Origin of the sequence: Bacteroides sp. 1_1_14 (genome assembly GCF_000162515.1) — a bacterium.
GTDB lineage: Bacteria > Bacteroidota > Bacteroidia > Bacteroidales > Bacteroidaceae > Bacteroides > Bacteroides thetaiotaomicron.
In genome coordinates this window covers 523463-564898 of sequence record NZ_GG774704.1, presented here as the reverse complement: position 1 = coordinate 564898, position 41436 = coordinate 523463, and the positions used below count along the sequence as shown (strand labels likewise).

32 protein-coding genes, 1 pseudogene and 1 riboswitch are annotated in these 41436 nt (G+C 44.7%); of the genes and pseudogenes, 24 read left to right on the top strand and 9 right to left on the bottom strand.

Annotated elements, in window-relative coordinates:
* The 4 genes and pseudogenes from HMPREF9007_RS15695 to HMPREF9007_RS15705 all read left to right on the top strand — a co-directional run.
* Positions 1 to 285: helix-turn-helix domain-containing protein (locus HMPREF9007_RS15695; RefSeq protein WP_008761140.1), on the top strand; the 285-nt coding region annotated here is incomplete at its 5' end.
* A 189-nt stretch (positions 286 to 474) separates the two neighbouring features.
* Positions 475 to 2751 (top strand): annotated as a pseudogene (locus HMPREF9007_RS0124855) (NADP-dependent malic enzyme); the annotation flags it as partial.
* 351 nt (positions 2752 to 3102) lie between these two features.
* Entirely contained in the window at positions 3103 to 4437 is a 1335-nt protein-coding gene (locus HMPREF9007_RS15700; protein WP_008761138.1) for an NADP-specific glutamate dehydrogenase, read from the top strand.
* Positions 4438 to 4842: 405 nt separating this feature from the next.
* Positions 4843 to 6309: a catalase gene (locus HMPREF9007_RS15705; protein WP_008761137.1), complete on the top strand. Its 1467-nt coding sequence runs from the start codon at positions 4843 to 4845 to the stop codon at positions 6307 to 6309.
* A gap of 273 nt (positions 6310 to 6582) precedes the next feature.
* On the opposite strand, the gene HMPREF9007_RS15710 is transcribed toward HMPREF9007_RS15705, so the two are convergent.
* On the bottom strand, positions 6583 to 9555 hold the full coding sequence (locus HMPREF9007_RS15710) for a PEP/pyruvate-binding domain-containing protein (RefSeq protein ID WP_008761136.1): 2973 nt from the start codon (positions 9553 to 9555) through the stop codon (positions 6583 to 6585).
* Between the two features lie 338 nt (positions 9556 to 9893).
* Between HMPREF9007_RS15710 and gdhA the strand changes: the two genes are divergently transcribed.
* Positions 9894 to 11231, top strand: coding sequence for an NADP-specific glutamate dehydrogenase (gene gdhA / locus HMPREF9007_RS15715; protein WP_008761135.1), 1338 nt, complete (start codon positions 9894 to 9896; stop codon positions 11229 to 11231).
* 152 nt (positions 11232 to 11383) lie between these two features.
* Positions 11384 to 12547: a Xaa-Pro peptidase family protein gene (locus tag HMPREF9007_RS15720; protein ID WP_008761134.1), complete on the top strand. Its 1164-nt coding sequence runs from the start codon at positions 11384 to 11386 to the stop codon at positions 12545 to 12547.
* 225 nt (positions 12548 to 12772) lie between these two features.
* Here the strand turns inward: HMPREF9007_RS15720 and HMPREF9007_RS15725 are convergent, their stop codons facing one another.
* Complete coding sequence (locus HMPREF9007_RS15725) at positions 12773 to 14206, bottom strand: HD domain-containing protein (RefSeq protein ID WP_008761133.1); 1434 nt, start codon at positions 14204 to 14206, stop codon at positions 12773 to 12775.
* 300 nt (positions 14207 to 14506) lie between these two features.
* Here HMPREF9007_RS15725 and HMPREF9007_RS27105 point away from each other — a divergent pair, with 300 nt between their 5' ends.
* Entirely contained in the window at positions 14507 to 15346 is an 840-nt protein-coding gene (locus HMPREF9007_RS27105; protein WP_008761132.1) for a hypothetical protein, read from the top strand.
* A gap of 369 nt (positions 15347 to 15715) precedes the next feature.
* Here the strand turns inward: HMPREF9007_RS27105 and HMPREF9007_RS27100 are convergent, their stop codons facing one another.
* The 3 genes from HMPREF9007_RS27100 to ruvA all read right to left on the bottom strand — a co-directional run bounded on the left by HMPREF9007_RS27100 (position 15716) and on the right by ruvA (position 17531).
* The gene (locus HMPREF9007_RS27100; RefSeq protein ID WP_008766350.1) at positions 15716 to 15853 is read right to left on the bottom strand and encodes a hypothetical protein; all 138 of its coding nucleotides are present in this window, start codon (positions 15851 to 15853) and stop codon (positions 15716 to 15718) included.
* Positions 15854 to 15867: 14 nt separating this feature from the next.
* A complete protein-coding gene (locus HMPREF9007_RS15735; RefSeq protein ID WP_008761131.1) occupies positions 15868 to 16857 on the bottom strand; it encodes a DUF3843 family protein in 990 nt (329 codons plus the stop codon).
* A 68-nt stretch (positions 16858 to 16925) separates the two neighbouring features.
* Positions 16926 to 17531, bottom strand: a complete 606-nt coding sequence (gene ruvA / locus HMPREF9007_RS15740; RefSeq protein ID WP_008761130.1) for a Holliday junction branch migration protein RuvA — start codon at positions 17529 to 17531, stop codon at positions 16926 to 16928.
* Between the two features lie 179 nt (positions 17532 to 17710).
* Between ruvA and HMPREF9007_RS15745 the strand changes: the two genes are divergently transcribed.
* The 4 genes from HMPREF9007_RS15745 (at position 17711) to HMPREF9007_RS15760 (ending at position 20029) form a co-directional block, all read left to right on the top strand.
* Complete coding sequence (locus tag HMPREF9007_RS15745; protein ID WP_008761129.1) at positions 17711 to 18610, top strand: diaminopimelate dehydrogenase; 900 nt, start codon at positions 17711 to 17713, stop codon at positions 18608 to 18610.
* 95 nt (positions 18611 to 18705) lie between these two features.
* Positions 18706 to 19011: a hypothetical protein gene (locus HMPREF9007_RS15750; RefSeq protein ID WP_008761128.1), complete on the top strand. Its 306-nt coding sequence runs from the start codon at positions 18706 to 18708 to the stop codon at positions 19009 to 19011.
* Entirely contained in the window at positions 19008 to 19337 is a 330-nt protein-coding gene (locus tag HMPREF9007_RS15755) for a hypothetical protein (RefSeq protein ID WP_008761127.1), read from the top strand. Before HMPREF9007_RS15750 ends, HMPREF9007_RS15755 begins: the two co-directional genes overlap by 4 nt.
* Positions 19338 to 19378: 41 nt before the next feature.
* Positions 19379 to 20029 (top strand): hemolysin III family protein, encoded by a 651-nt coding sequence (locus tag HMPREF9007_RS15760; RefSeq protein ID WP_032850333.1) that lies wholly within the window; start codon positions 19379 to 19381, stop codon positions 20027 to 20029.
* Positions 20030 to 20062: 33 nt separating this feature from the next.
* On the opposite strand, the gene HMPREF9007_RS15765 is transcribed toward HMPREF9007_RS15760, so the two are convergent.
* Together HMPREF9007_RS15765 and HMPREF9007_RS15770 are read right to left on the bottom strand one after the other, a co-directional pair.
* Entirely contained in the window at positions 20063 to 20284 is a 222-nt protein-coding gene (locus HMPREF9007_RS15765; RefSeq protein ID WP_008761125.1) for a helix-turn-helix transcriptional regulator, read from the bottom strand.
* A 92-nt stretch (positions 20285 to 20376) separates the two neighbouring features.
* Entirely contained in the window at positions 20377 to 20733 is a 357-nt protein-coding gene (locus tag HMPREF9007_RS15770) for a hypothetical protein (RefSeq protein ID WP_277754647.1), read from the bottom strand.
* A 197-nt stretch (positions 20734 to 20930) separates the two neighbouring features.
* On the opposite strand from HMPREF9007_RS15770, the gene rpiA reads away from it, so the two are divergent.
* The 3 genes from rpiA to HMPREF9007_RS27595 all read left to right on the top strand — a co-directional run bounded on the left by rpiA (position 20931) and on the right by HMPREF9007_RS27595 (position 24252).
* Positions 20931 to 21632, top strand: a complete 702-nt coding sequence (rpiA, locus tag HMPREF9007_RS15775; protein WP_008761124.1) for a ribose 5-phosphate isomerase A — start codon at positions 20931 to 20933, stop codon at positions 21630 to 21632.
* Positions 21633 to 22006: 374 nt separating this feature from the next.
* Positions 22007 to 23164, top strand: coding sequence for a BT4734/BF3469 family protein (locus HMPREF9007_RS27600; protein ID WP_259012142.1), 1158 nt, complete (start codon positions 22007 to 22009; stop codon positions 23162 to 23164).
* On the top strand, positions 23134 to 24252 hold the full coding sequence (locus HMPREF9007_RS27595; protein WP_277754646.1) for a DUF3987 domain-containing protein: 1119 nt from the start codon (positions 23134 to 23136) through the stop codon (positions 24250 to 24252). Before HMPREF9007_RS27600 ends, HMPREF9007_RS27595 begins: the two co-directional genes overlap by 31 nt.
* 325 nt (positions 24253 to 24577) lie before the next feature.
* Here the strand turns inward: HMPREF9007_RS27595 and HMPREF9007_RS15785 are convergent, their stop codons facing one another.
* Positions 24578 to 24814, bottom strand: a complete 237-nt coding sequence (locus HMPREF9007_RS15785; protein WP_008761123.1) for a DUF4248 domain-containing protein — start codon at positions 24812 to 24814, stop codon at positions 24578 to 24580.
* 225 nt (positions 24815 to 25039) lie between these two features.
* On the opposite strand from HMPREF9007_RS15785, the gene HMPREF9007_RS15790 reads away from it, so the two are divergent.
* From HMPREF9007_RS15790 to HMPREF9007_RS15820, 7 genes are all read left to right on the top strand, one after another.
* Entirely contained in the window at positions 25040 to 26122 is a 1083-nt protein-coding gene (locus HMPREF9007_RS15790) for a PDDEXK nuclease domain-containing protein (protein WP_008761122.1), read from the top strand.
* Between the two features lie 301 nt (positions 26123 to 26423).
* Positions 26424 to 26909, top strand: coding sequence for an HU family DNA-binding protein (locus HMPREF9007_RS15795; protein ID WP_008761121.1), 486 nt, complete (start codon positions 26424 to 26426; stop codon positions 26907 to 26909).
* 39 nt (positions 26910 to 26948) lie between these two features.
* Positions 26949 to 27401 carry an N-acetylmuramoyl-L-alanine amidase gene (locus HMPREF9007_RS15800; protein WP_008761120.1) on the top strand — a complete coding sequence of 151 codons (453 nt, stop codon included), beginning with the start codon at positions 26949 to 26951 and terminating at the stop codon, positions 27399 to 27401.
* Positions 27402 to 27443: 42 nt separating this feature from the next.
* Positions 27444 to 27539 carry a smalltalk protein gene (locus HMPREF9007_RS27095; protein ID WP_008766360.1) on the top strand — a complete coding sequence of 32 codons (96 nt, stop codon included), beginning with the start codon at positions 27444 to 27446 and terminating at the stop codon, positions 27537 to 27539.
* Positions 27540 to 27654: 115 nt separating this feature from the next.
* Positions 27655 to 30630, top strand: a complete 2976-nt coding sequence (locus HMPREF9007_RS15805; protein WP_032850331.1) for a hypothetical protein — start codon at positions 27655 to 27657, stop codon at positions 30628 to 30630.
* Between the two features lie 14 nt (positions 30631 to 30644).
* Positions 30645 to 33857, top strand: coding sequence for an RHS repeat-associated core domain-containing protein (locus HMPREF9007_RS15810; protein WP_032850292.1), 3213 nt, complete (start codon positions 30645 to 30647; stop codon positions 33855 to 33857).
* Between the two features lie 522 nt (positions 33858 to 34379).
* Positions 34380 to 34811 carry a hypothetical protein gene (locus HMPREF9007_RS15820; protein WP_008761116.1) on the top strand — a complete coding sequence of 144 codons (432 nt, stop codon included), beginning with the start codon at positions 34380 to 34382 and terminating at the stop codon, positions 34809 to 34811.
* Between the two features lie 713 nt (positions 34812 to 35524).
* Here the strand turns inward: HMPREF9007_RS15820 and HMPREF9007_RS15830 are convergent.
* A complete protein-coding gene (locus tag HMPREF9007_RS15830) occupies positions 35525 to 35929 on the bottom strand; it encodes a hypothetical protein (protein ID WP_008761114.1) in 405 nt (134 codons plus the stop codon).
* A gap of 240 nt (positions 35930 to 36169) precedes the next feature.
* Positions 36170 to 36355, top strand: a riboswitch (cobalamin riboswitch).
* A gap of 27 nt (positions 36356 to 36382) precedes the next feature.
* Between HMPREF9007_RS15830 and HMPREF9007_RS15835 the strand changes: the two genes are divergently transcribed.
* From HMPREF9007_RS15835 to HMPREF9007_RS15845, 3 genes are all read left to right on the top strand, one after another.
* Positions 36383 to 38776: an anaerobic ribonucleoside triphosphate reductase gene (locus HMPREF9007_RS15835; protein ID WP_008761113.1), complete on the top strand. Its 2394-nt coding sequence runs from the start codon at positions 36383 to 36385 to the stop codon at positions 38774 to 38776.
* Positions 38777 to 38971: 195 nt separating this feature from the next.
* Positions 38972 to 39466, top strand: coding sequence for an anaerobic ribonucleoside-triphosphate reductase activating protein (gene nrdG, locus HMPREF9007_RS15840; RefSeq protein WP_008761112.1), 495 nt, complete (start codon positions 38972 to 38974; stop codon positions 39464 to 39466).
* A 188-nt stretch (positions 39467 to 39654) separates the two neighbouring features.
* Positions 39655 to 41067 carry an MFS transporter gene (locus HMPREF9007_RS15845; protein WP_008761111.1) on the top strand — a complete coding sequence of 471 codons (1413 nt, stop codon included), beginning with the start codon at positions 39655 to 39657 and terminating at the stop codon, positions 41065 to 41067.
* Positions 41068 to 41436 lie beyond the last annotated feature (369 nt).

Below are 41436 nucleotides of genomic sequence, written 5' to 3'. Positions count from 1 at the left end.
GAAAACTGCATTTCACAACGGGAAGTTAACTTCTACGCCAACGAACTTTGTATTTCGACCAAATACCTGACAGGCATCTGCCGCAGTGTGACCGGAGATTCTGCCAAAAAGATCATTGATGATTTCGCCATTCTAGAGATCAAAGTACTGCTTCAGTCTACGGAGCTGACAATGCAGGATATAGCCGACCGGCTCGGTTTCCCGGACCAGTCGTATTTAGGAAGATATTTCAAACGGCATGAAGGAATGTCGCCCAGAGAATATCAAAACAGATATGTTATATAGCAATCAGAAAAAAGAAATAACCATTATACATTAAGGAGTACAGAGACCCGGATAGCAACCATAAGTTTGTGCAAAATCAGTCATTTTGCTATAAAATTAATAGAAATTATCATCTAAAGACAACAATGTATAACTTTTATTCCTACATTTGCAGCCAAATGATAACTTATTAATAAAAATACCAATACCATGGCTAAAATAACCAAAGAAGCCGCTTTGCTCTACCATTCACAGGGCAAACCCGGTAAGATCGAGGTAGTTCCTACCAAACCTTACAGTACACAAACTGATTTATCACTTGCATACTCTCCCGGCGTGGCAGAGCCTTGCCTCGAAATAGAGAAGAATCCGCAGGACGCTTACAAATACACAGCCAAAGGCAACCTGGTAGCTGTTATTTCTAACGGTACAGCCGTACTCGGACTGGGTGACATAGGCGCACTGAGCGGCAAACCGGTGATGGAAGGCAAAGGTCTGCTTTTCAAAATCTACGCAGGAATCGACGTGTTCGATATCGAAGTGGACGAGAAAGACCCGGAGAAATTCATCGCTGCCGTAAAAGCAATCGCTCCTACTTTCGGCGGTATCAATCTGGAAGACATCAAAGCTCCCGAATGTTTCGAAATCGAACGCCGTCTGAAAGAAGAACTTGACATCCCTGTGATGCACGACGATCAGCACGGAACCGCTATCATCTCCAGCGCCGGACTGGTAAATGCCCTGCAAGTGGCCGGAAAGAAAATAGAGGATGTGAAAATCGTCGTAAACGGTGCCGGAGCATCTGCCGTATCCTGTACCAAATTATATGTATCACTGGGGGCACGCCTCGAAAATATCGTCATGCTGGACAGCAAAGGCGTTATCAGCAAGACACGTACCGACCTCAACGAACAGAAGAGATATTTTGCCACCGACCGCACGGATATCCACACACTGGAAGAAGCGATCAAAGGCGCCGATGTATTCCTCGGCTTGTCCAAAGGTAACGTACTGAGTCAGGACATGGTGCGCAGCATGGCTCCCATGCCGATCGTATTCGCACTGGCAAACCCGACACCGGAAATCTCTTACGAAGATGCAATGAGCGCCCGCCCCGACGTACTGATGGCAACCGGACGTTCCGACTATCCGAACCAGATCAACAACGTAATCGGCTTCCCGTACATCTTCCGCGGCGCACTCGATACACAGGCCAAAGCGATCAACGAAGAAATGAAAATCGCAGCAGTACACGCTATCGCCAATCTGGCAAAACAGCCTGTACCTGATGTAGTGAACACAGCATACCACGTCAACAACCTCTCTTTCGGTCCGGAATACTTCATCCCGAAACCGGTAGACCCGCGCCTCATCACCGAAGTTTCCTGTGCCGTAGCCAAAGCAGCCATGGAAAGCGGAGTGGCACGCACGGAAATCAAAGACTGGGACGCTTACTGCGTGCATCTGCGCGAACTGATGGGATACGAATCCAAACTGACCCGCCAGCTTTATGACACCGCCCGCCGCAACCCGCAACGTGTCGTATTTGCCGAAGGCATCCATCCCAACATGCTGAAAGCCGCCGTCGAAGCAAAAGCCGAAGGCATCTGCCATCCTATCTTATTAGGAAACGACGAAGCAATCGGCAAACTGGCGGAAGAACTCGACCTGAGCCTGGAAGGCATCGAAATCGTCAATCTCCGCCATCCGGACGAGTCGGAACGCCGCGAACGCTACTCACGCATCCTTGCCGAAAAACGTGCCCGCGAAGGCTTTACATACGAAGAAGCCAACGACAAGATGTTCGAACGCAACTACTTCGGTATGATGATGGTAGAAACCGGAGATGCAGACGCATTTATCACCGGACTCTACACCAGATACAGCAACACCATCAAAGTTGCCAAAGAAGTGATCGGCATCCAGCCCGGATTCAACCATTTCGGAACAATGCACATTCTTAATTCGAAGAAGGGTACTTACTTCCTGGCAGATACGCTGATCAACCGTCATCCGGATACGGAAACTCTGATTGACATCGCCAAACTGGCTGACAAGACAGTCCGTTTCTTCAACCATACACCGGTCATCTCGATGCTGTCGTACTCCAACTTCGGTGCCGATACCTCCGGCAGCCCTGTCAAAGTGCACGGAGCAGTGAACTATATGCAGAAGGAATATCCGGAACTCGCCATCGACGGTGAAATGCAGGTGAACTTTGCCATGAACCGCGAACTGCGTGACGCCAAGTATCCGTTCACCCGCCTGAAAGGTAAAGACGTGAATACGCTGATCTTCCCGAACCTGAGCTCCGCCAACGCAGGATACAAACTGCTGCAGGCAATGGACCCTGATACGGAATTCATCGGCCCTATCCAGATGGGACTGAACAAGCCTATCCATTTCACTGACTTTGAAAGTTCTGTCCGCGACATCGTGAACATCACAGCCGTAGCCGTGATCGACGCCATCGTAGTGAAGAAGAAAACGAAAGCCGATGAGAAGGCCGTTATCAAAATCACAAATAGTTTGCGTCAGCCTGCTTTGGCTGGCGCTTTGCTATTTAGTTCTCACAAAAGCCGAACGTATTGACGGTATGACGATAGTAATGCTTGTCATTTCGGCAGCATTAGTCTTTATTCCTGTCTATAAGTCGATGAAAAAGAATAAATAAATATCTTTTTTCTGATTTTTAATGCAATAAAATATCAAATTTGATGTTTTATTGCATTTTTCTTTATAAAATGTTTGCTAGTTCAATTTTTATCTTTACTTTTGCAACCGCATAAAAGAAATAGGTAATCGAAATTTAATCAACCAATAAAAGAAAAAAAGATTATGAATGCAGCAAAGGTATTAGACGATCTGAAAAGACGGTTCCCCAACGAACCGGAGTATCATCAGGCAGTAGAAGAAGTACTTTCTACTATTGAAGAAGAATACAACAAACACCCGGAGTTTGACAAAGCAAACTTAATCGAACGCTTGTGTATTCCTGATAGAGTATTTCAGTTCCGTGTAACTTGGATGGACGACAAAGGTAATATTCAGACAAACATGGGTTACCGTGTTCAGCACAACAACGCTATCGGCCCGTACAAAGGCGGTATCCGTTTCCACGCATCTGTAAACCTTTCCATCCTGAAATTCCTTGCCTTTGAGCAGACATTCAAAAACTCACTGACTACGCTGCCTATGGGTGGTGGTAAGGGTGGTTCCGACTTCTCTCCACGTGGTAAGTCAAACGCTGAAGTAATGCGTTTCGTACAGGCATTCATGCTGGAACTGTGGCGTCACATCGGTCCCGAAACTGACGTACCTGCAGGTGATATCGGTGTAGGTGGCCGCGAAGTAGGTTTCATGTTCGGTATGTACAAGAAGCTGGCTCACGAATTTACCGGCACATTCACTGGTAAAGGCCGCGAATTCGGTGGTTCACTGATTCGTCCGGAAGCTACCGGTTACGGTAACATCTACTTCCTGATGGAAATGCTGAAAACCAAAGGTACTGACCTGAAAGGCAAAACTTGTCTTGTTTCCGGTTCGGGTAACGTAGCTCAATATACAATCGAAAAAGTAATCGAACTGGGTGGTAAAGTAGTTACTTGCTCCGACTCTGACGGTTACATCTACGATCCGGACGGTATCGACCGCGAAAAGCTGGATTACATCATGGAACTGAAGAACCTCTACCGTGGCCGTATCCGCGAATACGCAGAGAAATATGGTTGCAAATATGTAGAAGGAGCTAAACCTTGGGGTGAAAAATGCGATATCGCACTGCCTTCTGCCACTCAGAACGAATTGAACGGCGACCACGCCCGTCAGTTGGTAGCAAACGGCTGTATAGCTGTATCTGAGGGAGCAAACATGCCTTCTACTCCGGAAGCTATCAAAGTATTCCAGGACGCTAAGATTCTGTACGCTCCGGGTAAAGCAGCTAATGCGGGTGGTGTATCAGTATCAGGTCTTGAAATGACTCAGAACTCCATCAAGTTGAGTTGGAGCGCTGAAGAAGTAGACGAAAAGCTGAAGAGCATCATGAAGAATATCCACGAAGCCTGCGTTCAGTATGGTACTGAAGCCGACGGATATGTAAACTATGTGAAAGGTGCTAACGTAGCCGGATTCATGAAGGTTGCCAAAGCTATGATGGCTCAGGGTATCGTATAATCAGCAAGATATAAGAAAGCTATAGTCATTTTTAAGATAAAGGCTCCCGCCTTCCGAAAGGAAGGACGGGAGTTTTTTTTTATATTGTACCGCAGTGGTGAAAAACAAGTAAAAGAGTGCAGGCAAACATGTAAAAGAGTGAGTGACAGGAAGTACTTCATTCTGGCAAATGATGTAGAAGAAAAAGGTAAAAGAAGTACATGACCCGGGTGAAAGATGTACTTGAAATAAAAAATACCGGAGGTTTTAAAGATTGTTCATAGTTATTCTCTATCTTTAGATAGAAATTATCAGTTTGACAAGCAAGCAAAATCGGTCTATCTTTGTTACATATTATAAACCCGGACAGAAGAGTAAAAAAGACTTCGGTTTATTTAAACTTCGCCTCCGACTAACATCTATTTTATGGAAGAAAAAAAACTAACTGCCGCGAACGGTCGTCCCATTGCCGACAATCAGAATTCGCAAACCGCAGGTCAACGCGGACCTGTCATGTTACAAGACCCATGGCTTATTGAAAAGCTTGCTCATTTTGATCGTGAAGTGATTCCGGAAAGACGTATGCATGCCAAAGGTTCGGGAGCTTACGGCACATTCACCGTCACTCATGACATTACGAAGTACACCCGTGCAGCTATTTTCAGCGAAGTCGGAAAGCAAACTGAATGTTTCGTCCGTTTCTCTACCGTAGCCGGAGAGCGTGGGGCGGCAGATGCCGAACGTGATATCCGCGGTTTTGCCATGAAATTCTACACCGAAGAGGGCAACTGGGATTTAGTCGGAAACAACACTCCTGTCTTTTTCTTACGTGATCCTCTTAAATTTCCGGATTTGAATCATGCCATCAAGCGCGACCCGAAAACGAACATGCGCAGCCCTAACAGCAACTGGGACTTCTGGACACTTCTGCCCGAAGCGCTTCATCAGGTGACAATCACTATGAGCCCTCGCGGCATTCCCTATTCCTATCGCCACATGCACGGATTCGGAAGCCACACCTATAGTTTTATCAATGCGGACAACCAGCGTATCTGGGTGAAATTCCACCTGCGCACCTTGCAGGGAATCAAAAACCTGACAGATCAGGAAGCGGAAGCGATCATCGCCAAAGACCGCGAATCTCATCAACGCGACCTTTTTGAAAGCATCGAAAAGGGAGATTACCCAAAATGGTTATTCCAGATTCAGTTAATGACGGAAGAGGAAGCGGACCATTACCGCATCAATCCGTTCGACCTGACCAAAGTATGGCCGCACAAAGATTTCCCGCTACAAGACGTCGGAATCCTTGAACTGAACCGTAATCCGGAAAACTATTTCGCAGAAGTAGAACAAGCTGCTTTCAACCCGATCAATACCGTAGACGGCATCGGATTCTCACCGGACAAGATGTTACAGGGACGTCTGTTCTCTTACGGCGACGCACAGCGTTATCGCCTCGGAGTGAACGCCGAACAAATTCCGGTGAATAAACCCCGTTGCCCGTTCCATGCTTACCACCGTGACGGAGCTATGCGCGTAGACGGCAACTACGGTGCAACCAAAGGCTACGAACCCAACAGTTACGGAGAATGGAAAGACTCTCCTCACATGAAAGAACCGCCTCTCAAAGCATCCGGCAACGGAGAAATATACAATTATAATGAACGCGAATATGATGATGATTACTACAGCCAGCCGGGAGATCTGTTCCGCTTGATGCCGGCGGACGAACAGCAACTTCTGTTTGAAAACACGGCACGTGCTATGGGAGACTCCGAATTATTCATCAAACAGCGTCACACCCGCAACTGCTACAAAGCAGATCCCGCATACGGTGCCGGAGTCGCCAAAGCATTGGGCATTGATCTGCAAGAAGCATTGAAAGAATAAAAGAACAACCAATCATTTGTAAAAGAAAGAGCATATTTCCCGACGGATTTATGCTCTTTTTTTCGGCAGAACAGTAACCAACTGTATATCAGCAGAATAAATTCCTTTTTATTCCTTTAAAAGGAACGCCCCGTTGGTTTTAAAGAAACAGGCCGTTGGTTTTAAACCAAGACCCCGTTCCTTTAAAACCAACGGGACTATTTAAAAAAAAGTTCTGCTTTTCCAATGAGAGCAGAACTTTTTTGTTTCATTTATTTATCAACCGGAAAGAGATCAGTCAATCCCCGGCATCAGAACAACGCCGAGCTTCTTCTTACCATCCATCTTGACTACCATCGGCTTTTCAAAGCGGACATGACGCAGGAATTTCGTTTCTTCCACCGCAGGTTGGGCATTGAGGAAATCCTGATTGTAGACTCCGTCATTCATAAAGGCATTGATCGTAAAATAGCCTACGCCGAACGAAGTGAGGTTCTGGAAGAAGTGAGTTCCCTGACTCGGGTCTACACGATAATTGGTCAGACCGGCCTCCACTATCACACGGGCGGCGGAGATATGCGGCCACTTCACCGGAATGCCCAGCCATGTATCACTGCTGCCCCAACGTCCCGGACCTACGAGCACATAATTCCTTCCTGCATTGAGGAATTGCAGGTTCATTTTCTCTATTTCCCAGGCAATGGCCTGATTGTTCGAAGCACTGTATCCATCCGTCTTGACGTAGACGATATCATAAATTTCGTTCATGACGCCATGCCCCAATGAGTTATTGGAACGGAGCACCACGTCTTCATCCGGTATCAGCGTCAAGTCTTCGTCCAGCATTTCTTTGCTGTCCACAATCGGGCGGATTTGCAACAGGTAGAATGTACCCGTCTTATCTTGTTCACGGCTCAAGGTCGCGGCAAACTCAATCTCCACCGGGCGCCGCATTTCCTGTTCACCGTACTTCAAAACCAGTTGCAGGATGCGTGCCAGCGGGAATACATCGTGTTGAAGGATATTGGCAAACGTGATTACCTTGCGTCCACCGGGATACAAACCGTCACGGATCACTTGATCATACGGATCGTAAGTAGAAGCGATATAGCGTAACGAACCGTCACTTTCGGCTTCCTTCACATGAAGTTTCAACAGGTTAAAGCCGTCGTCGATAGAGAAATCATGCCCTGCGTTTTTCAAGTCCAATGCGTAGAAACGGGTCTGTGTTTCTTTCAGGGCTATTTCCATTTCACTGGTTTGCAACACTTGATTCGGGTGATAAGGAGAGAAACGGAGCGTCATACCTCCGTCTACAATATATTTTCCTAATCCAAGAGCCAGGTTCACCGTGCCTTCTTCGGCTTTTTCATCTCCCAAGGGATAATAATTGAGCGAACGTGCCACGCCGGACATAGACGGGTAGTAACGGTCTCCGTATTGATTTCCCACAACTTCCTGCAAGATGACTGCCATCTTTTCCTGGTCGATCACGTTCGATGTAGCCTGCATATACGCTTTACTGTCTCTGAAGTAAACCGACGCATAGACTCCTTTGATCGCATCGGAAAGCATACGGAGCATTTCGTAACGGTCGTCCAAATAAGGAATCATATACGTATTGTATATTCCGGCAAACGGCTGATAATGAGAATCTTCTAACAAAGAAGATGAACGGATGGCAATCGGGGATTTCACCACATCGAAGAAGGTGAAGAAGTCCTCTACCAACCGGTCGGGCAGTTTCGCCTTCAGGAAATATCGTAGAATCGTATCATCGTCGGCATCCGATAGAGCGATTTGATAAAGATTATTGGTCTCCATAAACTCGTCGAAGACATCGGTACACAGTACCACTGTCTTAGGAATTGCCACCCGTGCATTTTCGAACTCTTCAAATTCGGGATAACGCTTCACCATATTATCAATGAAGGCAAGGCCACGGCCTTTTCCTCCCAGCGAACCGTCGCCGATACGGGCAAAGTTGGAGTAACGGTCGAAACGGTCACGTTTGAAGACGGCAACCACTCCCTGATTTTTCATCTTCCGGTACTTCACGATCGCCTCGAAGATAATCCGGCGGTGTGCATCTACGTCCTGAAGACTGGTCCACGTGATCGGCTTCAGAAACTCGGCTACCGGAAACATGGCACGCGAATAGAGCCAGCGCGAAACGTGATTCCGGCTGATATGATACAAGAAGGACTCGGCAGGCACGGCAAACAGGATATTCTGCAGCTCTTTCAGGTTCCGCACACGGGCAATCTCTTCTCCGGTCTCCGGATTGCGGAACACAAAGTCACCGAACCCGAAGTTATCGGAAACGATGCGCCGCAGGTCAACGTCCATCTTTTTAGAATTCTTATCGATAAAGCTGGCACCGTATTTGGCGGCATACGAAGAGTTTTCCGATTCGGAGGACTGGATAATCAACGGTACGAACGGATCGTTCTTGCGTATGGCGGCACAAAGCTTGATACCTGCCAGACCGTCTTTCTCGCCCCGTTCCACTTTCGGGAAACGGACGTCGGTAATGACTCCTAATATATTATTCTGGTATTTGCGATAGATTTCCATCGCTTCCTGATACGTACGCGCCAAAACGATTTTAGGACGCCCACGCATACGAAGCGTGCGCTGGTGCGCATTCAGAGCTTCGGTAGAAAATTCCTGGCTCTGCTTCAACACGAATTTATACAGGTTGGGAAGAATGGAAGAATAGAACCGGATGCCGTCTTCCACCAAAAGTATCATCTGCACGCCTACTTCCTGCACATCATGTTCGAGGTTCATCTTATCTTCCATCAGTTTGATAATAGAAACCAACAGGTCGGTATTGCCCAGCCAGCAGAATACGTATTCAAATGCGCTCAGGTCTTCGTTGATAATCCGCTTCGTAATACCGTGACTGAAAGGAGTCAGGATAACGATCGGAATATGTTCGTATTTCTCTTTGATGTGCCGCCCGATATCAAAACTGTCATTGTCTCCCGTACTCGGCATACAGATCACCAGATCGAATGACATATTCTCCAACTGCGTCAATGCTTCCTCTTCCGTAGAAACCTGTGAGAAACGAGGAGGATAACGAAGTGACAAGGATGTATATTCATTAAATATTTTTTCGTCAATGCGTCCGTCATCTTCCAGCATGAAAGCGTCATACGGGTTGGCAATCAACAGAACATTGAAAATCCGCCGTGTCATCAAATTGGCGAATTGCGTATCTTTGAAGTAAAGCTGGTTTAATTTATACTTGCTGAGCATAGTCTCTTTCTATTTTTTATTCCATAATGAAATGATTCATAGTACAGTCTACTTGACGTTTACCCTGCAAAGTTAATTTTTTAAATCTCATTTGCTATCATCTTCTTTATAAAGTTTATAATAGGTAATAAGTAATAGGTAACAAGTAATAACCATGCGGTTTACAGCGCAGCTTATTACTTATTACTTATTACCTATTACTTATTACCTATCACTATCATTTTATCATTATTTAATCAAAATATCACCATAAAATCAATCACATTTGAAAAATTTTCCTATATTTGCAGTGTGAGCAGTTTACATTTTATCAGAATAACCTTTTAAAATATGATATCATGAACATCCAGAAAATCATGTCCTCTTTGGAGGCAAAGCACCCCGGTGAATTAGAGTATCTTCAAGCAGTAAAAGAAGTTCTTCTTTCGATCGAAGATATATACAATCAGCATCCCGAATTTGAAAAGGCCAAGATCATAGAAAGACTGGTAGAACCTGATCGTATCTTCACTTTCCGTGTCACTTGGGTAGACGATAAAGGGGAAGTTCAGACCAATCTCGGTTATCGTGTACAGTTCAACAATGCAATCGGTCCGTACAAAGGCGGTATCCGTTTCCATGCTTCCGTCAACCTCTCCATTTTGAAATTCCTCGGCTTCGAGCAGACATTCAAGAATGCACTGACTACCCTTCCGATGGGTGGCGGCAAAGGCGGTTCGGACTTCTCGCCCCGTGGCAAGAGCGATGCTGAAATCATGCGTTTCTGTCAGGCGTTTATGCTTGAATTGTGGCGCCATCTGGGACCGGACATGGATGTACCTGCCGGTGATATCGGTGTAGGCGGACGCGAAGTAGGTTATATGTTCGGTATGTACAAGAAGCTGACCCGCGAATTTACGGGAACCTTTACCGGAAAAGGACTGGAGTTCGGCGGTTCGCTGATTCGTCCGGAAGCTACCGGCTTCGGCGGTTTGTACTTCGTTTATCAGATGTTGCAGGCAAAAAATATAGATATCAAAGGCAAGACAGTCGCTATCTCCGGCTTCGGTAACGTAGCTTGGGGCGCTGCCACCAAGGCGACCGAATTGGGTGCCAAAGTAATTACGATCTCCGGACCAGATGGATATATCTACGATCCGGACGGCATCAGCGGAGAAAAGATAGATTATATGCTCGAACTTCGGGCTTCGGGCAATGACATCGTTGCTCCTTACGCCGAAAAATATCCGGGTGCAACCTTCGTAGAAGGCAAGCGTCCGTGGGAAGTAAAAGCAGATATTGCACTTCCTTGCGCTACTCAGAACGAATTAAATGGAGAAGATGCACAAAATCTCATAAAAAATAACGTTCTTTGCATTGGAGAAATTTCCAACATGGGATGTACGCCGGAAGCAATCGACTTATTTATCGAAAAGAAAATAATGTATGCTCCGGGTAAGGCAGTCAATGCCGGTGGTGTTGCCACTTCCGGGCTGGAAATGTCTCAGAACGCCATGCACCTGAGCTGGAGCGCTGCTGAAGTGGACGAAAAACTCCACGCCATCATGCACGGTATCCATGCACAATGCGTGAAATACGGTACAGAACCCGACGGATATATCAATTATGTGAAGGGAGCTAACATTGCCGGATTCATGAAAGTAGCTCACGCTATGATGGGACAAGGCGTTATTTAAAAGAGACTTTGTTTAGTTGTATTTGTATTTGTGGTTTGCGCTGCTCGCCTCCTGTGACAGGACGCGGGTAGCGCTATTTTTTTGAGATTAACATTATTTTCTTCAATGGAATTAATTATCTTTGTAGCATTATACAGTAATAACAATAAAAAATGCTACAACCCGAATTAAAACTCCGCCGCGACAAGATTCGCAGTCTGATGGTGTCACAGGGCATTGATGCCGCCCTCATTACTTGTAATGCAAATTTAATCTACACCTATGGCTGTGTAGTCAGCGGCTATCTTTATCTCCCTCTTCATTCACCGGCACTGCTGTTTTTCAAGCGGCCCAACAATATCACAGGCGAACACTCGTTCCCCATCCGCAAGCCGGAACAGATCGTCGATATTCTGAAAGAAAAAGGTCTGCCTTTGCCCACTAAACTGATGCTGGAAGGCGACGAACTTCCTTATACCGAATATGTTCGTCTGGCAGGTTTGTTCCCGGACGCTGAAGTCGTGAACGGGACACCGCTGATCCGTCAGGCACGCAGCGTGAAGACAGCTATCGAAATCGAAATGTTCCGTCGTTCGGGCATGGCGCATGCCAAGGCATACGAACAGATTCCGTTCGCATATTACCCTGGAATGACAGATATCGAGTTCTCGATAGAAATCGAACGTCTGATGCGTCTTCAAGGTTGCCTCGGCATCTTCCGCGTGTTTGGCCGCAGCATGGAAATCTTCATGGGAAGTGTGCTGACCGGAGATAATGCCGGTTATCCTTCTCCCTACGATTTTGCTTTAGGGGGTCGCGGACTCGATCCTGCCTTGCCCGGAGGCGCTGACAAGACTCCGCTGAAAGAAGGACAAAGTGTTATGGTCGATCTGGGAGGCAACTTCAACGGATATATGGGCGATATGAGCCGTGTGTTCTCTATCGGCAAATTGTCGGAAGAAGCATATACCGCTCATCAGGTTTGTCTGGATATTCAGGAAAAGATCGCTTCGATCGCCAGACCCGGCATTCCTTGCGAAATGTTGTATAACACTGCAATCGAAATGGTTACCCAGGCAGGTTTTGCCGATAAGTTCATGGGAATGGGACAGCAAGCCAAGTTCATCGGTCACGGCATCGGACTTGAAATCAACGAAGCGCCTGTACTTGCTCCGCGCATCAAACAGGAACTGGAACCGGGCATGGTCTTTGCTCTCGAACCGAAAATCGTTCTTCCCGGTGTAGGCCCTGTAGGTATCGAAAACTCTTGGGTAGTGACAAACGAAGGAGTTGAGAAACTGACTAACTGCAACGAAGAAATTATAGAATTGTCATAAGGGACTGACTAAAAAGTCAATAGTATCTCGAATCTCCTCCTTCGGGAAGGAGGAGTACCCGTAGGGGGGAGGTGGTAGGTGAATACATAACCCTATCATTTACAAAGAAATAGGAACAAACATTATTTCTCCTACCACCTCGGTCTGCGACCACTCCTCCTTCCCGAAGGAGGAGAATAGAGATACTACCGACTTTGGGGGCACCCCCAATTTGAACAAGAAAAGCTATTTTACAGGCTTCAGTCCCATCTTCGCCGCCCGTTCCAGCATAAAAGCATGGGCTGCCTCATACTCATTGGGGATAACTCCATCCAGAATAGCATCCTTTATCGCACTTTTCAAAGCACCGACTTCACGACAGGGCTGTAAGCCGAAAGTTTCCATGATCTCTTCTCCACTCACCGGAGGCTGGAAATTACGGACACGGTCTTTTTCTTCAAGGTCTTTCAACTTTTGGCGAACCAGCTGGAAGTTATTCAGGAAACGCTGCTTGCGCTCCATGTTTTTCGAAGTGATGTCCGCTTCGCAAAGTGTCATCAAGTCGTCGATATCATCCCCCGCCTCAAAAAGCAGACGGCGTACGGCAGAATCTGTCACTACATCATCCGCTATCACAATGGGACGCATGTGCAAGCTGACCATTTTCTGCACATACTTCATCTTCTCATTCATCGGCAACTTCATCTTCCGGAAAATATTCGGAATCATCTTCTCACCGATAAAATTATGATTATGGAACGTCCAGCCCGCTTTAGGCTCCCAACGTTTCGTTGCAGGCTTGGCGATATCGTGCAGCAAAGCTGCCCAACGCAACCAGAGATTATCCGTCTTTTTGCTGATATTGTCCAGCACTTCCAGCGTATGGTAAAAGTTATCCTTGTGCGACCGTCCGTTTCGTGTTTCTACTCCCTGCAAGGCAGCCAGTTCCGGAAAAATCAACGGAAGCAGTCCGCTTCGTTCCAGTTCTACAAAACCTTTTGAAGGGATAGGCGAAAGAATGATCTTGTTCAGCTCATCCGCAATCCGTTCACGGGATATGATTTCAATCCGGTCTTTGTTACGGCAGAGCGATTCGAACGTATCGTCATCGATATAAAAATTCAGTTGCGTGGCAAAGCGAATGCAACGCATCATGCGCAGCGGGTCGTCACTGAACGTGATATCCGGATCGAGGGGTGTGCGGATGGTCTTTTCCTTCATGTCCGCCATGCCGCCAAACGGGTCAACCAGTTCGCCAAAGCGTGCTTTGTTCAGGCAGACAGCCATCGCGTTAATAGTAAAGTCACGGCGGTTCTGATCGTCCTCCAATGTTCCGTCTTCCACGATGGGCTTCCGTGAATCCCGTTGATAGGATTCTTTGCGGGCACCTACAAATTCGACTTCCGTACCATTATATTTCACTTGTGCCGTACCGAAATTCTTGAAAACAGAGACGTGCGCACCACGCCCCAAGCGTTTTCCAAGTGCTTCCGCCATTGCGATCCCGCTGCCTACTACTACTACATCTATATCTTTGGAGGGACGTTGCAGAAAAATATCACGAACGTAACCGCCTACCACGTAACACTCCAGTCCGAGTGCGTCAGCGGTTTCGGCAATGTGTCCGAAGATCGGTTCGCTAAAATACTGTTTCAGTTCCTCTTGAGTCAACTCTATCATCTTTTTAATGCTTAACGACTGGCAACAGACAGTTAAATAGTTGATGAAAACACCGGTCGGGCGGTCCATAATCATCAAACACTTATTGCCAATACAAGTTTTGAGGGGGCAAAATTACAAAAATAAGGGATATATTTGTATTTTTGTCGCTATAAAGTAAACGATGAACGGGCGAGGAACGGTAAACGGCAAGTAACACGAACGGCAAACCGCAAGTAACGAACAGTTGGCGGTAAGTCGTGAACACTGCACGTCCCATCTCCATCGCAAATCGTCTAATAGTAAAATGTAAATGGTATGATGAAAAAACTGATTATCTTCTTTTGCGGCACGCTGGCACTGACAGCCTGCGGAAACGGCATCGAGAAAAAAGCCAATGAAAAACTGACGATTGCCCGTGCTGCCTACGAACGTGGCGACTACGAAGAAGCAAAGACACAAATCGACAGTATCAAGATTTTGTATCCCAAAGCATTCGAGGCCCGCAAAGCCGGTCAGGAATTGATGCTGGATGTGGAACTCAAGGCTCAACAAGAGATTCTGGCCTTTCTGGACAGTGCTCTCCAGGCAAAGCAAGCAGCGTTTGACGCCATCAAAGGCAAGTACACCCTGGAGAAAGATGCCGAATATCAGCAAGTGGGTAACTACATATGGCCTACACAAGCCATCGAGAAGAATCTCCATCGTTCCTTCCTTCGCTTCCAAGTGAGCGAGCAGGGAATTATGAGCATGACTTCCATTTATTGCGGAGCCGGCAATATCCATCATGTAGGCGTCAAAGTGATGACTCCCGACGGCAGTTTTGCCGAAACTCCGACTTCGAAGGACAGCTACGAAACATCGGATATGAACGAGAAAATAGAAAAAGCCGATTACAAATTGGGAGAAGACGGTAACGTGATCGAATTTCTGAACCTCAACAAGGACAAGAATATCCGTGTGGAATTTATCGGCGACCGTAGATACACAACGACGATGAGTCCGACCGACCGACAGGCAGTAGCAGGCGTTTACGAACTGTCGAAAATCCTTTCCGCCATGCAGCAAATCAAGAAAGAACAGGAAGACGCCAATCTGAAAATCGGATTTATCAATAAGAAAAAAGAACGGAAAGCGATGGAAGAAGCTGCCGAAGAATAAAGGTTCTTTCGGAGTAACGGCTTTCCGGAAAAGTGATAAAAGCGCTATCGGAGAAGAATAAATCAAGCAGTCCGAAAAGGATAAGTAAAAAACGGTAAGCGATGAAAATTTGTGTTTATCAGAGATAGCACATTTATTTTTTCATCGCTTACCGATTTTTATTTCAATTCAAGAGACTGTTCTCCGACTTATCATTAGGCACAAATAGTAATGATATTTCATTCCAACTTTAAAGAGACGCAGCATTGTTTTCTTGCTCGCACCCTTTTACCTTGGAGAAACGGCGTAAACCAGCATCCTAAAACGGCGTAGCCTGCCTACATAAAACGGCGTAGCCTGACAGGTAGAAAGGGCGCAGTCTCCAAAGGCTTATTTCACTCTCCTATTCAACTGATTATTAGCCTTCTCCACCTTTGACTTACCTATCCGTTTCCCCGTCCCTTTCTTTTTTCCGGCAGCAGGCTTCGCCTTTCCGGCGAACGGATTGTTACTTTTTTTGATTGGCATAACTTAACAAAGTATCATTCTCCTTCGTAATACTCGCCCAAAAACCAGCGGGCAATAAAGTCCCAGTTTTCGTGCAGCAGCTCTTTCCCGTTCTCGAAAGGGAATTGCGCTTCCGGCAGCAGGTCATGTTCCATGCCGTACTTCAGCAGATCGAACGGGCACAGCCCTTCCTCGCAGAAAAGTTCGTACGCTTCTTCCTCAGCCATTTCCGCATTATACAGCGGATTCCGTTTGTCGGCAAAGTAGCGGGCTACGTCCGGACCTATCAGCAAACCTTTCGGATTAGCGTACATCACGAAATCCGAAAACTCCTTCAAGTCGGGCAACAGAGCATCTTCCTCGTCCTCCCATTGCAGGGCCTGCACAAAGAACAGTTTCAAAGCCTCATACGAATCGAAGAACATCAACGGCTCGCCACCACTCGCTTTCAGAAAGCGTTCCACATTCACGGGCAACTGATCGCCCGGCGAGGCAACAGGCAAAGCAGTCCGCTGCTTCTCCATCAGCTCCGATTCCATCAGCCAGTCTCCGGCAAGTCCGTCGCTGATAGGCGCTTTCTCGAAAACATCTTCCAACTGCGCATAGATCACATCGGCAAACTCCAGCAAGTCCGCATCCAAGGGATTCTCCACACCGTCAAAGTCATCGCCTACCGGCGAATTAATTCCCCACAGCAAGAAAGCGATATCCTCTTTATTGATCTCGTCGGTGAGATAACCTTCCGACAATTCATAAAACGGCAGGTAACGTCCGTAATTCCTTTTATGCCAACGGATGAACTGGCGCCAGTTGCCTCCGTCCGTCACACAGTCTTCCAGATAAAGAGTTAGCATCAGAGTTACCTGATTCTGGCTTTCCTGTGTCTCCGACTTATATAAATAAGATTCGCTGACGACAGGCAATAAAAGATTGGCAAATTCAAGATACCAGTGATCCGTCGCCAACACCTTTGCACGGCCATGAAGATCCAGCCATGCTTTCATATAAATTTTCCCTTGTTTCATTATTATTCTGTTGCTTGTTTTAGTTTCTCCACGCCCTATTACCTATTACCTATTACTTGCTACCTTTTTTACAGTCTTTTCAAAGCCAGTTTTATTACTTTCTCCACCGGAGCATCCGGTTCTTCCTTCAAGATAGCCAGTACCATTTTCTGCGAAGGCGCGGCGGCAAAGCCAAGCATGGTCAGAGCGGCTACCGCTTCCTCCTGCACTTCTACGCTGGCAGATTGCAGCAGCATTCCGGCAGAAGCGCTTCCTCCTGCCACGGTGGCTCCCATCGTCTTTATCTTGTCTTTCAGGTCGACAATGACACGCTGCGCTGTTTTCAGTCCGATCCCCTTCACCGTTTTCAGCAAGTTCGCATTTTCGGTGCTGATCACATTCACCAGTTCGGCAGGCGAAAGGGCAGAGAGAATCATACGCGCCGTATTGCCTCCGATGCCCGACACGGAAATGAGCAGCAGGAAAATCTCCCGCTCCTGCTTGTCGGCAAATCCGTAGAGCACATACGCGTCCTCCCGAATAGCTTCATAGATATATAACTTACAGTTTTTCTTCCCCTGAATAGCCGAATAAGTATTCAGGGATATATTGGCGGCATAGCCTACCCCGTTACAGTCGATTACTGCGGTTGCCGGACTAAGTTCGGCAAGTTCGCCTCTTACATATTCTATCATAGTGTGAGCAAAGATAAGACAAATTCACCACAGATGAAAAGACTTTCGCAACATTTCCGCCTCGCAGTCAGAGGTGAAAAAAATTAAAAATAATGCAGGCAGTAAACAAAACTTCCTAGTAATTTGTTTACTTTTGTGGCAGAATTAAAGAAAAATGTTCATATAAAACCAATAAAAGAATGAAAAAAGTAAGAGCAGCTATTGTCGGTTACGGCAATATCGGACACTATGTACTTGAAGCGCTACAGGCAGCGCCTGATTTCGAAATAGCCGGAGTAGTTCGTCGTGCAGGAGCAGAGAACAAGCCGGAAGAGTTGGCAAACTATGCAGTAGTCAAAGATATCAAAGAGCTGGAAGGAGTGGAAGTGGCCATCCTCTGCACACCGACCCGCAGCGTTGAGAAATACGCGAAAGAATATTTGGCAATGGGAATCAACACGGTGGACAGCTTCGACATCCACACAGGCATCGTTGACCTGCGCCGCACGCTGGATGCCACCGCCAAAGAGCACAAAGCCGTATCCATCATCTCCGCAGGATGGGATCCGGGAAGCGACTCGATCGTACGCACCATGCTCGAAGCAATCGCTCCGAAAGGCATCACTTACACCAACTTCGGTCCCGGCATGAGTATGGGACACACCGTAGCCGTAAAAGCGATCGACGGAGTGAAAGCCGCCCTCTCCATGACGATCCCTACCGGAACGGGAATCCACCGCCGCATGGTATATATCGAACTGAAAGACGGATACAAGTTTGAAGAAGTAGCCGCAGCCATCAAGGCAGACCCTTACTTCGTGAACGACGAGACACATGTAAAACTTGTGCCCAGCGTAGACGCACTGCTCGATATGGGACACGGTGTAAATCTGACTCGCAAGGGAGTTTCCGGTAAAACGCAGAATCAGCTGTTCGAGTTCAATATGCGCATCAACAATCCGGCACTGACCGCACAGGTACTTGTGTGCGTGGCACGCGCTTCCATGAAGCAGCAACCGGGGTGCTACACCATGGTAGAAGTCCCCGTCATCGACCTCCTTCCGGGCGACCGCGAAGAGTGGATCGGACACCTGGTATAATCTTTTATCCGCATAACTGAAATAAAAATAGAGAAAGGAGACACACCTTTCTCTATTTTTTTTATCTTTGTCGGAGAAGACAAAACACACCCGATATGAAAAGACTATTCATATTCTCAACATTTCTGTTATGCTTGCTATCGACTACCTTTTCACAGCAGTCCGATAACACGATCAAACCGAATCTGAAGTACGGAAAACCCTCCAAGGAAGAGCTCACCATGACCAGCTTTGCTCCCGACACCACCGCAACGGCGTATGCCGACATCCAGATACCTTATTACTCCAACGGACGCAATCCGACACTGAAAGAAAACGTCAGCCAGCTTGCGTTATTCCTTGATTTCCGAAAACAAGTAGCAAAACAATTTAATAACAAAATTATAATAAAGAGAATATGAAGATATACAAAAAGAAAGAACTTCCCAGACATGAGGAAGAAGAGTTTTCAGTCATAGTACTGACTTGTGACGAACACGGAGAAACCAATCTTGGGTTTTATAACTTTGACACGGAAGATTGGAGTTTTCTTTCGGAAGCTGACCAAAGTTATAGAGACTCTGAATTTGTATGGATATACCCACCAGCCAATCAGATGAAAGAGTTTTTGATAAAATCAATCAAAGCTGAACGCGAATCAGCTCCACCTTCATCGAAGGAAAACTGGTTTAGAAAGAAAACCCAACCTATTAAAAAGAAAATCACTCTGGCTTTCAAGAAAAAATAAAAGTGTACCTTTGCGGCTCTAACCAAAGCCGAAAGGAAACATTGGAAAATAAAAGATACAATAACGTCGAAGAATGGGCAAACACGCTCAGTCACGGAGCAGGTATACTGCTTGGAGTCATAGCCGGCTATTTCCTGCTCGCGAAAGCGGCGGCGGGTGCCGAACCGAAGTGGGCGGTAGCTTGTGTAACCGTCTACCTGTTTGGCATGCTGTCTTCTTATGTCAGCTCCACCTGGTATCACGGCAGCCGTCCGGGTAAGCTGAAGGAATTGCTTCGCAAATTCGATCACGGGGCTATCTATCTGCACATTGCGGGGACGTACACTCCGTTTACACTGCTCGTCATGAGGCACGCAGGCGGTTGGGGATGGGGAATTTTCTCTTTTGTCTGGCTGTCGGCTATCGTCGGTTTTATACTGAGTTTCAAGAAACTGAAAGAACACAGTAATCTGGAAACCGCTTGTTATATAGCTATGGGAGCCTGCATCCTCGTGGCTATGAAGCCTTTGATGGATCATTTAGCAGAGATGGGAGCCGGTCCGGCTTTTTGGTGGCTGATAGGCGGAGGAGTTTCGTATATCATCGGGGCAGTGTTCTATTCGCTGCGCAAGCCATATATGCACGCTACGTTCCATCTGTTCTGTTTGGGAGGAAGCATAGGGCATATCATAGCGATCTGGCTGATATTGTAAGTAAAAGAAAGCCGTCAGGCAGAGTTCATCATTTCAATACGATGCTTCATCATTCAACACAAAAATTTCTTCCACCGGAACCCCGAAATAACGTGCTATCCTCAGCGCAAGGACAGTAGAGGGAATAAACTTTCCGGTCTCTACCGTATTGATTGTCTTTCGGGTTACTCCAATGGCTACAGCCAGTTCTTCCTGGCTGATATTCTTCATCGCCCTGTAGACCTTTATTTTATTGAGCAGTTCTTTATTTTCCATCTTTATAGGGATTATACAGAAGCAATCTTCTTAGTTCTGAGAAAAGCATAGCTACCACCACTATAACCAGAGCACCCATACGTACCGAGAGATTAAAAAAAATCTCCAAAGCAATAAACTAATAATCCCATTTGCATAGCTGCATAAAAGCCTGCTGTCAAAGCCTTAGAATTATAGTCCGAATATATTTCACTATCTAATGCTCCCATTAATTTCTTATCTTTCTTTATTCCCTCCAAAATATCGGAAGCTCTTATCGCTACAACGACATACAGCAAAACTGCAAATGCAAATATATACCATGTCTCTCCCAAAAATCCCTTTCTGCCAGTATCAAGACAAAATGTCTCCCACATTAATACTCCCATAAACAACATACCGACAATCGTCCGCATCAAAAGAGCATTAAACCTTTTAATCTCCATTTTCTCAATCGTAATATTTTCCATAACCATAGAATTTAGTCCATATTCTTATTTTAAGTTTCACCCATAGGTTCCAAAAAGAAACCTTTAGGTTACAAATATAGATATTAAAAACTATATTCCAACCAATCATCCATCTATTTTTAATTCTTCCGTTTTTGTTGAACCAAACACTCCCTTTCATTCGTTATATAAATAGAGACTCTAAAACTGCAAGAACCATGAACTGGGAAAATCACCTGATCAAAGACCTCCAATGGTCCAATGAGATTATCAACAGAGAAGCGAAAGAACGTGTAGCACGTGAGATCGCCGCCACAGCCAAAACAGGCGATGTGATAGGGGCCGGCTCCGGTTCCACCGTCTACCTCACTTTGTTTGAGCTGGCAAAGCGGATTCACGAAGAGCACCTATATCTGGAAGTGATTCCCGCCTCTCAGGAAATCTCCATGACTTGCATACAACTGGGCATCCCGCAGACCACCCTTTGGGACAAACGCCCCGACTGGACATTCGACGGAGCGGATGAGGTAGACCCCGACCGCAACCTGATAAAAGGACGTGGCGGAGCCATGTTCAAAGAAAAGCTGCTGATCAGAAGCAGCGGAAAAACCTTCATTATCGTCGATCCCAGCAAACTTGTCAATATCTTGGGAAGCAAATTCCCCATACCGGTAGAGGTGTTCCCGCATGCACTGTCATACGTCGAAAAAGAACTGCGCCGACTGGGTGCCTCCGAAATATCACTACGCCCCGCCCACGGAAAAGACGGTCCTATTTTGACAGAAAACGGAAACTTTATCCTTGATACCCGTTTCCATTATATTGACGCTTCGCTGGAAGAACAGCTGAAAACAATCACGGGCGTTATTGAAAGCGGACTTTTCATCAATTACGACATTGAAGTAGTTGTAACCAGATAAAAACCAAGCATAGCACATAGGAAAATCACTTTTTTAACATTTCACCCTTCCTTACACCCGGTCTATCTTTGCAGCCGACTTAAGGAACCGACTATTCTGCACTCAATAAAATAGTGAAAGCACTATTCTCCCTTCTTTATCTCATACTATCATTTATCAATAAAAACAAAAAAACATAGTATGGAAAAGCAAAGCTTACCACAAACCGAAAATTTACAATTTCAATTTTCTTTTTTAGAAATACTTGGAGCAAAGAGTCTACCATAATCACCCTGTACAACCTTTATCTGCAAACCATCGGCACACTTTGGAAAGCACAGACCGAATGCTACCGCAAACTACAAGACCGTCCCGACCGCAGCAATGAAGCCAAAATGGTAAAAGACGCCATGCCTGTCGTCATCATCGAGGGCATCTGCCGCCCGCATTGCAGCCATGCCGCAGCCAATCTGGAAAAGATGAGCCGACTAGCCATGTACGACCTCGACCACCTGAACGAACGGACATCTGCCGTCAAAGCCCTTTTCCGTGCTCTCCCCTACGTGGCCTACACGCAGACCAGTATCTCCGACAGAGGCCTCAAAGTCGTCGTATTTCTCGATGCCCGCACCCCGGAAGAGTATCCTCTCGCCTACGCCATCTGCCAGCAGACACTGGAACGCATCGCCGGGCATCCGTGCGACGAACAATGCGCCCGCATCACCCAGCCCTGTTCTTGCGTATGGGATGCCGACGCCTACTACAATCCCACTCCCGAACCTTATCCGTGGAGGGAAGAACTCGACACCGACCCTTCGTTAACCAACCTGATCAAGGATAAAAGAAACCTTCCAGGCAGCAACGGCACCCCTTATACCACCAGTAACGGCTCCTCCTCCCCCTTCCCTCCCGCTACCGAAGCCTGCGGATACATCGAAACCTTCGCCCGTAACTTCACCCATTACCACCCCTGGCAGAAAGGCAACCGCCACGAGTCTATGCTAGCAATGGGAAGAAGCGCACGACGTAAGGGATTTTCAAAAGAAGACCTTGAAAAATTAACATCTGTTATGTCAGTAGAGATCGTGAGAAACGGCTACACGCTGCAAGAACTCAGAAAAGACTTATCAGCTGGATATCAATACGTTGATCTATCTTATGCACCCCAAGAGACCCACAATTCACTGCCAACACTGACAACTGACACCTTTAGGCCTGTTTCTGTGGGAAATGAATCGGGGAAAGAAGAAGAGTTGTCCATAAAAAATGAAGAATTACGAGGATCTACTCCCTGCATTCCTAACCAAGTATACGACCATCTTCCCGACTTTCTGAAAAGAGCCATGAAACCGGCACGCAGCAAACGCGAACGCGATATACTGCTTCTAGGACTGATCGCCAACCTGAGCGGATGTTTGCCACAAGTCCGCATCAGTTTCGACCAGCGTCCTTACAGTCCGCAGCTCTACACCCTGATCATTGCTCCCCCGCCACCGGTAAAGGACTTCTCACACTGGCAAACATGCTCCCACGAGAAATCGAGAATTATCTGAAAGGAGAAAACAAACGGAAAAAGGATGCCTACGACCGTGAACTCACGGAATGGGAACGAACCAACCAACAAATCAAAAAAGGGACGAAATCTACAGCAGCCTCCCCTGCTCCCATGCCCGAACCACCGGAATATTACCACCTCTGCGGTGCCCCCAGCACTTCCAGAAACCAAATTATCCGCCGGCTGAAAATCAACGGAGACCTCGGACTCATTATCTGTGCTACCGAATTGGACATGATCTCCGGCGCCATCAAGCAGGATTACGGCAAGCACGACGATGTGTTCCGTGCCGCCTACCATCATGAACCGGTAGCCACGGACTATAAGGTAGACGGCGAACTCATCTGCGCAGAAGTACCGCGCCTGGCACTCTGCCTGTCCGGCACCCCCAGCCAACTGGCCAACTTTATCCGCTCTTTGGAAAACGGACTTTACTGCCGTTTCGGTATCTACACCTGCGGAGCACGATGGAAATACCGTTCGGCGGCCCCCATCAAAGGACAGGAAGATTATATCACACTCTACAAGGGATTCGGCAAGGAAGTATTGGAGATGTACTTCTTCTTCCAACAATCTCCTACGGAAGTCACGCTGAGCGACAGACAATGGGAGGAACATACCGCCTACTTCGACTGTCTGCTCAACGAAGTGGCCAGCGAACAAGCGGACGCGCCGGGCTCTATCGTACTCCGTGGCGCACTGATGGTGGCACGCATAGCTTCCATCTTCACCGCCCTGCGCAAGTATGAAGGTGCCATGCAGATGAAGGAATACATCTGTACAGACGAGGATTTTCATGCCTCCATGCAGATCGTACAAACCATCCTCAACCACAGCCTGCTGGTCGCCTCCTCACTGCCGGGAGAGAAAATGAAACCTCAGCCTATGCAGTCATACTTCCGAATCCGGTCGGTCGTAGAGAGCTTACCTAAGATTTTTACTTACAAACAGATTAAAGAGAAAGCACTGACAGAAGGTATCAGCGAACGAAGTACCTGTAGATATCTAAAAAGCCTCATCGAGCTAAAATACATTGAGAAACAAACAGATAAATATATCAGAATAAAAGAATTCACTGACAAATAAGCGCTAAGTGGCAGTTGGCAGTGGCAGTAACGGAAAACGCCCGATAAATTGGTATAGAAAACGTACATCGAAGTAACGACAGAGTTCAGAAACGTACCGGAAACAAGTACAAGAAAGAAGCAAAGGTTGTACAAGAACCGAGAAGTACAAGTACTTGAATCAGGGAAAAGAAGTACTGAAACTGCCTCCATCAAGTACTGGAAAGAAGAAAGACATATACATGAAGAGAGAAAGAGAAGTACAACAATCTGCTGAATGATATACTGGAAACCGGAAGTAGACGTATGAACAGCAGCAGAGATAAAGAACTTCATTCTCTCTTTTTTCAAGGCTCGCCCAAATGACGGACAATCTGTTCCACCTCCTGACGCAGGAAACGATGCCGCCGCACATTATATCCGATGCCGCCCAACGCCTGCATCAACGGCTGGCATTGCTTGATCCATCTCATCAGTGTTTTAAGAGCTGACTCTGCCGAACGTCCCGGACAATAAAGCAGAGCCAGCTCTACTTTGTCATAGGCTCTCATTTCAAACTTTTTCTCTTCAATTAATTCTTTCATAATCTCATTTTATTAGCATTTTATAATGGTATAAAGGTACTAATAAAAGTTCGTTTTGTAAAATAATAAGCAGATTTTATTGGGATGAATACAGACTTTTCCGGATAAAAAAGGATATCGGCGGACACCTGCGGACAAATACAGACAAGCAAAGAAAATAATTAGAACAGGGGGAGCGATTAACCAATAATAAGTAGTATCTTTAGCGGAACAAACGAAATCAAAATGGAAAATCAAAACCATGCATTCAACTATGCATATCTACTCAAACAAGTAAAAGCAAGAGTACTACTAGCACAAAAAAAGGCGATTTACACAGCCAATGAAGAAATGCTTTCAATGTATTGGGATATTGGCAAACTACTGTCCGAGAGTCAAAAACAAATAGGTTGGGGAAACAATGCCCTGGAGAAGCTCGCCAATGACTTGAAGAATGATTATCCGGAGATGAAAGGATTCTCTGTCAGGAACTGCCAGTTCATGATACAGTTCTATAATGAATATAATCAGCAACTTACAAATACGAAACGGGCCGTTTCGTATTTGAACAATAATGAAATAGTCCTACCTGTCAGCAAATTAGGTTGGTCACATAATATAACCTTAATGCAACGCACTAAAGACATAAAAGCCCGCTACTGGTACATGATCCAATGCCTGAAAAACGGTTGGAGCCGGGATTTCCTTATCGAGGCAATCAAGCAAGACTATTACCATTCTCACGGAGCATTGGCTAGTAACTTCGACACCACTCTTCCCGAAATACAAGCCAAGCAAGTAAAAGAGACATTAAAAGACCCCTATATTTTTGATATGCTTACGTTCACCGAAGAGTACGACGAAAGAGATATTGAACTGGGCCTTATAAAACATATCGAGAAGTTTCTCGTCGAAATGGGTGCGGGCTTCGCCTTTATGGGCAGGCAATACCATATCGAAGTATCAGAAAAAGATTTCTACATCGACATTCTTATGTACAATGCCTTCATGCATAGATATCTGGTCGTAGAGCTTAAGAGAGGAGAATTTCAACCCGAATATATCGGCAAACTCAATTTCTATTGCTCGGCTGTAGACGATATCCTTTGCCGGGAGGGAGACAATCCGACCATCGGACTGCTACTCTGTCAAAACAAAGACCAGATTATGGCGGAATATGCCTTACGGGATGTACATAAACCTATAGGAATCTCCGATTATGAACTTGGTCAAGCCCTGCCGAAAGATATCAAATCCAGACTTCCCAGTATCGAAGAGTTGGAAAACAAACTTAGCCGGGACCTACAAGACATAGACAATAAAGAATAAGACATAGCATAACATAGTCCTAAACCCCAATCAGGAACGAATCGTTCCATTCCCTGATGTGAACTGAACAGTATTATTCAGCTCGCATCAGGGAATTTCTTTTTAATCCCGGCCTCAAACCACCACAAGAACAGACATCCGCAGACATTTCCAGATAAAAAAAGACATCTGCGGACACCTGCGGACAAATACAGACATCGCCCATCCCCACTACCGTACTTTTGTCATGTCACAAGCAAGGAACCACCTGTGACGCAACACTTTATTATCATTTATTCAAGAACTTAAAACCAGTAAAGAAATGGCAAAAGTATTTTCATTCACCAGCGTGCTCCGCAAGAACATGATGGAAAAAGACAAACCGGACCTATATTACGCTCTCGCTAAATCGAGCGGAGAGATCGATATAGATGAAATGGCGGAACGCATCCAGCGTTCGAGTACCGTAAACTGGGCAGACGTAGTGTGTGTGCTGCGTGCCCTGCAGACAGAAATGATCGACAGTTTCAAGAAAGGAGAGATCGTCCGTCTGGGGAATATCGGTTCGTTTTATGTCACTTTGCGCAGCAACGGCGTACTCGTCCAGAAGGATGTGAAAGAAGGATTGATCAAAGGTGCCCGTGTCCGCTTCCGCCCCGGAAAGGAGATTAAAGACGCACTGAAAACGCTGGACTTCAGCAAGTACAAACCGGAAAGCAGCGAAGGAGACAAGACCGATCCGGAAACCCCCAAACCCAAACCGGATCCCGATGACGGTGACGAAGAAGCTCCGGACCCAACCGTATAAGGCAATCATAAACCGGGGATTTACCAAATCTGACGAATCATGAGAAAGATCGATTTAATCGTGATCCACTGTTCCGCAACACGGGCGGACCGGACACTGACAGCCTTTGACCTGGAGACGCTGCACCGACGACGGGGATTCAACGGAACAGGTTATCACTACTATATCCGCAAAGACGGGACAACACTCCTCACCCGTCCCATCGAACGCATCGGGGCACATGTGAAAGGATTCAATGCATCGAGTATCGGAATCTGCTATGAAGGCGGTCTGGACTGCCGGGGACGCCCGGCAGATACACGGACACCGGAACAGAAAGCTTCGCTCCGGCTGCTGGTGTATCAATTGAAACAACGCTTCCCCGGCTGCCGGGTGTGCGGACACCGGGATCTCAGTCCGGACCTGAACGGAGACGGGGAGATCGAACCTGAAGAGTGGATCAAAGCATGTCCTTGCTTTGAGGTAAAAAGAGAGTTTTCGGGAAGTAACTAACCATTTAAAAGTATTCGGAAAGGAGGTGTGTAAATTATGGCAATGAAGAAATCCCTTTGGGATATGATTCTGAAGGTAGTCATCGCGGTGGCTTCGGCAGTAGCAGGCGTATTGGGCGCTAATGCGATGAGTCTGTAAGAAATTATCACAGGTGGCGCTATAAAAGATAATCATTCAGTAGAGTGAAATTATACAAACTTGTGTCACCTGTGATTTTCCATTAAAAAATAATCTAATAAATAATATGTTGTATATGAAAAGATTTTATTTTATTTTTCTATTGATAGGTTTGTTGGGAGGTACCGTTCAGGCTCAAATACCCCAAGCACCTCAATCATTACCAAGTCCCAATGTAGCCAATCTCGGACTTTATGGTGAAATTCCGGTTTCCTGTTTTACTGGTATTCCCGATGTGTCTATCCCCTTATATGAAGTAACAGTCGGAGACTTTCATGTGCCATTCTCTCTTAGTTATCATGCTGCCGGCATTCGTCCGGATCAACATCCCGGATGGACCGGAGTTGGATGGAATCTGAATGCCGGAGGTGTTATTTCAAGAATCGTAAAAGGATTTCCAGATGAACTTAATGTAAAAAATTACCCCGGACTTGAAGAAAAAGGATACTACTTTCATTCCGGCATTTTGGACACCCCTACATGGAACACTTCGGATTACCTTGAAACAACGATAGAACGCTTTGGGGATTTTGACATCGAACCGGATGAATTTAACTTCAGTTTCTTGAATTACCAAGGGAAATTTATGATGAATAGTGACAAAACATGGATGGTACAATGCGACAAACCTATCAAAGTGGACTTCAGCGGAACCTGGATGAAAGTCCCATTTAACTACGCTTATACCGCTTTCGAATATTCCGGCTATTCTCCTTCTTTTGACGGTTTTACTTTAACCGCTGAAGATGGCACTCAATATGTTTTTGGCAAAGAACAGAATGCAATTGAATATTCTATCAGTTTTTTCAACCAATCGACTGACTTTTGGACTGCTACTGCTTGGCATCTGACAAAGATCCTTCTGGCTAATGGACAGGAAATTACTTATTCGTATACACGTGGAGATTTTATTAACCAAATGGATATCTCCTTGAACGATGATTTAGGGTCATATACTTATGGTGGCGGTTTTCTCTCTCCAGAATGTGAATCTTCAAGCCATTCCTCAATTGGCGCAAGTTACGAAGGAAGCCTGATATCTCCAGTTTATCTTGATCATATCTCCTTCCCAGAATGTGATGTAACATTTAGTCGTTATGAAACTACCGAACTTAGATATCCACGGGATATTTACGAATTTAAGTATGGTATATGGCAGAGAAATCCCCACTACCGTTTTGTCAACTTCCTTGCAGATAATCCGATTGACGACAATTATCCGGCATGTCTGAATAAACTAAAATGGTATAAACTCAACAATCTGGAGATTAAGGATAAAAAAGGGAAATGGATCAGAGATTTTAACTTCACATATACAAACGATCCATCCCAACGACTGATGTTAAAGTCTATATCAGAATTTGTATGGGGAATAAAAGGAAGAAACTACGAGATGAAGTATAACTCTCCAGAACTGTTACCTGTATATCTAGCTGGCAAAGTCGATCATTGGGGATTCTTTAACAACCGTCTGATGACTGAAAATTACGAAACCCATTATGCCTCACGCGAGCCAAACGACCAAGTGCTGACTTATGGAGTACTGGACAAATTGTACTATCCCACCGGAGGGTATACACGTTTCGAATTTGAGTCCCATAAATATTGCAAGCAAGTAAAAGTGAACCGCTGGGAAGGATGCGACGAATCATTAACCTCTAAAACAGCAGGAGGATTAAGAATTAAAAAGATAATAAACAGCGTCACTGGTGAAGAAGCAGATGAAAAACTGGATAAAGAATATTTTTATGTAAGTGATTATATGACCAGAAAAGATAAGGCGAATGTATCAAGCGGTGTTTTGGGCGGACAGTTTAAATATTATTTTGATGATTATCATGTACGTGGAAAATCAGATAAAAACCTGAAGCGTATTATCAAAAGATTCAGCAGCCAATCTGTACTACCAGCTTGTATCAACTCCTCCGGTTGTCATATTGGATATAGTGAAGTTATTGAGAAAAGAATAGACGGCTCATTCACACGTTACCAATATACCAACTTTGATAACGGACATCTTGACGATGCCCCCAACGCCCTAATCTATCCAAACCGTCTTCCTTACCAACCTTATGCCTCCAGAGAAATAGAGCGAGGATGCCTTTTACACAAAACGGAGTACTCGGCAGATAATACAATAAAATCTGAGATACAAATGACTTATGAGCGCTCTCCAGAACAATATGTCAAGTCTATGAAAGTATCAACTGCTCGATTTTGTCCGAGTTCGGTCGTTTATTATATAGATGGTTGCGCATACAAAGAGTATTTATACAATTACCGGACGAAAAATCTGGTGGAAACAAACCATGATAACCCTTTAGCTCCGGTAAATATACAAACTGACTATGAATATGATCAGTATGGCTTGATAAAAGAAACGAAGACCACCGTCAACGGAGGTATACAGAAGCTGGTACACAAAAGACCTTACGATTTCACATCAAAGGTCTGCACAGAAATGGTGAATAATCATGTTCTCTCGCCTGTCGTTCAAGAATTGAAATACTTCATTCCCGAAGGTAAATCTCCCCAGAAACTCCGAGAAATAAATTATGAATATACAAAGATGGGAGGTACATCGTCCATCACTATTTTCCCTTGCACTGCTATATGGCAAAGAGTAGGTGACGGACCTCTGAAGGAAACTTATCATTGCATGGACTATGATGGCTACAAACATCCTTTGTACGTAATAAGAGGAGGTGAAAAAACAGTCTACCTCTGGGGATATAATTATCAGCATCTGGTGGCGGAAATAAAAGGGGTAACCCTTCAGGAAGTTGAAACAGCTATAGGAGATTTACTTTCATTTATGCAAGCAGAAACTCCGGACTTTTCCAAACTTACTTTGCTGAGAACTTCGTTGCCTCAAGCACAAATAACTTCATACACTTATCAGCCTATGGTAGGAACTACTTCTATGACTAATCCGCGTGGAATATCTGTTTATTACGAATACGATTTGCTACAACGACTTAAGAATCAAAAAGATAACAACCAAAAAGTTGAAAAGAAATATGATTATCAATATTCATTAGATCTTCAATAATTAAAATTAAAAATATGAGAAAACATATTATATTTCTATTGTCCATGTTCAGTGCTACCCTAGCCTGCGGACATACGGCTAATACTAATGTAAAACTATCAAAAGCCGTAAATGACACATTACCTTCTGTTCCACAGAATACGAATTACGTTTTTACCCGTACAATGCTCAGCGAAGACGGTGGAAAATATTTTGATGAAATTCAATTTTACGATGGACTAGGGCGCGAATCCGAGCGAACACTATCCGATGGGAACAACTTTTTGGGTGCCATTTACAAGCATTTCTTGCAAGAATACGATAGCCTGGGACGAGCAGAGAAAACATGGCTTCCAGCCACTTCCAAGCAAACCTTCTTGAAACCTAAAAGTTATAAACTACTTATCAATGGAGCTTATGACAGAAATGACAAAAGACCCTTTGCACAAACAATCTATGAGCCATCATCTACCCTGAACCGTACTTTCCGGCAATATAGTCCCGGTGACGCTTGGGCAGATCATCCCAAACAAACGGAATATCTGCCAAATACATCATCCGATTTGTTACGCTGCTCATTCTATTACATAAATGAATATAATTATCTAGATCGTCAGAATGATTATCCCACAGGAGACTTGAATGTCACGAAAACGGCAGATGAGGATGGAAAAACGACTTATACTTTTATCGATAAACAGGGGCATACTGTGCTTATCAGGCAGTTGAACGGAAGTGAAAAGGCAGATACCTATTCCGTTTATGACAGTATGGGCAGATTACGATTCGTACTTCCTCCGATGATAAATGACAATATATCGTTAAGCAATCTTGAATTATATGCCTATGAGTACAAGTATGACTCCTTTGGCCGTTGCATTTCAAAAAAACTTCCAGGTTGTTCCGCTGTCAGCTACGTTTACGATAAGTCTGACAGGATTATCTTATCTCAAGATGGAAACCAATCTTTGAAAAAAGAATGGACCTTCACATTTTACGATAACATAGGAAGAGAAACACTCAAAGGACTTTGCAATCTTACAGCCAAACCGTCACTGGAAAATGTAATAGTCAGAGCATATCGGACTTCTACTGAAAACGGAGGAGTACTTAAGTCGGGGTATGAAGTCGAAAACTTTCCTTATGCACTGTCTTCTTTATTGCAGGCAAACTATTATGATGACTATTATTTTACTTCGGATATTCAGTTAGCTTATGACCATAACAGCAAATATGACTTTCAATACATAAACGCAACTTACGGTAGTATTTCTGCTCGTGGATTACTGACAGGCACGAAAGTTAAAATTTTAGGCACCGATCTTTATCTATCAAGCGCTTTTTATTATGATGATAAAGGAAAAATCGTACAGAGCCGCTCGCAAAACCATAAAGGAGGATATGATGTCGAATATTATTCTTATACTTTTAGCGGAAAGCCTTCGGCCAAAATGTGCACATATCAAGTAAAAAACGGAAATCAGTATGTGGAAGAGTATGGCTATGTATATAACGAAGTGGATGATATTATTTCAATAAACCACAAATTCGGTGATGCCATCAATTCAAAGAAGTTGATTAGTTACCAATATGATACCGCTCGCCGCATACAATTCAAAGATGTGGGAATGAATGGAGTTATAACCAGATACATATATGATATCCACGACCAGATGACAGAGTCAACTTCTCCATTTTTCTCACAACAACTCTTTTATCATAATGGCACCGGCACACCATGCTATAATGGGAATATCAGTAGTATGACGTGGAAATCAGAAAGTGATGCCAACATGAGAGGCTATCGTTTTAAGTATGACGGATTAAACCGTTTGGTTCATGCAGAATATGGTGAAAAAGACGATATGAGTCTGAATCGGGGACGCTATGACGAAGGTATCACTTCTTATGACAAGAATGGGAATATCAGAGGATTACAACGTTTTGGACAGACAGATACAAATGCTTACGGACAAGTTGATGGCTTATCATTATCATATACCGGCAATCGTTTACTCTGCGTAACAGATAGCGCAACCAAGAATACTTATGGCAGCGGATTCGATTTCAAAAAAGGAGCTGAGCTAGCGACAGAGTACTTTTACGACACTAATGGTAATCTGACCAAAGATTTAAACAAGAAAATCACTGATATTCAATATAATTGTCTAAATTTGCCCCAAACAATAGAGTTCGTTGACGGAAGTACGGTCAGCTATCTGTATAGAGCCGACGGAAGAAAACTTCAGGTCACTCACAAGAACGAAAATTCTGTGAACGTTACAGACTATTGCGGCAATGCGGTCTATGAAAATGGAAGTCTCAAAAAGATTCTAACTGAAGGTGAAGGGTACATTTCTTTATCCGGTTCCACACCCGTCTACAATTATTACCTAAAAGATCATATGGGTAATATCCGTATTGTATACGATCAGAACCGTGAAGTAAAAGACGTGAATCATTATTATCCATTTGGAGGACTAATAGCTTCGTCTGCTAATTCCAACCAACCCTATAAGTATAATGGGAAGGAATTGGACAGAAAAAACGGACTGGATTGGTATGATTATGGAGCCAGACATTATGACGCAACGTTAGGAAGATGGCACGTAATGGATTCATCAAGTGAAAAGAATTATTCAAATACTCCTTATGGGTATTGCTTTAATAATCCAGTTACACATATAGACCCGGATGGCAAACAAGGAGTAGCAATCCCGACGCCCTATGGCCCTCTCCCGTTCTATTACCCTTTGGCAAATACTCAAAGCTATAACTTGCCTTCAGATCAGCAAATAATGAGACATACATCTAACAAGTTCGCGGAGTTGGGCCAAATGATTACTGATGCCCCCAAGATGTCTTATACCTTTGGCTCTCTTTTGTTTTATCAAGTAAAGAGCGCTGTTAGTCCTGAATACAATCATCAGAGGAAAAGAGACAGAAGAGCTAAAGAGGATTTAGACCAGCAACAAGCAAACATAGCAAACAGCATAGATACCAACGTATCGGGAATGATGCCTAATGGTGATCCGGCTCCTAAAAGGGATCCTAAAGATGGAGGAAAAAAGACAATAATAGGTCTAGGAGTGACAGGTACCGGGCTTTTAATTAGCGGGATTTTAGAAGTTTTCAATCCGAAACCAGGTCAAGATGCCGTTGAAGCTCATACAGATGTAGAAAAAGAACGTATACAAAAGAATGAACCCACTCTGTGGGAGAAAATATTCAGTAATATATTTTATTAATAAAACACAGAATTATGAAACTATTTTTCACTACGTTTTTTAGGAAAACATTTCTTTTAGCATGTTTTCTATCAATTTTTTATCATTGTTTCTATTTTGATATATATGATCTACCTTATTTGCTGGCTATCAAAATAGTACTGTTGATTATAGCTGCAATTGAGTTCGTAGGTATGATATTATATTTAAAAGATTCGCATACAAAAAAAAAGAAAAGAACCAATCAAGCATTATTCAAGTCCTATACTACAATACGACTATTATTTTACTATTCTTTTACAATATATATCTTTTTACCTAAAGGATATAGTTTACTTAATTTTTATATAGTACTCCTATTTGGCATATATTTAGGATATAGAATGGCTATTAAAAAGATTCAGCATTCAGATAAAAAGAAAGAGTAAATGATTTATATTCCCTGACATAATTAACCAGCTATGGCTAATCTATATCAGGGAATATTTACAACTTTCATTCTATTTTTACAGAAGCAAGAGCCAGCAAACAAGCAGTAAATTTATGAGAGATATTTTTACAACGATATTTAAGAAGATAACCATACTCAACAGCATTTTAATGATTATCTATTGTTTTTTTCATCCTGACTTAGGAGAATTTGAGTTTATGTTTATTATCATGATATTATTATTAATTTCATGGATAATATGGTTGATAGGTAAGATATTAAATTACTTTGAGAGGAATAAACATCCAAAGGGAAAGGAAGTAGAAACTAATGATATTATTCAAACAGCTTGTTTCAAGTTTCATCAAAACATTGATATGTTATATTATTACTGTGCAGCAGCATATATTATTTTCTTCGCTCGAAAATCCATATATATTGATTATTTAATGCTACTTTTACTAGGATTATTTCTTGGAAATCGAATAGCAATAAGAGCCAACTTATATATTTTAAATCGAGTTAGTAAAAAAGAAAAAAAATAAATAACTCTTATGCACTAGGATTTACCAGTCTCCTACCTTGATATGGGCAATTAGAACATAATTACCCCATATCAAGGTATATAAAATCACAAAAGAATGATGGAAATAATTTGTTTTAACGATTAATTTATAGTTATATGAGACATCTTTTTATAGCAATATATGAGAAACTTACTTCATGGTTTTGCGTCATAATAATTCCTTGCTTCATGTTTTCCTCTTTTTTTTATAAATATTACTACCTAAAGCATACTATTGTAATAGTACTCATGCTTTGGGGAGCAATTATTGCAATAGGTGGAATGATGAGTTATCTGTTTCCATATATAAAGACACCTAAACAGCCTCTGAAAGAAAAAGGAATGATCCGGACATTATATTTGAACTCCGAAATAATAATACCGCAAATTTATTGCTGGTATTTTGTAATATATATAACCTTCAGTTTAGAGTTTAAGTCTATATTATACAATTATCTGATGTTACTTTTAACAGGATTATTCCTTGGATATAAAACAACAATGAAAGTAAACAAATATACATTAGAAGAAGCCTATCAGAAAAAGCAGGAACATAAAAAACAGAAAAGGAATAAATAGAAGATAAACAAAGAAGAGCAGACTCAACAAACGCAAGGACTCACAATATATACGCATTTGCCGGCCTACTCTTCCTGTTACCTCCCGGACGTTCTCAATGAAACATCCGGAAGATTAAAACTCCCTTTTCAGGTTCCGAAGCAGCTCTTCTTTCCTCGCTTTATACTTCTTGGAAAGAGGATTGTACGAGTAAAGGTTGGTATGTTTCAAACGTATCTCGTCTGTCTGCTCCTTCCGGCGCTCTTCCCGCTCTTCCACATCATCCGGATCTTCGGACTTACGTCTTGTACCTCTCCTGCTAAACAATTGAAACTTGGATGTACCCCGAAGCTGACGAATCAGCATCTTGATAATCCGGACAATAATCTCCTGTTCCTGTTCGGAATAAGGCCTATCTACTGTCTCTGTATAGGAGAGATAATAAACTTTCAGCCCTTCTTCCAGCTCTTGCAAAAAATGCATCCGCTCAACTCTGGAAAACTTCTTTCTACCAGTATGCAAATCTTTTAAAATCTTCATTTAGTCTACTTTTTTTAAGTCCGATAAAAGCGTGAGTCCTTTAATAAGTACACTTATGGGACATGGGACACTTAAAAGAGAGTCCGACTATTTCAATATAACAGAGAAGAAAAACTAATATTTTCTACAAGAATCATTTCTTAAAAGTTTTCCAAAACGGAAAACTTTCTGTATCAGGCAGAAAGAAAAGTTTCCCGAAATTTAATGTTAAATCCTATCCAAGCTATCACAATATCCTTTATCTTTGTATCCGGTTTCGGAACTAAAAAGAGGTTTAGTCAATGAGGGAACGCTGTGCAAATCGGCGACAGTACCCGCTGCTGTAATTCTCTGTGAATCCGCACACTATGTCACTGCATCCAGATGTGGGAAGGCGCTGCGGGGGAGGGATAAGTCAGAAGACCTGCCGGAGTCAAATAAACATATTATTAATCACTTTCGGGAGTTAAAGTTATGAACTACGCGGAAATTTGTATCATCAAACGAGATGGTAAAAGAGAAGATTTCTCTATCAGTAAGATCAAGAATGCGATCGGTAAAGCATTCAGTGCGACAGGGATTCAGGACGAGCAGCAACTGATTGCTGACGTCACGATGAGTGTAATCAGTCAGTTCACTAACCCCACGATCACCGTGGAGGAAATTCAGGACTTAGTAGAAAAGGCATTGATGAAGGTACGCCCCGAAGTAGCCAAGAAGTACATCATCTACCGCGAATGGCGGAACACGGAGCGTGACAAGAAAACCCAGATGAAGCACGTGATGGACGGCATCGTCGCCATCGACAAGAACGACGTGAACCTGAGCAACGCCAACATGAGCAGCCACACGCCTGCCGGACAAATGATGACATTCGCATCGGAAGTCACCAAAGACTATACCTATAAATATCTGTTGCCGAAACGTTTTGCCGAAGCGCACCAGTTGGGCGATATCCATATTCACGACCTCGATTACTACCCGACAAAGACGACCACCTGCATCCAATATGACATGGACGATCTCTTTGAACGTGGCTTCCGCACCAAGAACGGCAGCATCCGCACACCGCAAAGCATCCAAAGTTATGCTACGCTTGCCACCATCATCTTCCAGACCAACCAGAACGAGCAGCACGGCGGACAGGCAATCCCCGCCTTCGACTTCTTCATGGCAAAAGGAGTGGCAAAGTCTTTCCGCAAACATCTGGCTTCGTTCATCAATTTCTACGTGGCGATGGAGAACGGAACACAGGCGGACGAGAAAGCAATCCGCACCTTAATCAAGGAACATCTGCCCTCTATCAAATCGACCGAAGCAGAACGCGAAACATTGCGCATCGCCCTGGTAGCCCTGCAAATCATTATTGACAAGGAACACCTGACACGCATCGCAGAGAAAGCGTACCAGCAGACAAAGAAGGATACACATCAGGCGATGGAAGGCTTTATCCACAACCTGAACACCATGCACTCCCGTGGAGGTAACCAAGTGGTATTCAGCTCCATCAACTACGGAACGGATACTTCCGCCGAAGGCCGCCTCGTGATCGAGGAACTGCTGAAAGCCACCATCGAAGGACTCGGAACACGTGGTGAAGTCCCCGTATTCCCGATCCAGATTTTCAAAGTAAAGGACGGAGTTTCTTACTCCGAAAAGGACTTCGAGAAAGCGATGAAGGCGGAAAACATCGAAGACGCCATGCGGGGAACTTACGAAGCTCCGAACTTCGACCTGCTGCTGAGAGCCTGTCAGACTACATCGAAAGCGCTTTTCCCGAACTTCATGTTCCTGGACACGCCTTTCAACAAGAACGAGAAATGGAAAGCAGACGATCCGAAACGGTATATCTACGAGTTGGCTACAATGGGATGCCGCACCCGTGTATTTGAGAATGTGGCAGGAGAAAAGTCATCTCTGGGACGCGGAAACCTTTCATTCACCACACTGAACATGCCGCGTCTCGCCATCGAAGCACGCATCAAGGCGGAAAATCTGATTGAGGGTGAACGCAACAAGGATGCCATCGAACAGAAAGCGAAAGAGATTTTCATGGAGTCAGTCCGCAATATGGCGACTCTTGTAGCCGATCAACTGTACGAGCGCTACCAGTATCAACGCACCGCACTGGCACGCCAGTTCCCCTTCATGATGGGAAATGACGTATGGAAAGGCGGCGGCGCACTGAATCCGAACGAGCAAGTGGGCGATGCGTTACGCAGCGGTACGCTGGGCATCGGCTTTATCGGCGGACACAATGCAATGGTGGCACTTTACGGAGAAGGCCACGGACACAGCCAGAAGGCATGGGACACGCTGTACGAAGCTGTAATGGAAATGAACAAAGTGGTAGACGAATATAAAGAGAAATATAACCTGAATTATTCCGTACTTGCCACACCTGCCGAAGGACTTTCGGGACGTTTCACCAAGATAGACCGACGGAAATACGGTAAGATCGACGGCGTGACGGACCGCGACTACTACGTCAATTCCTTCCATGTGGATGTGAAGGAACCGATCAGCATCACCGAGAAGATCAGGCGCGAAGCTCCTTTCCACGCCATCACCCGCGGTGGACACATCACGTATGTGGAACTGGACGGGGAAGCTCAGAAGAATGTACGTGCCATCGCGAAAATCGTGAAGGTCATGCACGACGAGGGCATCGGCTACGGCTCCATCAATCACCCGGTGGATACCTGTCACAACTGTGGATACAAAGGAGTAATCTTCGATAAATGTCCGGTATGCCAGAGCGAAAACATCTTACGCATGCGCCGTATCACCGGATACCTGACAGGTGACCTCAGCTCCTGGAACTCTGCCAAACGGGCGGAAGAAAAGGATCGCGTGAAGCACTTGTAGAAGTTGAAAGACACTCATTTATTTTTTACTGAAGTTTCGTAAGTTGTTTGGGGCTGACTAAAAAGAAAGAACTTTTTACAACCACCCCTTCTACAGATACTTGTAGAGGGGGTAAAAATCAACTTTTCGACCTTTTTAGTCAGCCCCAATCCATGCGGGATACAGCACATGCGAAACTTTAATTTTTATTTTAAGATGAACACTCTCAATTCTGCACTTTCAGCTCTCCACTTATTATCGACTTATCCCGAAACGATTGTTGACGGTGAAGGCATCCGGTATTCGATTTATCTTGCGGGATGTTCTCATCATTGCGTCGGCTGTCACAATCCGGAGAGCTGGAATCCGCGGGCGGGAGAACTGCTGACGGAGGAAAGGATTCAATCGATCATTCGGGAAATTAAAGCCAATCCATTGCTGGACGGGGTTACTTTTTCGGGAGGAGATCCGTTTTATAATCCGGAGGCTTTCCTGCTTTTTGTCAAAAGGGTAAAGAAGGAAACGGGGCTGAATATCTGGTGCTATACGGGATATACGTACGAAGAGATTCAGGCTAATCCGCGCTTGAAGGCTGTACTCGACTACATAGATGTGCTGGTGGACGGGCGTTTCGAACAGGCGCTCTTTTCACCTTATCTGGAATTTCGGGGAAGCAGCAATCAGAGGATATTGAGAATAGGTAATAAGTAATAGGTTATAGGTAATAATGGTGGGGGAGGTTTTGTATTAGTTTAGTGCGGGGGGAGCTACTACGAACTGTTGTGGGCGTGTCTCCTGCGCTAAAAAAACTTATATTTCAAAGAAGATTGAAACACGTACTTCTTTGTTTTGTTTACATTTACAAACAAAATAAGGTTCTACTAGAATAAGTTTTTTTTATGATACAAGCCAATAATACCACTTCTATAGATGAAACCGATGGACTGCCAATGCCGAGACGTATCTGGGCAGTGGTTTCCATCGGATTCGCACTTTGTATGTCGGTGCTCGACGTGAATATTATCAACATCGTACTCCCTACGCTTTCGCACGATTTCGGAACTTCGCCTGCTGTAACTACGTGGATTATAAATGGTTATCAGTTGGCTATCGTTGTTTCGCTGCTGTCTTTCTCTTCTTTGGGGGAGATTATCGGTTATCGGAAAGTGTTCCTGTCGGGCATTGGGCTGTTTTGCATCACTTCGCTGATCTGCGCCTTGTCCGATTCATTCTGGACGCTGACGATTGCACGTATCTTTCAGGGATTCAGTGCGTCGGCCATCACAAGTGTGAATACGGCGCAGCTGCGCTACGTATACCCGAAAAGCCAGATCGGGCGGGGAATGGGAATCAATGCGATGGTAGTGGCGATATCGGCGGCTGCCGGTCCGTCGGTGGCAAGCGGCATACTTTCGATAGCCAGCTGGCACTGGCTGTTTGCTATCAATGTACCGCTAGGGATTACGGCACTGCTACTGGGTATCAAGCATTTGCCGAGACAGGAAGAGCGGTCGAAGCGGAAGTTTGACTTCGTGAGTGCGATAGCCAATGCGGTCACGTTCGGGTTACTGATTTATACGCTGGACGGATTCGCGCATCATGAGGAGATGGATTTCCTTGTGCTGCAATTGATCATATTGGCCATCGTAGGAACGTTTTACGTACGGAGGCAACTGACTCAGACGACTCCGTTGCTGCCGCTGGACTTATTGCGGATACCGATTTTCCGGCTTTCGATTCTGACGTCTATCTGTTCGTTTATCGCTCAGATGGCGGCCATGGTGTCTCTCCCGTTTTTCCTTCAGAATACGTTGGGGCACAGCGAGGTCATGACAGGATTGTTACTGACTCCGTGGCCGTTGGCTACACTGGTGACGGCACCGTTGGCAGGTTATCTGGTGGAACGCATTCATCCGGGGATATTGGGGAGTATCGGGATGGCGTTGTTTGCCGTCGGACTTTTTTCACTTTCGGGGCTTACTGCCGAATCGTCCGATATCAGTATAATTCTTCGTCTGATGCTTTGTGGAGCCGGTTTCGGGTTGTTTCAGACGCCCAATAACAGTACGATTATCTCTTCCGCCCCAACGAAACGTTCGGGCGGTGCAAGTGGAATGCTAGGAATGGCACGTTTGCTGGGGCAGACGTTCGGTACTACGCTGGTAGCGTTACTTTTCAGTTTTGTCGTGCACAACCGGAGTACGGCGGTCTGCCTTATGGTCGGAAGTGGGTTTGCTGTTGTGGCGGCGATTGTCAGCAGTCTGCGGTTGTCGCAACCGTCTACGCTGAAAAGAGAAACGAATCGGTCATGACGAATAAAACTATCTGTCATCGGGAGCGAAAATCATAGGAGAAGAAACTAGGATCAATCCAGAAAACCGGTTGTTTCCGATTTGTTTCTTTCACGTATTGTTATGAGCTAAATGATAGTCGGTTCTATCTTCCATTCTCCTCCTTCGGGAAGGAGGAGAGTTAAGTTACTATTGTGTACTACTGTTTAGTTCATTCCTTTGCACTATCGAGCTAAAACCAGCTTTTCGGACTACCCCAAAGAATGTTAATGATTTAACATTCGTCTCCGGGCATCCAAAGAGCCAAAAGGAGAAAGGGCGTATCATCGTTGGCAGACTAAGGCATTTATCGTATATAGAAACGGCGCTTTAACGTAGTGTTAAAGCGCC

What these genes read in the sequence shown, in the direction of transcription:
- HMPREF9007_RS15700 (WP_008761138.1), top strand. Translation starts at nt 3,103, where the DNA reads ATGAATGCAGCAAAGGTATTAGACGATCTGAAAAGACGGTTCCCCAAC.
- HMPREF9007_RS15705 (WP_008761137.1), top strand. Translation starts at nt 4,843, where the DNA reads ATGGAAGAAAAAAAACTAACTGCCGCGAACGGTCGTCCCATTGCCGAC.
- HMPREF9007_RS15710 (WP_008761136.1), bottom strand. Translation starts at nt 9,555, where the DNA reads ATGCTCAGCAAGTATAAATTAAACCAGCTTTACTTCAAAGATACGCAA.
- gdhA (WP_008761135.1), top strand. Translation starts at nt 9,894, where the DNA reads ATGAACATCCAGAAAATCATGTCCTCTTTGGAGGCAAAGCACCCCGGT.
- HMPREF9007_RS15720 (WP_008761134.1), top strand. Translation starts at nt 11,384, where the DNA reads ATGCTACAACCCGAATTAAAACTCCGCCGCGACAAGATTCGCAGTCTG.
- HMPREF9007_RS15725 (WP_008761133.1), bottom strand. Translation starts at nt 14,206, where the DNA reads ATGATAGAGTTGACTCAAGAGGAACTGAAACAGTATTTTAGCGAACCG.
- HMPREF9007_RS27105 (WP_008761132.1), top strand. Translation starts at nt 14,507, where the DNA reads ATGAAAAAACTGATTATCTTCTTTTGCGGCACGCTGGCACTGACAGCC.
- HMPREF9007_RS27100 (WP_008766350.1), bottom strand. Translation starts at nt 15,853, where the DNA reads ATGCCAATCAAAAAAAGTAACAATCCGTTCGCCGGAAAGGCGAAGCCT.
- HMPREF9007_RS15735 (WP_008761131.1), bottom strand. Translation starts at nt 16,857, where the DNA reads ATGAAACAAGGGAAAATTTATATGAAAGCATGGCTGGATCTTCATGGC.
- ruvA (WP_008761130.1), bottom strand. Translation starts at nt 17,531, where the DNA reads ATGATAGAATATGTAAGAGGCGAACTTGCCGAACTTAGTCCGGCAACC.
- HMPREF9007_RS15745 (WP_008761129.1), top strand. Translation starts at nt 17,711, where the DNA reads ATGAAAAAAGTAAGAGCAGCTATTGTCGGTTACGGCAATATCGGACAC.
- HMPREF9007_RS15750 (WP_008761128.1), top strand. Translation starts at nt 18,706, where the DNA reads ATGAAAAGACTATTCATATTCTCAACATTTCTGTTATGCTTGCTATCG.
- HMPREF9007_RS15755 (WP_008761127.1), top strand. Translation starts at nt 19,008, where the DNA reads ATGAAGATATACAAAAAGAAAGAACTTCCCAGACATGAGGAAGAAGAG.
- HMPREF9007_RS15765 (WP_008761125.1), bottom strand. Translation starts at nt 20,284, where the DNA reads ATGGAAAATAAAGAACTGCTCAATAAAATAAAGGTCTACAGGGCGATG.
- HMPREF9007_RS15770 (WP_277754647.1), bottom strand. Translation starts at nt 20,733, where the DNA reads ATGGAAAATATTACGATTGAGAAAATGGAGATTAAAAGGTTTAATGCT.
- rpiA (WP_008761124.1), top strand. Translation starts at nt 20,931, where the DNA reads ATGAACTGGGAAAATCACCTGATCAAAGACCTCCAATGGTCCAATGAG.
- HMPREF9007_RS27600 (WP_259012142.1), top strand. Translation starts at nt 22,007, where the DNA reads ATGGTAAAAGACGCCATGCCTGTCGTCATCATCGAGGGCATCTGCCGC.
- HMPREF9007_RS27595 (WP_277754646.1), top strand. Translation starts at nt 23,134, where the DNA reads ATGCTCCCACGAGAAATCGAGAATTATCTGAAAGGAGAAAACAAACGG.
- HMPREF9007_RS15785 (WP_008761123.1), bottom strand. Translation starts at nt 24,814, where the DNA reads ATGAAAGAATTAATTGAAGAGAAAAAGTTTGAAATGAGAGCCTATGAC.
- HMPREF9007_RS15790 (WP_008761122.1), top strand. Translation starts at nt 25,040, where the DNA reads ATGGAAAATCAAAACCATGCATTCAACTATGCATATCTACTCAAACAA.
- HMPREF9007_RS15795 (WP_008761121.1), top strand. Translation starts at nt 26,424, where the DNA reads ATGGCAAAAGTATTTTCATTCACCAGCGTGCTCCGCAAGAACATGATG.
- HMPREF9007_RS15800 (WP_008761120.1), top strand. Translation starts at nt 26,949, where the DNA reads ATGAGAAAGATCGATTTAATCGTGATCCACTGTTCCGCAACACGGGCG.
- HMPREF9007_RS27095 (WP_008766360.1), top strand. Translation starts at nt 27,444, where the DNA reads ATGAAGAAATCCCTTTGGGATATGATTCTGAAGGTAGTCATCGCGGTG.
- HMPREF9007_RS15805 (WP_032850331.1), top strand. Translation starts at nt 27,655, where the DNA reads ATGAAAAGATTTTATTTTATTTTTCTATTGATAGGTTTGTTGGGAGGT.
- HMPREF9007_RS15810 (WP_032850292.1), top strand. Translation starts at nt 30,645, where the DNA reads ATGAGAAAACATATTATATTTCTATTGTCCATGTTCAGTGCTACCCTA.
- HMPREF9007_RS15820 (WP_008761116.1), top strand. Translation starts at nt 34,380, where the DNA reads ATGAGAGATATTTTTACAACGATATTTAAGAAGATAACCATACTCAAC.
- HMPREF9007_RS15830 (WP_008761114.1), bottom strand. Translation starts at nt 35,929, where the DNA reads ATGAAGATTTTAAAAGATTTGCATACTGGTAGAAAGAAGTTTTCCAGA.
- HMPREF9007_RS15835 (WP_008761113.1), top strand. Translation starts at nt 36,383, where the DNA reads ATGAACTACGCGGAAATTTGTATCATCAAACGAGATGGTAAAAGAGAA.
- nrdG (WP_008761112.1), top strand. Translation starts at nt 38,972, where the DNA reads ATGAACACTCTCAATTCTGCACTTTCAGCTCTCCACTTATTATCGACT.
- HMPREF9007_RS15845 (WP_008761111.1), top strand. Translation starts at nt 39,655, where the DNA reads ATGATACAAGCCAATAATACCACTTCTATAGATGAAACCGATGGACTG.